Annotated in this window: 41 protein-coding genes (1 of these 41 running past the window's edge); 22 read left to right on the top strand and 19 right to left on the bottom strand. The window is 46.0% G+C overall.

Annotated elements, in window-relative coordinates; translation table 11 throughout:
- From QUA01_RS07670 to QUA01_RS07655, 4 genes are all read left to right on the top strand, one after another.
- Nucleotides 1–199, top strand: the end of a protein-coding gene (locus QUA01_RS07670) for an L-dopachrome tautomerase-related protein (RefSeq protein ID WP_228049742.1). 950 nt of this gene lie to the left of the window's left edge; the window shows 199 of its 1,149 coding nt (coding positions 951–1,149); the start codon falls outside the window, past its left edge; its stop codon occupies nucleotides 197–199.
- Between the two features lie 75 nt (nucleotides 200–274).
- Nucleotides 275–697, top strand: coding sequence for a fasciclin domain-containing protein (locus QUA01_RS07665; protein ID WP_333088893.1), 423 nt, complete (start codon nucleotides 275–277; stop codon nucleotides 695–697).
- Nucleotides 698–742: 45 nt separating this feature from the next.
- Nucleotides 743–2,317: a GMC family oxidoreductase gene (locus tag QUA01_RS07660; protein ID WP_333088890.1), complete on the top strand. Its 1,575-nt coding sequence runs from the start codon at nucleotides 743–745 to the stop codon at nucleotides 2,315–2,317.
- A gap of 99 nt (nucleotides 2,318–2,416) precedes the next feature.
- On the top strand, nucleotides 2,417–2,755 hold the full coding sequence (locus tag QUA01_RS07655) for a hypothetical protein (protein ID WP_333088889.1): 339 nt from the start codon (nucleotides 2,417–2,419) through the stop codon (nucleotides 2,753–2,755).
- 21 nt (nucleotides 2,756–2,776) lie between these two features.
- On the opposite strand, the gene QUA01_RS07650 is transcribed toward QUA01_RS07655, so the two are convergent.
- From QUA01_RS07650 to QUA01_RS07620, 7 genes are all read right to left on the bottom strand, one after another.
- On the bottom strand, nucleotides 2,777–3,388 hold the full coding sequence (locus QUA01_RS07650; protein ID WP_333088888.1) for a cytochrome c oxidase subunit 3: 612 nt from the start codon (nucleotides 3,386–3,388) through the stop codon (nucleotides 2,777–2,779).
- Between the two features lie 176 nt (nucleotides 3,389–3,564).
- Complete coding sequence (ctaD, locus tag QUA01_RS07645; protein WP_333088887.1) at nucleotides 3,565–5,238, bottom strand: cytochrome c oxidase subunit I; 1,674 nt, start codon at nucleotides 5,236–5,238, stop codon at nucleotides 3,565–3,567.
- A 59-nt stretch (nucleotides 5,239–5,297) separates the two neighbouring features.
- Nucleotides 5,298–6,215 carry a cytochrome c oxidase subunit II gene (locus QUA01_RS07640; RefSeq protein WP_333088886.1) on the bottom strand — a complete coding sequence of 306 codons (918 nt, stop codon included), beginning with the start codon at nucleotides 6,213–6,215 and terminating at the stop codon, nucleotides 5,298–5,300.
- 62 nt (nucleotides 6,216–6,277) lie between these two features.
- Entirely contained in the window at nucleotides 6,278–6,895 is a 618-nt protein-coding gene (locus tag QUA01_RS07635) for a DUF2231 domain-containing protein (protein WP_333088884.1), read from the bottom strand.
- Nucleotides 6,892–7,386, bottom strand: a complete 495-nt coding sequence (locus tag QUA01_RS07630) for a DUF2231 domain-containing protein (RefSeq protein ID WP_333088882.1) — start codon at nucleotides 7,384–7,386, stop codon at nucleotides 6,892–6,894. Before QUA01_RS07630 ends, QUA01_RS07635 begins: the two co-directional genes overlap by 4 nt.
- Before the next feature lie 564 nt (nucleotides 7,387–7,950).
- Entirely contained in the window at nucleotides 7,951–10,581 is a 2,631-nt protein-coding gene (locus QUA01_RS07625; RefSeq protein WP_333088881.1) for an MGH1-like glycoside hydrolase domain-containing protein, read from the bottom strand.
- A gap of 39 nt (nucleotides 10,582–10,620) precedes the next feature.
- A complete protein-coding gene (locus tag QUA01_RS07620; RefSeq protein WP_333088880.1) occupies nucleotides 10,621–11,433 on the bottom strand; it encodes an SDR family oxidoreductase in 813 nt (270 codons plus the stop codon).
- A gap of 457 nt (nucleotides 11,434–11,890) precedes the next feature.
- On the opposite strand from QUA01_RS07620, the gene QUA01_RS07615 reads away from it, so the two are divergent.
- A complete protein-coding gene (locus tag QUA01_RS07615; protein ID WP_333088878.1) occupies nucleotides 11,891–13,255 on the top strand; it encodes an NAD(P)/FAD-dependent oxidoreductase in 1,365 nt (454 codons plus the stop codon).
- A gap of 114 nt (nucleotides 13,256–13,369) precedes the next feature.
- Here the strand turns inward: QUA01_RS07615 and QUA01_RS07610 are convergent, their stop codons facing one another.
- A complete protein-coding gene (locus tag QUA01_RS07610; protein ID WP_333088875.1) occupies nucleotides 13,370–14,344 on the bottom strand; it encodes a VOC family protein in 975 nt (324 codons plus the stop codon).
- 288 nt (nucleotides 14,345–14,632) lie between these two features.
- Here QUA01_RS07610 and QUA01_RS07605 point away from each other — a divergent pair, with 288 nt between their 5' ends.
- The gene (locus QUA01_RS07605; protein WP_333088874.1) at nucleotides 14,633–15,697 is read left to right on the top strand and encodes an aldo/keto reductase; all 1,065 of its coding nucleotides are present in this window, start codon (nucleotides 14,633–14,635) and stop codon (nucleotides 15,695–15,697) included.
- Nucleotides 15,698–16,097: 400 nt separating this feature from the next.
- Here QUA01_RS07605 and QUA01_RS07600 read toward each other — a convergent pair whose 3' ends face one another.
- Entirely contained in the window at nucleotides 16,098–16,913 is an 816-nt protein-coding gene (locus tag QUA01_RS07600; protein WP_194010787.1) for a cobyrinic acid a,c-diamide synthase, read from the bottom strand.
- A gap of 319 nt (nucleotides 16,914–17,232) precedes the next feature.
- On the opposite strand from QUA01_RS07600, the gene QUA01_RS07595 reads away from it, so the two are divergent.
- Nucleotides 17,233–17,547: a Mo-dependent nitrogenase C-terminal domain-containing protein gene (locus QUA01_RS07595; protein WP_333088871.1), complete on the top strand. Its 315-nt coding sequence runs from the start codon at nucleotides 17,233–17,235 to the stop codon at nucleotides 17,545–17,547.
- A gap of 390 nt (nucleotides 17,548–17,937) precedes the next feature.
- Nucleotides 17,938–18,801, top strand: coding sequence for an Npun_R2479 family HD domain-containing metalloprotein (locus tag QUA01_RS07590; RefSeq protein WP_333088870.1), 864 nt, complete (start codon nucleotides 17,938–17,940; stop codon nucleotides 18,799–18,801).
- A gap of 145 nt (nucleotides 18,802–18,946) precedes the next feature.
- Here QUA01_RS07590 and QUA01_RS07585 read toward each other — a convergent pair whose 3' ends face one another.
- Nucleotides 18,947–19,081: a hypothetical protein gene (locus tag QUA01_RS07585; protein WP_333088869.1), complete on the bottom strand. Its 135-nt coding sequence runs from the start codon at nucleotides 19,079–19,081 to the stop codon at nucleotides 18,947–18,949.
- Nucleotides 19,082–19,407: 326 nt separating this feature from the next.
- Here QUA01_RS07585 and QUA01_RS07580 point away from each other — a divergent pair, with 326 nt between their 5' ends.
- Nucleotides 19,408–21,333: an alpha-amylase family glycosyl hydrolase gene (locus QUA01_RS07580; RefSeq protein WP_333088868.1), complete on the top strand. Its 1,926-nt coding sequence runs from the start codon at nucleotides 19,408–19,410 to the stop codon at nucleotides 21,331–21,333.
- Between the two features lie 126 nt (nucleotides 21,334–21,459).
- Here the strand turns inward: QUA01_RS07580 and QUA01_RS07575 are convergent, their stop codons facing one another.
- Nucleotides 21,460–21,741: a hypothetical protein gene (locus QUA01_RS07575; RefSeq protein ID WP_333088866.1), complete on the bottom strand. Its 282-nt coding sequence runs from the start codon at nucleotides 21,739–21,741 to the stop codon at nucleotides 21,460–21,462.
- On the opposite strand from QUA01_RS07575, the gene QUA01_RS07570 reads away from it, so the two are divergent.
- The 6 genes from QUA01_RS07570 to QUA01_RS07545 all read left to right on the top strand — a co-directional run bounded on the left by QUA01_RS07570 (nucleotide 21,716) and on the right by QUA01_RS07545 (nucleotide 32,856).
- A complete protein-coding gene (locus tag QUA01_RS07570; RefSeq protein ID WP_333114821.1) occupies nucleotides 21,716–22,018 on the top strand; it encodes a hypothetical protein in 303 nt (100 codons plus the stop codon). The two genes, QUA01_RS07575 and QUA01_RS07570, sit on opposite strands and share 26 nt — an antisense overlap.
- A 370-nt stretch (nucleotides 22,019–22,388) precedes the next feature.
- Complete coding sequence (locus tag QUA01_RS07565) at nucleotides 22,389–23,237, top strand: 3'(2'),5'-bisphosphate nucleotidase CysQ family protein (RefSeq protein ID WP_333088864.1); 849 nt, start codon at nucleotides 22,389–22,391, stop codon at nucleotides 23,235–23,237.
- 232 nt (nucleotides 23,238–23,469) lie between these two features.
- Complete coding sequence (locus QUA01_RS07560; protein ID WP_194065996.1) at nucleotides 23,470–24,150, top strand: Crp/Fnr family transcriptional regulator; 681 nt, start codon at nucleotides 23,470–23,472, stop codon at nucleotides 24,148–24,150.
- A complete protein-coding gene (locus tag QUA01_RS07555) occupies nucleotides 24,147–26,096 on the top strand; it encodes a M61 family metallopeptidase (protein WP_333088863.1) in 1,950 nt (649 codons plus the stop codon). The genes QUA01_RS07560 and QUA01_RS07555 overlap by 4 nt, the downstream gene beginning before the upstream one ends.
- A 139-nt stretch (nucleotides 26,097–26,235) precedes the next feature.
- On the top strand, nucleotides 26,236–26,709 hold the full coding sequence (locus tag QUA01_RS07550; protein WP_333088861.1) for a tellurite resistance TerB family protein: 474 nt from the start codon (nucleotides 26,236–26,238) through the stop codon (nucleotides 26,707–26,709).
- Between the two features lie 255 nt (nucleotides 26,710–26,964).
- Complete coding sequence (locus tag QUA01_RS07545; RefSeq protein ID WP_333088859.1) at nucleotides 26,965–32,856, top strand: ATP-binding sensor histidine kinase; 5,892 nt, start codon at nucleotides 26,965–26,967, stop codon at nucleotides 32,854–32,856.
- A 147-nt stretch (nucleotides 32,857–33,003) separates the two neighbouring features.
- Here the strand turns inward: QUA01_RS07545 and QUA01_RS07540 are convergent, their stop codons facing one another.
- Nucleotides 33,004–34,698, bottom strand: a complete 1,695-nt coding sequence (locus QUA01_RS07540; RefSeq protein WP_333088857.1) for an NAD(P)H-hydrate dehydratase — start codon at nucleotides 34,696–34,698, stop codon at nucleotides 33,004–33,006.
- Nucleotides 34,699–35,038: 340 nt separating this feature from the next.
- Here QUA01_RS07540 and mnmA point away from each other — a divergent pair, with 340 nt between their 5' ends.
- On the top strand, nucleotides 35,039–36,130 hold the full coding sequence (gene mnmA / locus QUA01_RS07535) for a tRNA 2-thiouridine(34) synthase MnmA (RefSeq protein ID WP_333088855.1): 1,092 nt from the start codon (nucleotides 35,039–35,041) through the stop codon (nucleotides 36,128–36,130).
- A 151-nt stretch (nucleotides 36,131–36,281) separates the two neighbouring features.
- Here the strand turns inward: mnmA and QUA01_RS07530 are convergent, their stop codons facing one another.
- A complete protein-coding gene (locus QUA01_RS07530) occupies nucleotides 36,282–36,836 on the bottom strand; it encodes a hypothetical protein (RefSeq protein WP_333088854.1) in 555 nt (184 codons plus the stop codon).
- A 949-nt stretch (nucleotides 36,837–37,785) separates the two neighbouring features.
- Here QUA01_RS07530 and QUA01_RS07525 point away from each other — a divergent pair.
- From QUA01_RS07525 to QUA01_RS07510, 4 genes are all read left to right on the top strand, one after another.
- The gene (locus QUA01_RS07525) at nucleotides 37,786–38,130 is read left to right on the top strand and encodes a slr1659 superfamily regulator (protein ID WP_333088851.1); all 345 of its coding nucleotides are present in this window, start codon (nucleotides 37,786–37,788) and stop codon (nucleotides 38,128–38,130) included.
- A 70-nt stretch (nucleotides 38,131–38,200) separates the two neighbouring features.
- Nucleotides 38,201–39,676 carry an adenylate/guanylate cyclase domain-containing protein gene (locus QUA01_RS07520; RefSeq protein ID WP_333088850.1) on the top strand — a complete coding sequence of 492 codons (1,476 nt, stop codon included), beginning with the start codon at nucleotides 38,201–38,203 and terminating at the stop codon, nucleotides 39,674–39,676.
- A gap of 317 nt (nucleotides 39,677–39,993) precedes the next feature.
- The gene (locus QUA01_RS07515; RefSeq protein ID WP_333089230.1) at nucleotides 39,994–41,643 is read left to right on the top strand and encodes an ABC transporter substrate-binding protein; all 1,650 of its coding nucleotides are present in this window, start codon (nucleotides 39,994–39,996) and stop codon (nucleotides 41,641–41,643) included.
- Nucleotides 41,644–41,804: 161 nt separating this feature from the next.
- Nucleotides 41,805–42,464 carry a pentapeptide repeat-containing protein gene (locus QUA01_RS07510; protein WP_333088848.1) on the top strand — a complete coding sequence of 220 codons (660 nt, stop codon included), beginning with the start codon at nucleotides 41,805–41,807 and terminating at the stop codon, nucleotides 42,462–42,464.
- 301 nt (nucleotides 42,465–42,765) lie between these two features.
- Here the strand turns inward: QUA01_RS07510 and QUA01_RS07505 are convergent, their stop codons facing one another.
- From QUA01_RS07505 to acnB, 4 genes are all read right to left on the bottom strand, one after another.
- Entirely contained in the window at nucleotides 42,766–43,146 is a 381-nt protein-coding gene (locus tag QUA01_RS07505) for a cupin domain-containing protein (protein WP_442921535.1), read from the bottom strand.
- Nucleotides 43,147–43,227: 81 nt separating this feature from the next.
- Nucleotides 43,228–43,683 carry a nucleic acid-binding protein gene (locus QUA01_RS07500; RefSeq protein WP_333088847.1) on the bottom strand — a complete coding sequence of 152 codons (456 nt, stop codon included), beginning with the start codon at nucleotides 43,681–43,683 and terminating at the stop codon, nucleotides 43,228–43,230.
- On the bottom strand, nucleotides 43,680–44,063 hold the full coding sequence (locus QUA01_RS07495) for a hypothetical protein (protein WP_333088845.1): 384 nt from the start codon (nucleotides 44,061–44,063) through the stop codon (nucleotides 43,680–43,682). Before QUA01_RS07495 ends, QUA01_RS07500 begins: the two co-directional genes overlap by 4 nt.
- Nucleotides 44,064–44,282: 219 nt before the next feature.
- Nucleotides 44,283–46,898 carry a bifunctional aconitate hydratase 2/2-methylisocitrate dehydratase gene (gene acnB, locus QUA01_RS07490; RefSeq protein ID WP_333088844.1) on the bottom strand — a complete coding sequence of 872 codons (2,616 nt, stop codon included), beginning with the start codon at nucleotides 46,896–46,898 and terminating at the stop codon, nucleotides 44,283–44,285.
- Between the two features lie 483 nt (nucleotides 46,899–47,381).
- On the opposite strand from acnB, the gene QUA01_RS07485 reads away from it, so the two are divergent.
- Nucleotides 47,382–51,407 carry an EAL domain-containing protein gene (locus tag QUA01_RS07485; RefSeq protein ID WP_333088843.1) on the top strand — a complete coding sequence of 1,342 codons (4,026 nt, stop codon included), beginning with the start codon at nucleotides 47,382–47,384 and terminating at the stop codon, nucleotides 51,405–51,407.
- On the opposite strand, the gene QUA01_RS07480 is transcribed toward QUA01_RS07485, so the two are convergent.
- Together QUA01_RS07480 and QUA01_RS07475 are read right to left on the bottom strand one after the other, a co-directional pair.
- Entirely contained in the window at nucleotides 51,397–51,573 is a 177-nt protein-coding gene (locus QUA01_RS07480; RefSeq protein ID WP_333088842.1) for a hypothetical protein, read from the bottom strand. The genes QUA01_RS07485 and QUA01_RS07480 overlap by 11 nt on opposite strands.
- A 221-nt stretch (nucleotides 51,574–51,794) precedes the next feature.
- Entirely contained in the window at nucleotides 51,795–56,354 is a 4,560-nt protein-coding gene (locus tag QUA01_RS07475; protein WP_333088841.1) for a PAS domain S-box protein, read from the bottom strand.
- A gap of 925 nt (nucleotides 56,355–57,279) precedes the next feature.
- Here QUA01_RS07475 and QUA01_RS07470 point away from each other — a divergent pair.
- Entirely contained in the window at nucleotides 57,280–57,669 is a 390-nt protein-coding gene (locus QUA01_RS07470) for a helix-turn-helix domain-containing protein (RefSeq protein WP_333088839.1), read from the top strand.
- Nucleotides 57,670–57,671 lie beyond the last annotated feature (2 nt).

The raw sequence follows: 57,671 nt of genomic DNA, 5'->3' as shown, positions 1-57,671 counted from the left end.
GTGGGAAACACTCGCCCACGATGCGCGAATGCTGTGGCCGAATTGCCTATTTGTTGCCCAAGATGGCTATCTCTACTTTACTGTAGATCAGTGGAATAGGAACCCCAGCTATCATAACGGGCAAGACTTGCGCGAGAAACCTTACAGCCTGTTTCGCATCCAAATTAATGCGGGGCAAGTGTTGCTCGATCGCAGCTAAAATCTAGTTGGCAAATTCATTATTTTTTGCAAGATTACCTGAAATATTCAGGAGAAAGATCGAGATCTGATATTTATGGTAAATACTGCAATTAAGGCGGTTTTTTGGAGTAATTTAATAACAGCTCTAAATGCTGCTAGCTTGGTAGAAGGTTTAAAAACAGAAGGCTTTTTTGCCGTGTTGGAACTAACTGATTTAGCGTTTTCTAAACTGCCGTCGGGAACTGTAAAAGCTTTGCTAAAATATATCCGGGATTTGATGAAAGTTTTAACCTATCATGTGATTCGCGAGCGGAAAATCGCGGCAGCAGAAATTGGCAAAACTAATTCAGCCACCACCTCCGAAGGTTCAACTCTCAAGATTGATACTGCTAATGGAGTTAAGGTAAACAATGCTAAGGTAGTCAAGCCAGATGTGGAAGCAGATAACGGTGTAATTCACATTATCGATACAGTTGTGATTCCTGAATTTCTGGGTAAGATTGAATCAGTGAGTTAAGGGAACATTATTCCCAAACCAGCACAATTAAGAAAAGATTAGGCAATGGTAAATTCGGCGAACCACTACGATATCATTATTATTGGCACGGGAGCGGGCGGAGGTACGCTTGCTCACCGTCTCGCACCGACTGGTAAAAGGATTTTGGTGCTAGAAAGAGGCGACTTTTTACCCAGGGAAAAAGCAAATTGGAGCGCGCTGGAAGTTTATCAAAAAGAGCGCTATCATACGGATGAGTGCTGGTACGACAGGGAAGAAAAGGAGTTTCGACCCCAGACGGGCTATTGGGTTGGCGGCAATACAAAGGTTTATGGTGCGGCTCTTTTACGGCTGCGGGAACGAGATTTCGATCGCGTAATTCACAAACAAGGATTTTCTCCAGAGTGGCCGCTCAAATACGCAGATTTTGAGCCGTATTACACGCAAGCTGAAGCACTCTATGACGTTCATGGAGAGCGGGGAACAGATCCGACTGAACCGCCCTGCAGCCAACCTTATGCTTATCCTCCTGTCAGCCACGAACCGGATATGCAGGTGCTCGCGGACGATATTCGATCGCTCGGTTACAATCCGTTTCATTTACCTTTAGGATTAAAGCTGAATGAAGCCGATCGCACAAACAGCCCTTGCATTCGCTGCGATACTTTTGACGGCTATCCTTGTTTAGTAGGTGCGAAAGCCGATGCGGAGGTGAATGCGATTCGCCCTACCCGCGAAAAATATGCTAATTTCACCCTAATAACTAATGCCAAAGTCTTGAGACTGCATACCAGCAAATCCGGGCGAGAAGTGACGGGGGTAGAAACCGAAACTTTAGGGGAACGACAGCAGTTTACAGGCGATATTGTGGTGGTTTCCTGCGGTGCGATTAATTCGGCTGTTTTGTTGTTGCAATCTGCCAACGAGCAGCACCCCAATGGATTAGCAAATAGTTCGGATCAGGTGGGCAGAAATTTAATGAAACACCTGGCGACTGCTTTAGTTGCTATGCACTTAGATGTGAATGCAGCTAACTTTCAAAAAACTATTGCTGTCAATGATTATTATTGGGGAGAGCCGGATTTTCCTTATCCAATGGGTATGGTACAAAATACGGGCAATGTGTTAGCTGATATGCTGCCGGCGGAGGCTCCGGCGCTGATGGCTCCGCTGGTAAAATTGATTCCTAAATACGAGCGGCATTTGATTGCTGAGCGATCGGTTGGTTGGTGGTTGCAAACAGAAGATTTGCCAGATTCAAACAATCGTGTTCGGGTGGAAGGCGATCGAATTTACTTGGATTATACGCCGAACAATACCGAAGCGGGCGATCGGCTAATTCACCGCTGGACATCTGTAGTCAAATCCCTCCACCGTTCGGCCAAGCACGTCATTCCTTTTAGCCTGTATCCTCGCGCCGAGATGCCGGTACAATCAGTTGGTCATCAATGTGGCACTTGTCGGTTTGGTACAGACTCCAAAACTTCAGTGCTTGACGTGAATTGCCGCACCCACGATGTTGAGAATCTCTATGTTGTGGATGGCAGTTTTTTCGCGTCAAATTCGGGGGTTAACCCGACGCTGACGATTATGGCAAATGCGCTGCGGGTTGGCGATCGCATCGCTGAGCGGTTAAAATAAACTCATTTTATCCCTTGAGAAAGAAAGGACTAAAGTCCTCACTACGAACCAATTAAGAAAAAATTGAAAACCCGCAAAATTTGTGAGGAAATAATGGTAATGAATGATGTTAAACAGCCGAATGAAAACGATAAAGACCAATCAGAAACATCTGAATCTCACCCGATCGCCACAGGATTGGGCGCAGTCGGCGGCGGTGTAGCTGGTGCGGCCATTGGTAATTCTGTTGGCGGAAAGGTTGGTGCGGCCATTGGTAGCATCGCAGGGGCGATCGCGGGCGGAATTGCCGGCAATGCAGTGGCTGATGTTGCTTCAGAGGCGATCGCCGAAATTGAGCCGGCGATCGGGTTAGGTTTAGGCGCTAATGCTAAGCCAGTTGAATTGCCCAAACATTACACTTGGGAAGAATTACAAGCACTATCAAAACCGCAAGGGTAGGGTTTTGGCAAAGAAATAGAACTACCACAGATAAACCAGCGAGAACAAAACAATCCAAATCACATCAACAAAGTGCCAAAACAAAGAAGCCGCACTCACGCCGAAGTGGCCGCCGTTGTAGTTCCCCGGAAGGAAAGAACGGACAAGCATAATTAGCTGCAAGATAATCCCGACAAAAACGTGCAAACCGTGAAACCCAGTCAGCAGATAAAATGTCGCGCCGAACAACCCTGTAGTCAGCCCAAAAGATAGGTTGTTCCACTCGATCGCCTGATTAACTAAAAAGTAAGTTCCCATTAAGGATGCCACCAGCCACAGCAAGCGAAATAAACCCAGTTTCCGGCGATCGAGGGCCTGTTCGGCAAAGTAAATGACAAAACTGCTCGAAACCAGTACCGCCGTGTTGATCGCAGGTTTAAGCACCTCTAATTTCGGGATACCAGGAGGAATCCAGTTGGGAGTTGTCTGCCGCAAGATGATGTAGGCGGCGAAAAAACTGAGGAAGACCATACTCTCGGAAAGCAAGAATGCGGTAAAGCCAAACATCCGCTTTTTGCGATCTTGAGAATTTTCGTTGCTTTCTTGGGGCGATCGGCCTGAATGCGTAGGATTTGCCATAAGTGAAGAAGTCATTAGTCATTGGTCATTAGTCATTAGTCATTAGTCATGAGTCATTAGTCATTAGTTATTGGTCATTAGTTATTGGTCATCAGGAAGAAAATACCTCTAGCATTCAATCGATCTCAATTCTTGAAATTATCTGCGTTAATCTGTGTTTATCTGCCTGAAATCAGCGGTTGAAATTGCAGCTATTCTTGAGCAGAAGCCTGGGTAATCGGATCGGGAGAATCGACATAGTGGTACGGCGGCAAAGTCACAATCGGAATCTGGGCAAAATTCTCAACAGGCGGCGGCGAAGAAACAGTCCACTCCAACCCCGTAGCGTGCCAAGGATTGTCCGTTGCTTTCGGGCCCTGCAGCGCGGAAACCACCATATTGACGATAAAAGGCAGCGTCGATACCCCCAGCAGAAATCCCCCCAAACTGGCAATGACGTTCAACCCTTGGTATTGCGGATCGTAGGAAGCAACCCGGCGCACCATCCCTTGCAAGCCCAACGGGTGCATCGGAAAGAAAGTCAGATTAGCCCCGATAAAAGTTAGCCAGAAGTGGATTTTGCCCCAGCCCTCGGCGTACATCCGCCCAGTCATCTTGGGAAACCAGTAGTAAATTGCTCCAAAAATCGCAATTGTGATGGTGTTGAACACAATGTAGTGGAAGTGGCCGACTATAAAATAAGTATTATTTACGTGCAGATTAAAAGGCACGGCCCCCAGCATAACGCCCGTGATGCCGCCGAACAGAAACATGACTACGCCACCCAAGGCAAACAGCATCGGCGTTTGTAGGTGCAGCTTTCCGCCCCAAACGGTAGCAGTCCAAGCGAATACCTTAACGCCAGTCGGCACGGCGACTAACATGGTGGAGAACATGAACAGCATCCGCATCCAGCCGGGAGTGCCGCTGGCGAACATATGGTGTACCCAAACGAAGATGCTGAGTAGAGAAATTGCAAAGGATGCAACCGCTACTGATTTATAGCCAAACAAAGGGTTGCGGGAAAAAGCAGGCAAAATCTCCGAGAAAATACCGAAGGCCGGCAGCGCCATTACGTAAACTGCAGGGTGCGAGTAAAACCAGAATAAGTGCTGGTAGAGAATCGGGCTGCCTTCGTTAAAAGGATCGAAAAAGGTTGTCCCCAAGGCTAAATCGAACAACATCAGCACCGCAGCCGCTGTCAGGGCTGGCAGGCAAAACAGTTGCAGCAACTGGGCGCTCAAAACCGTCCACACAAAGATTGGCATTCGGAACCAAGTCATGCCCGGTGCTCGCATTCTGACGATCGTCGTTACGAAGTTAATTCCCCCCATAATCGACGAAATGCCTAGCAGCGCCACACTCACCAGCCAGATAAATTGGCCGTTGATTAAATCGCCCGACGGGTTCTGGATGCTGACCGGCGGGTAAGACCACCAGCCGGCCTGGGCGGTGCCGCTGGGCAGCAAGAAGCTGGAAATCAGCAGGATGCCTGCGAAGGGAATTATCCAGAAGGAGATGGCATTAAGGAGGGGAAACGCCATGTCCCGCGCCCCGATCATCAGCGGTACCAGGTAGTTGCCTAGACCCACCATGCAGGGGAAAACCCACAGGAAGATCATTATTGTCCCGTGCATGGTGAACAAGCCATTGTACAGCGGGCGATCGACTAGATTTAATGCTGGAGAGATCAGTTCGGCGCGCATAATCATCGAGAATAAACCCGCGATTAAAAAGAAGATAAAAGCAGTAATTAGGTACTGAATGCCGATAACTTTGTGATCTTTGCTGAAGCTGATGTAGCGCCGCCAATGAATCGGATTTTCGCGGAGATCGCTTTCACGAGCGCCACCGTTGGCTATGTTTTCAATCGAGTTATTTGTCATTTTTCAGTTACTTAGTCATTAATCGAGAGCAAATTCTGTTTTTTTGCCGAATAGTTCGATCAGTTGGGATGATTTACCACAGGAGGCGGAGCCGGTGTCACAGTCGGCCAGAAGCTGCTTCTGGTTTTCTGCACTTGCTTTTTGTATTCGGAAACCGCCTGATTGCTTGCAGGAGTTGGCGATTGTGTCGCAGCTTTGGTCAGCCAGCGATCGTAAGCTGCGGGGGATTCAACGTACACATCCGCATCCATCAGGGCAAAGTAAGTGCCGCTGAATTGAGAATCTCTCAACCGATATTTGCCTTCTCGGATCGGCGCAAACACAAAATTAATACTGCGGTTGGGAATGATATCTTGCTTGATGCGGAATTCAGGAACGTAGAAACCGTGAATAACATCCAGCGATTGCAATGTCAGCCGCACGTTTTGATTAGCTGGCAGGTGCAATTCTGTGCTGGTAACATTCTGGCGCGGATAGCGGAAAGACCAAGACCACTGTTTAGCAATTACCTCAATTTCTTCAGCAACTGGTTTAGAATTGTTGTTGTTTTCCGTAGGTTTTTCGGCGGCATAAACAGGTTCTTCTAGAGGCAGGTGCAAGTGGGCGATCGGTGTCAAACCTTGGATGTTGATTTTCTGATAAATCATGTAGCTTTGAGCGGCAACCCACGTCACTAACAACACCGGAACAACTACCCAAAGAACCTCGATTTTCCAATTTCCCCTCGCAGGATGACCGTGGCTGAAGTCTCCTTTCGGTGCGCGGGAAGTGAGGATAGAATAGAGGATAATGGCAGAAATTCCGATAAAAATAAACGTTCCGATAGACACCAAGAAGCTAAACAGATTGTCAACTTGTTGGGCTTCTGCGGTTCCCTGACTGGGCATCCAAGAATAGGCCTGCTGTCCTACCCAGTGGCTGGCTATCATATCTAAGGCGATCGCGATCGCCAATAGCAAGCTCTTAAAAACTTTCATAAAATTCCTGCTGCTTGAAAAGATGCGTATTCTAAGTCGAAACTCTTAATTTATTTACCTATTTACTTGAGGACAGAACTAGGATTTAATCCCTGTCGGAGCAAACCCGCAGCCGTATTGTGAATCCCAAACTGGTCTCCCATGTGTGCTCCGAGCGTCCCGTGAACGAATAGTAAACCCAGCATGACAACGCCTGCTAGCAAATAGCTCCACTGCACTTGTCTGCTGGCTTCTTTGCGCCAGCGGTAGCGCTGAAACCCCCTCCACACGGTCAGGGCAACGATCGCCCCCAACAGCAAAACTCCGCCCAAACCGTGCAATACCATAGTCGGCGCTGCACCCAACCCCCACGCACTCTTGACATTCGCAGGGGGATCTGCGAGCATAATCTCGAAAAATCCGGCTGCGACAGTAAAAAATGTGACGATCGCACTTGCCACCAAATTGTACCAGCCCACATCATAAAAGCCCGATCGCAGCGCAGGGACAGCCAAAAATTTCAAAATCGGTCTTTCTAGCGGAAAAAGATTTCCTGCTATATCAAACAAGATGGCAATTATAAACAAACCAAGGGTAAAATGCACCAAATTCGGATGAATTGGCACTTCGTAGGGCAGTCTATTTGCACCTAGCTTGAACCCCAATTGATCGATAAGTTGCTGCACGAGTTGCGAGTTCATTGCAAAATTCCTCTTTTCGTCGCTTCAACGATCGGCTCTACGTGCAACCCGTAAACCCAAACCAGCCGAGTTCCCAGATATGTTTGAAATAAAACCAAACAACTCAAAAAAGTTGTCGCCCCCAGATAAGCCGGCGGTACTTTCAAGGGACTGCGCCTGCGAATTACAAAGCGCCAACCCATAATTCCCGCCATAATTGCCGCCAGCGACCATCCCGTAATCGCGTGCAAATTCAGTACCGGTTTAACCACCTCGTAAGGTTGCGCCAAACCAGCTTCAAACTGACCGAACATCACAGCTAGGAATATGGAAACTGTCGCCACAAACAAGTTCCAGAAACTCACTTCAAACAAGCGGTGATTGCGAGTGAAATATCCCACAACGTCGCAGAAAAACGAGAAAATTACCATCGCAATTACAAAGTGGACAAGAATCGGATGGAGCGGATCGGGGTAAGGTAGATTTTCGCTATTGAGAGGTAGAGCAGGCATTGCTTTGTCCTTACGGCATCAATGAATTATATCATCAGAAAAATGGGTAGAAACCCCGTCCTAAAAGGACGGCTTTGCATTAATTTAAATCCCCTCGCGGGGTGGAGGGGTATGGTTGCCCCTCCGATGAGGTATGGTTACCTCAAACTCCCATTTCTGGGGTAAAGTTAGCTTCGCCCATGTTTTAAGAGCTTTTTAGACTTGCAGCACCGTTTCAGGGACCTTAAAACTGTTTAACTGCAAATGACAGAGCGGAAAACTAGCTACGCATTCAAGGAGTGTCGTGACTCAAAAAACGTAGTCAGTTAAGACTTAGGCTGGTCAGGACGGCTTTTGAGATTTCTCTTTCAAGCCTCATGCCGTCAGGGCTGAGGTTCCTGACATCCAATCAATTACCAAGTATCAACATTTTACAGGTTCGTAGTGAGGACTTTAGTCCGCAATTAGAAGGGCTAAAGTCCTCACTACAAAGCAATCTTGTCTTTATAGTTAGAGGGCTATACGGTTTGCTGAAAATTGCCAATTTCATATCTAAACATCGATTTAAACAAAACATTGTCAGTTTCATGGTTTGTCACTCACTTGCTGGATCAGTTTCGCCACCACAGCAGTCCATCCCGTCTGGTGAGACGCGCCCAATCCTGCACCGTTGTCGCCGTGAAAGTATTCGTGAAACAAAATCAAATCCTGCCAGTGAGGATCGTTTTGAAACTTTTCTAAACCGCCATAGACTGGTCTTTTACCATCTTTACCTCTGATAAAAATGCTATTTAGCCGCTGCTCTAATTGCAAGGCAACTTCCCATAAATTCATCATAACTCCAGAGCCAGTAGGAAATTCTACTTTGAAGTCATCACCGAAATAATGGTAATATTTTTGCAAGGATTCAATTAATAAGAAATTTAACGGAAACCAAATCGGGCCGCGCCAGTTTGAGTTGCCACCAAATTGCTCAGTTGTAGACTCAGCAGGCTCATAGTCTACCTGATATTTAATGCCATCCCACTCAAAGATAAACGGATGTTCTAAATGATAGCGAGAGAGGGAACGAATGCCGTGGGGCGAAAGAAATTCATTTTCATCTAGCAGCCTTTTGAGGACGCGCTGCAATCCTTGGGGGGTGGTAATTGAAAGCAGCCTGCGCTCGCCGACTCCGGGAATTTCCATACTGGCAATATTATTTGTCAGTTCCGGGCGGTTCTTCAAAAACCAATCAATTTGCTCTTTAAATCCCGGCACTGTTTCTAATAATTCAGTTTCCAAGGTATCGACGGCAAATAGTAGCGTCATCCCCACCATTGAGCGGACTTTTAGCAAGGAACATTCACCGTTAGGCAGAGACAGAGCATCGTAGTAAAAGCCGTCTTCATCGTCCCACAAACCGATTTTTTGGGGGCCGACATGGTTGACAGCATCGGCTATGTGAAGGAAGTGTTCAAAAAATTTGAGCGCCATGTCCGAGTAAACTGGATCTTCGCGGGCAAGTTCTAAGGCAATTGCTAACATATTCAGCGAAAACATTCCCATCCACGCAGTGCCGTCTGCTTGTTCCAAATAGCCGCCAGTTGGTAATGGTTTGCTGCGGTCAAATACCCCAATATTATCTAAGCCTAAAAAGCCGCCTTGAAACAAATTTGCACCTTGAGGATCTTTGCGGTTTACCCACCAAATAAAGTTGAGCAGCATTCTGTGAAACATCCGTTCTAGGAAGTCCCGATCGCCTTTACCTACTCGCTTTTCTTCAATTTTATAAATTCGCCATGCCGCCCAAGCTTGCACGGGCGGGTTGACATCTCCAAATGCCCATTCATAAGCGGGAATTTGACCGTTTGGGTGCATATACCACTCGCGAGTTAGCAGCAGTAATTGGCGCTTGGCAAAGTTAGCATCGATTAAGGCGATCGGTATGCAGTGAAATGCCAAATCCCAGGCTGCAAACCAAGGATATTCCCATTTATCTGGCATGGAAATGACTTCTTCTGCATAAAAGCTTTCCCACTCAGCATTGCGACCGTTTAAACGCTGCGCCGGTGGTATGGGTTCTGCAGGATCGCCTCGCAACCAAGTGCGAACATCGTAGGCGTAAAACTGTTTAGTCCACAATAAGCCAGCAAAGGCTTGACGCTGTACGTTGCGGACATCTTCCTCAAGATTTGGAGTTAGCGATTCGTAAAATTCATCGGCTTCTTTTTGCCTTTGAATGAAGGTGTCTGCAAATTCTTGGCTAAAAGCATTGTCGGTATAAACATCAGTAAATCTAAGTTGAATAACTGCAGTTTCTCCTGGCTCAATTTCCAGGTGATAGTGAGCGGCGGCTTTAGTACCGATTTGAGCGGGATTTACAGCTTTTTGGCGATCGCGAACGATTAATTCGTGGAAAGCATCTTTAACGTAAGGTGAGGTATTGGCGACACCGTACAGGCGCTGTAGGTTGGTTTCATTTTCAGTAAATAACAGGGGAGGATTGCCTTGACAAAATAGCCAGCGATCGCCATATTTTGGATGGTTAGCTTTGATAACTCCATCGCCCGATCGAGCCACATACGCTGATTTTTTGCTATCCGTCCAAGACCAAGTATTGCGAAACCATAAACTCGGCAATAAGTCAAGGGTTGCTGTTTCTGAACCTCGGTTAGTTGCGCCGATCCGAATGCAAATATCTTCTGGGGATGCTTTGGCGTATTCAGCAACGATATCGAAGTAGCGATCGCCCTCAAAAATTCCCGTATCCATCAACTCATATTCTGGCTGATATTTGTCGCGCTTGGCATTTTCCTCAACCAACAAGGTATAGGGATATTCTTGCTGCGGATATTTGTACAGCCACCGCATATAAGAATGAGTTGGGGTATTGTCTAAATAAAAGTAGTATTCTTTGACATCTTCTCCGTGATTTCCTTGACTGTTAGTCAGCCCAAAAAAACGCTCTTTCAAAATCGGATCTCGGCCGTTCCACAGTGCTAGGGCGAAGCAGAGTTGACCGTGGCGATCGCAAAATCCCCCTAATCCATCTTCACCCCAGCGGTAGGCGCGCGATCGCGCAGCATCGTGAGGGAAATACTCCCAAGCCTCACCGTTTGGCGAATAATCTTCGCGGACTGTTCCCCACTGGCGATCGCTTAAATAAGAACCCCAGCGGTTCCAGTGCGCTTTCATTTCAGCATTTTCTTGAATTCGTTTGTCTTCAGCACCCATTTAGTCGATCCCGCCAGATTTTAGATTATATAATCTCGATTAGCCGCCTGTAGCAAATCCTGGATACAAAGTCATGCCGCCATCCACAAACATCGTTGCACCGCAGACATAATCCGAGTCATCCGAAGCGAGCCAAACAGCCGTTTTAGCAATATCTTCTACTTCTCCCACTCTATTGTAAGGAATAAGTTTTAACAATTTTGCTTCGGCTTCTGGTGTATTCCATGCTGATGTATTGATGGGGGTTTTGATTGCCCCTGGCGCAATACTATTAACTCGAATTCTCTGGGGTGCGAGTTCTTGGGCAATACTCCGCATCATCATATTTATACCGCCTTTACTAGCAGCATAGTTGACGTGACCCGCCCAAGGAATTACCTCATGTACTGAGCTCATGCAAATAATTTTGCCGGCAGCCGCCGAAATATGAGGTTGTACGCCCCGCCGCAGAAATTCTTTGGCAGCTTCGCGAGCACACAAAAACTGTCCGGTTAGGTTGACTCCAATGACTAGGTTCCAGTGGTCGAGTGTCATGTCTACAAAGGACGAATCTTTTTGCAGACCTGCGTTATTAACCAGGATGTCGATCGTACCAAATTCCTCGATCGCCTGACGGAACATAGCCTTAACTTCGTCTTCTTTGCTGACATCGGCACCAATGGCGATCGCTTCTGCACCCCCGGCTTTGATATCCTCGACAATTTTCTGCGCGTCTTCAGCTTCCGAGTGGTAATTGACAGCAACAGATGCACCTGCTGCAGCTAAAGCACGGGCGATCGCTTCGCCGATACCAGAACTTCCGCCCGTTACCAGAGCTTTTTGGCCTTTAAGAAGCTCAGGGGAAAAGCTCATATTTTTTCTCCGTCATTTTGAAAATTTATTTGACATTTATTATATAGACTCTATTAGTCAAATTGATAACAAACTTGTGTCAAATTTGTCATAAAAATAGTCTATACAAGAGATTGTTTTAGTTGAAGCTCATGCTAGTAATAGCGTCTAGCCATTACTACTTAAATTTATTTATGCCTTAAGAAATATATAATTTTAAATTATGTCTTTCTTAAGGCAGATACCTTTGAATAAGAATTACCCTAATATCATATCCTGTCAATTAACCGCAGTCAGATTCGATCGCGCGTGCGGAGTTGAGTTGTCCACAGGGAGCCGACACTGACTGACCCACGCGCGATCCGTTTTGGCGATCGCAATCGGCCGAACCGGATATAAGTTGAGGTTAGTTAGAATCAAGCTGCATTTTTGTATAATAATTAGTGCATCAAGAAAATTATCAAATTTAACTAACAGTATGATGAACAACACAATCTATCAAACTGTAATTGTAGGTGGCGGCTTTGCTGGACTATTTACAGCTTTGCACTTGAGCCACCAACACTATCCCCGTTCTGTAATTTTGATCGAAAAAGAGGATCGCTTTTGCTTTAAGCCGTTACTTTACGAATATTTTAGCGGCGAAATGGGTGCAGAAGAAGTTTGGCCGCGCTATGACGAATTGCTAAAAGGTAGCGGTGTAATTTTTGTTAAAGATGCCGTTCAATCGATTGATTTACAACAGCGAGAAGTCAAAGTAACATCGGGAGATGCTTACAATTACAGCAATTTAGTTTTGGCTTTAGGTAGCGTTACAGGATATTTTGGAGTTGAGGGAGCTCAAGAGAATGCGTTTCCTCTGCGTACCGGAGAAGATGCGATCGCCATTGACAAACACCTGCGCGACTGCTTGCAACAAGCTCTTCAGATTCAAAGTGCCCAAAAGCGCCGCAAATTCCTGACTGTCACCGTCATAGGTGCTGGAGCTTCCGGGGTGGAAATGGCAGGTACCTTAGGCGATTTACTGCCAAATTGGTATGCTGCAATGGGCGGCAATGCAGAGGAAGTCCGGGTCGTTTTACTCAATCACGGCGAGCAAATCCTGGAGAACGATATTAATAGTCACCTGCGCGAAATTGCGACAAATGCTCTGCAAAAACGCACAGTACCAGTAGAATTTATTATGGAGGCAAAAGCGACAGCTATTCGCCCCAACGAAGTAGAATATCAGCGCCACGGACAGGCGAAAACTTTATCAACAGGTACAGTGATTTGGACGACAGGAACTAACATTAATTCGCTAATTAAAGGTTTAGCAATTTCTGATGAATCGCGAGACAAACACGGTCGCCCTTTCGTGAACCCTACACTGCAACTGCTAGATTTTCCTGAAGTTTTTGCAGGGGGAGATTGTGCAGCAGTGCAAGGCAATTCCTTACCTCCCACCGCTCAAGTTGCTTATCAGCAGGGAGCTGCAATCGCTCACAATTTGAATGCTCTGGCTTTGGGAAATGAGCTAAAACCTGCGGAAGTTAACCTGCGGGGAACACTTCTAAAACTTGGGATAGAAGAAAGTGTCGCTAACATTTACAATAGCTTTGAAGTAACCGGAGAACTCGGTCACTTAATCCGCCAAGGTAGTTACTTAGAGTTATTGCCCACTCCCGTTCATAATTTAAAAGTAACAGAGGAATGGCTGAAAGATGAAATTTTCGATCGCCACTTGCACCCGATTCATACTGCCGATGTGGTTAAATGGGTTGGCGGTGCGGTAGTGGGCGTTGTAGTCGCCCGAAAATTGATGCAAATGTTAGGAGATAGCAAAGATAATACAGCTAGTTAATGGCTAAAATTTAGCAATCTTTTGAAATAGCTTAGTTTCTGATATCAAATCCTCTCTTCATCGGAATAGTAAATTGACTGTTGACTGTTAACTGTTGACTGTTAACTGTTAACATCATTCCGGTTCAACCGGAATTGATGTCAGTAAAATTGCGTGTCCGTCAGGATCTTTGACGAGGCAACTTTGGCGGGAAAAACTGGAATTATTTCCAAATTGCACGATCTGCGGCGAGATTAACTCAACTTTATTTTGTCGCAACTTTTCCAATAGTCGATCTAGATCGTTAACAATTAGTTGGACTTGCATATGAGCAATATCGCAACTTTTCCAATTCCTCGGTATGGGGCGGCCTTTTGGAGTAACTAAATAGTCTAACAGTTCAATTCCTAAACCGCCTTGAATCGGCCGAAGTGCGGTGATTTTGACTTTAGCTTCTGGCAAATTATCGAGGCGAACTTGGGTTTCGCCTTGGTTGAGGCTGCCTCCCTTAATTTGCATTCCCAGTAAGTCGCGGTAAAAGTGAAGACTTTGTTCTGTGTTGCTAATCGCGATCGCGCTGTGATCGATTCCTAAAAAGCAGCGATCGCTCTTTTGATGCCATTTTTCTTGTCCTTTGTCCTCCGGGAACCAAATTAGCTCTAAATTGTGGCCGTCAATGTCTTTAAATTTAAAAGCTCTCACGCCAGCAGCTTCTTGATTTTCCGGCGGTATTGTTTGGGGTGCAGTGGAGATGGGGACAATGGGAAAAGAGCGCAGGTGTGCAAAGGCGCGATCGATGTCACTGACTACAATTGCCAAATGTTGAAACCACAAGTCGTTACTTTGGGAATCTTTGGGAATGGGTTTTCCCTCAACATTCAGATATTCCATCAACTCAATTTGTTCATCTCCAAGCTGCAAAGTAACAATGCGGATTTTTGCCCCCTCAACACCTTCGAGCTCGCTGTAATTTTGCCCTTCAACCGTAATATCCGAAACAAATTTAAAGGAGAGTGCTTTGGTATAAAACTCCTGGGAGCGATCGGCATTTTTGACCGTCAATCCAATGGCTCTAATTTTCTGCACTTGTAGAAGAGAAGGGTTATTCATAAACTTGGGAGTGCTTTATCTAAATTCTCAGCAGCGCCGAAGATTGCAGCCCGATGCGAAAAAACTTGGGGAAATTTTCCTCATCCCTCGCCGCTCGACTCCGCTTGTTTGACCTGAACTTTTAATTATTTGAGACAGCCTAGCATTTTAAACATAACAATAGCAGTACGTCCTTGGAAAGATGCGATCGCCCTGCCGCCTTCCTAGGATTGTAAAAGTTAAAAGCTTGCAGTCCCCAGATTGTCTGGTAGAGAGTGAGTTCTAGTATTTTAAAAAAAGGAGAGATTTGTGGGTATTAGCAGACGCGAATTGTTGAAGGTAACTTCTGCTTCGAGTTTAGTTGCAGCAGGAATGGCAGCTTCAGAAGGTTTTTTTAAACCCCTATACGCTCAAGATGAACCACCCCAAGTATACGCTCGAAGTGAAGCGGCCCGAGCTCAAAGTTTGAGCGGCGAGATGAGTTACAGGACACTGGGAGGCACAGGAGAGCGAGTGTCTGCAATTGGCTTAGGCGGACACCATATCGGACGGCTTCGAGAGGAGCAAGAAAGTATTAAGCTGATTCGCAGTGCGATCGATCGCGGCATCAATTTCATGGACAACTCCTGGGACTATCACAACGGACGCAGCCATCGATGGATGGGGCAAGCGCTCAAGGACGGCTATCGGCAAAAAGTTTTTCTGATGACGAAGCTCGACGGTCGCACCAAGGGCGCTGCTATGATGCAGATTGACGACTCGCTGAAGGCATTGCAGACCGATTACATCGACCTGATGCAGCATCACGAAGTTATTCGCATGGAAGACCCCGATCGCATCTTTGCCCCCGGTGGAGCAATGGAGGCTGTGGTGGAAGCGCAGAAAGCTGGCAAGATTCGATACATCGGGTTTACCGGACACAAAGATCCTTTGGTTCACCTGCGAATGCTGGAACTTGCCGCTCAACACAATTTCCGTTTCGACACGGTACAGATGCCGCTCAACGTGATGGACGGCCATTTCAGAAGTTTTGAGAAACAAGTTTTGCCCGTGCTGGTGCAGAACAAAATCGGCGTATTGGGGATGAAATCGATGGGCGACTCCTACGTTCTTAGAAGCAACACAGTTACGCCGATCGAATGTCTCCACTATGCGATGAATCTGCCGACTTCTGTGGTGATTACTGGGATCGATACCATGCAGCTTCTCGATCAAGCATTTGAGGCAGCCCGCACGTTTAAGCCGATGGATGCAGCACAAGTGGCGGCGATGCTCGATCGCACTCGCTCTGCGGCGGCAAAAGGTCAATACGAACTGTATAAAACCAGCAGTCAATTTGACAGTACCGCCATGAATCCATCCTGGCTGGGATAAGCGCTTTTGTATCGATCTGCAGAGGAAGCATCCAGCGCATCTGTATTTTGCTTTGTACCGTGCGAGCTCTTGACGTTCTCGCACGGTACAAAATACTGGCTCTTCGGGGACGCTAGCCCTGTAAAAAAAATGCTTTTTGCATAGAGTGTCAATAAAATTGAGACTCGGCTATATGTCGGGCGAGCAATGCACAGCTTATACCAAATCCGGGTAACATACCCCCTTTACGATTGAACCGGGAAGATACTTATAGCGCGAAGAGAAGAGGAAAGAGAAGAGTCAGAAGATAAAGGGGATGGCAAACTCGGATTTGGTATTATTGCGTACACTCAATAGACGAATTCTCAAAAGCCAGTAAGCTAGCAGGTAAGATGCCCGATTCACAATTAATAGAATCAGTCTAATGAATAAATTGCAAGTCAGTAGGAAATCTTTCTTCTTCCGGTTCTGGATCGTAAATGTAGTCGCAGTCAAACTGGAAAGCTTGAGAGTGGCGGCTGATCGAAAATCCGCATTGAGTCACCATTTCTGTAGTAAAACTGGCCATGACTAACTCAATGAGTTTTCTGTAAGAAATGTTGGGCTGTTGAACGTAATATGTGCGTCTGGCAAAAAATATTCTCTCATCTTTCGGTACAATTATGCCATTAATTCTGTGGGCGTGTTGAATCGGCTTGATGTAACTTTCAATAAACTGCGACTGACTTTTTTGCAGTCTGGCTAATCTTTCATGTTGCAACCAACTCATTTGAAACACAATTTTAATAAACTCAAAACCCAAAATGTAGTTAAAAACATTATTGCGTTCTTCTGTGCTCAAGACAAAGCGGAGCGCGGATTCTAAATATTGATCGGTTTCTCGGCGCGCTTGTTGAGCTGAGTGGATGTAAAATTGTTTTATGTAGCTTCTCAAATCAGATTCGTTCAATTCTTTTTTGACTTGGAATCTGATTAAATACTCTTTGACTCGGTGGAGAGTATCGACATCTTCAAACATTTTTGAGACTAAGCCGTCGGCTGTATAGTCATCTAAAAATTCTGCTTGCAAGTCTGGAGTAGTGGCGCACAAGATGTAGGAAAGGGACAAAACGTAGCGCCGCTGGTTCCAAGGTAAACTTTCGGCCCAAGCTTTAACTTCTACAGGGAGTTTTTCCAGCACGGTATTTGTGTGGGGGCGTTGAAAAAGGTCGGCATTTTTATCATTTTGTTGAATCATTGCCTGAAACCTTCTGTTAGTAAATTGAGCAGGTAATGTTTCGCAGGCAAGTAGTAGGGTAAGGCAGATGCAGGGAGTTAGAAAATATCATAATTTTTTTGCTCTATGTGATGCTACACGGCCTAAAGAGTGCACCCAGTGATCTGTCTCACATTTTTGCGGACTTACAATCACGACTATGAACTTAATATATCACATTTTAGGGCGTTTGGTATCACACGAAAAACTTATTCACGTCACTGTCGTAACGGCGGGTTTGATTGATGATTGAGAAGAGTGATTCAGAGCTTTTTGTTGGTAATAACTACTGAGGTCAATCATGAATTCGACTACAAGTATTTTTCCTAAAAATCGGTGTCAATACTTAAGTTTTGGCAAGTTTCTCGTCCAACCAGCGCGACGGTGGCTGGATGGCATTGCAGTGGGCGATCGGCAAGTAGCTCGGTGGTTGTGCCAACTTATACCCTCACAGTGTCCTTTTGAGAGAGATATCAAGCTATGGGGACACCATCTTTTCCACATACCCCCGATGTGCAAACTCAATCCGGTATATGAAGAATTAGTGGGGTTGCGTTTTCGCTCTCTCTCGTTTTTGGCTGACGTATGCGGGGAAGATGTAACGCGGTACTGCTGATTGAGGGGTGTTATACCTCGATCGCCCGTCGAGATCGATTGTTTACTGGGTGCATCGCTCTGCTAGTTGCGAGATTCCAAATTTAACTCATTATATTTGATAATATGAGTGAATGCCTCTAGATAGGAGCGGGCATTCATCGTGGCAAATAAGTAAAAAATCAGACAAATTCTTAATTATGCCACATTAGTTCTAGGGTGCGTCACCCGCTCAAAAAATCTTGAAATGCGATCGGCTGTTTCGAGGGTGCCGCGCACCTGATACACAGGGTGGAAAACAAAAATTATTGTGTAGCATTAATTTTGACAAATACTAAAATATCAAACGGTAGCATCAAAAAAAATAAGTAAAGAAATAATTTAACAAGCTATTTTGCTCAAGCAAGTGAATATGTTTAACGCAACTGAACTGCTGATTAATACTTTTGTAAATCGGCTAATTGAAGGCTACCGCCACACCTACGGCGGGTTTAAATCTGACTATGGCGAGATTATTGGTTGGGTAGCCGATATGGCTTTACAAAATATTGCGAATAGCGATGCTCTTTACCACAATGTAGAACATACTATTTTAGTGACATTGGTAGGACAAGAAATTTTGCGAGGCAAGCACATCCGTGAGGGTGGTGTTTGCTGCGAATATTGGCTGCATTTCCACATTGCTTTGCTGTGCCACGATATCGGATACGTCAAGGGCGTTTGCCAGCAAGATAGAACAGATATGGGACTTTATGCGACGGGCATAGGCGACTTTAAATTAACACTACCTCGGGGGGCGACGGATGCGAGTTTGACCCCTTATCATGTCGATCGCGCAAAAATGTTTATTGAAGAGCGTTTTGGAGGTCACAGACTGATTGATGCCGAGGAAGTTAAGCGGAATATTGAGTTAACTCGTTTCCCGGTTCCAGCAGGGGAAGATCATCAAAATACTGCGAATTATCCGGGTTTGCTGCGGGCGGCGGATTTAATCGGTCAGTTGAGCGATCCGCGATATTTGCAAAAGGTTGCTGCGCTGTTTTACGAGTTTGAGGAGACTGGTCAAAATCAGGTGTTGGGATATCGCAATCCGGGGGATTTGCGGGACGGGTATCCTAAGTTTTATTGGAATGTTGTGTATAGGTATGTCAAAGATGCGATCGGCTATTTGGAACTGACGCAGCAGGGGAAGCAAATTGTCGCTAATCTGAATGCAAATGTGTTTCGGGTGGAGCATTCTGAAGTGGAAGTTGAGGAAGTGGCTGTAGTTCGTTGATTCCCGATAGTTGCGAGAAAGCAATCTCAATAAAATGTAGAATTCGCGATCGAATTCAGCAATACTGTTGATATTGCAGCGCCAAATTTTCAATGAGTTCGACCGTGGCGCGAACCCTCGGCATTTCCGCGAGAATTTCGCTCCATTACCACTGTCCGTTAGGATTGAGTTCGATCAAATAAACCGTGTCGTCCTCGTCGCGAATGATGTCGAACGCACCAAAATTTAAACCAAATTTGTCAAGCATTTGGTGGAGTTTGTTGAAAAAGTCGATCGGCATTTAAATCGAATATAGAGGCGAGATATTCGGCCCACCCCACAAAAATCTCAAAAAAGAAGATATCCAAAATTTGCGGAAGGGATAAAAAAAGGGGAAAAGTCCGTGAAGCGCAGCTATCGGCCAGGGAATTGCACAACTACCATCAAACTTTGAGGACTGAAGTCCTCAATACAAACCTATAGACGACTCCACCATCTGTCTTTAGACAGATTTTATTCAACCAGTAAATTCCGTATGATGCAGTAAAAGTTAGTCAGATGAGAAGGCTATATCCGACTCTAGCTCCGAATAACTGACCAATCTTACTAAATCAAAAAATATCTCTCATGACACCAGTCACTCCAACTCAAACTTCCTCTCAATACGAAACCACCAAACCCGAAGAAAAAATTGAGTCTCTGGTAGCAGAAGTTCAACCAGAAAGCGAACTCGATTTAGAATTCCTCTACACCAGAGACATTGAATTTCGCCAAGAAACAATTTATTTCATTGTAGTCGATCGCTTTCATGACGGCGATCCAGAAAATAACGAAGGCCCAAATCCCGAACTGTACGATCCCGAAGGTAAAGACTGGGGAAAATATTGGGGCGGCGATTTGCAGGGAATTATCGACAAACTCGATTACTTAAAAGACATGGGTGTTACCGCACTGTGGTTGACTCCTTTATTTGAGCAAGTAGAAGCATTATTTATCGAACAAGCGGCGATTCACGGCTACTGGATTAAAGATTTTAAACGCCTTAATCCCCGGTTTATTGGTAAAGATGAAAATCCATCTCTCAACCAAACTCAAGAAAATCAGGATACCCTATTTGATAAGTTAATTGCTGAATTGCACAAGCGCAAAATGAAGTTTATACTGGATATTGTCTGCAACCACAGCAACCCAGATTTTAGCGGAAAAAAAGGCGAACTTTACGACGATGGTGTAAAAATAGCTGATTTTAATAATGATAAAAATAACTGGTATCACCACTACGGCGAAGTCAAAAATTGGGAAGATGAATGGCAAGTACAAAACTGCGAACTTTCCGGTTTAGCTACTTTTAATGAAAACAATCCCGAATACCGCAACTATATCAAATCAGCAATCAAACAATGGATAGATCGGGGTGTTGATGCTCTGCGAGTCGATACTGTTAAGCATATGCCGATCTGGTTTTGGCAGGAATTTAACGCTGATATTACAACGCACAGACCGGATGTTTTCATCTTTGGCGAGTGGATTTATAGCGATCCGAGAAACGATTTATCTATCGAATTTGCTAACGAGTCGGGAATGAGTATTTTAGATTTCGGTTTGTGCGTGGCAATTCGGGAGGCGCTGGCCCAGGGTGCTGAAAGTGGATTTCATTTAATCCAAGATGTGCTCGATTTAGATAGCCGCTACTACGGGGCTACTGAGTTGATTACTTTTATTGACAACCACGATATGCCCCGGTTTCAATCGCTGAATCCCGATCCAGAAATGCTGAAGTTGGCTGTTAATTTAATTATGACAACTCGCGGGATTCCCTGCATTTATTACGGTACAGAACAGTACCTGCACGACGATACAAATGGTGGCAACGATCCTTACAACCGCCCGATGATGGACAAGTGGGATACTGATTCGCCGATTTACCGAGACATGAGGTTGCTGTCAGGATTGCGGCGGTTGAATCCTGCTATTTCGATGGGCAGTCAGTGGCAAAAATATTTAACTCCTGATGTCTATTGTTACGTGCGGCGCTATCGGGATTCATTAGTATTTGTAGCGATGAATCGAGGTGATTCTGTCACCCTCGAATCTGTTGATACTGAATTGCCTGATGGAGAACATACGGATGTTTTGTCGCGCCGCAAGTTTGAAGTGAAAGATGGGATGTTGCAGGATTTAGAGTTGGGTGCGCGGGAAGTAATTATTTTCAGTCATGTGGGAGAGCGGATTAAGGCAAAAACCATTGTGCGGGCGCAGCTTAACAGCGTTGAAACTCAGCCTGGGGAAAAGGTGGCGGTGATAGGAGATTGTCCTGAATTGGGGAATTGGGATATTAGCAAAGCTTACCCGCTGGAATACATTAATACTAATACTTGGTTTGGGGAGATTCCGTTTGATGAAAGTGCGGGGAAGTTGATTACTTACAAGTATATTTTGCTGCGGGAAGGAGAGTCGCCGCTGCGAGAAAATCTGGTTTGTCGCCGCTGGGTTTTGGCTAGCGAGGGCACTGTGAAATGGCGGGACAAGTGGGTTAGCGGACGGGAATCTTAATAGTTTGGTGCGGGTTTGTTAAACAATTGTATGGTGTGCAACGCGACCTTACTGATGATTGGCGTGTCAGATTTATGGTGGGGATTGCGCGCCCGGTGACATGATTTGTGTTGCGCTACAAGGACGCTAGGGTTTGATATCATGTCCGATCGATTTACCGATATAAAATTGGTTCGTAGTGCAGTTGAGTCCGCAATCCCAGCGCGTATGCAAGTCCCCGTTTGTTTGAGGGCTGGCGCAGGCGGCGAACAAATCAATTTTGTCGGCTAAACCGAAGAGTTTTAGGGCGACTCGGCCGCGCAGCCGATCGATATTGTGGAAATATACAACAATTTTGGGGCGATCTGGTTTAGCGCCGCACAGCACCACCACTGGAATGCCAATGTCCTCGCCCGTACAAAATATCACGTCGCCGCTGCTGACTTGCTCGGATAATTTGCGCGCGGCGGCCCAATGTTCGGGTTTAGAAGAAATTTTCGATCGCAGTTTGTCGAGGGAGGATATCGCTTCGCCGTCGGCAGCGTGGACTGTGGCATTTAAGCGGTCTCTCAGAGCCCGCAGGACGTGTCTGGGGCATTTTCGGAGTTGGGATAGAGCTCAATGCCATCGAGGTCTATTTTGCGCCCTAACGCCCAATGATATTTCAAAATATTCTCCTTATAATGCTGGTGCTGGCAGGAATTAACTTAACCTCAGAAGATTCTATCCTAGGAGATTGCGAGGAGAATCCTGTCTGGGGCTGGTACAGCAACTGCCCGATCGCCCTCGCAAACGGGGTTGCAAGGACACCCGCGATCAAATCCTGTACGAGTCAAAAACAGTGACAAGCGAATTTCAAAGGTGGTACCCGCCACGTACTCGATCCGTGGAATCAATCCCTCGAATCAATCGGGAGTATCTAAAATCTCAAATCCTCAAGCTCCCGAATTTATCCGTGGAATCAATCCAAAATCTAAAATCTAAAATCTAAAATCGAATGACAGAGGTCGATCGATCGATTCAAATGAACTAAGATTTTATCCTGAAAGTTAGCTAAAACATTTATTTTAAACCTCATGTATATTTCTCCAGAACAAGACCAAAAAATTCGCTACACCATGCGCCAGTGCGGTCAGGAAGCTTACAAGCTGGCGGCGCAACCTTTTGAAGTGTGCCAGAAAGGCCCGGACGACTACGTGACGAGTATCGATCGCTACTTAGACGGACAATTATCGGCAGCATTTAACGCTTTGTTTCCCGAAGACGGCACGATCGCAGAGGAAAACATCGCCTCCAGAGCAGCTTACTCGGCCAATTACTCGCGGCTGTGGTGCATCGATCCGATCGACGGGACGGAGGGATTTATTCAGGGAAAACAGCACTACGCCGTGATGGTGGGGCTGCTGGTTGAGGCAGAACCAGTCGCCGGTTGGATCTATGCCCCGGCTTTTGACAAAATGTATTTTGGGGGCAAAGATTGGGGATTGTTCCAAAGTGTCGGAGTCGAAGCGGCACAGCCGATCGCCCCCTGCAAGCCGGAGGCTCCGACAGCGGAAAACTGTAAAATTATTCTCGGAGACAAAGACCAAAAAAACTACGGCGGGGCGATCGCCCAAAGCATCCCCGGAGCCGAATTTTACTCCCTCGGCAGTTTTGGCTTAAAAGTGATGGAAGTCATACAAGGTCGAGCCGGTTTGTACCTGTATTTCAACGGCAGAGTTAAAGTGTGGGATACCGCCGGCCCCCTGGCTCTAGCAAAAGCCGCCGGATTGGTTTGTTGCGACTTGCAAGGTCAACCGCTGAGGTGGACTAAAGACGCGATCGATCCTGAGTCCCTGGCTCACACACAGTCGATCGCGATCGGCTGGCCGGACTACATAGAATCTCTGTTGGGCAAAGTTCAAAAGGCACTGACACTTTTGTAAACCCGTTTAAAATTAAAGAATCTGCCAATTTTAAGTGAAGCGCGCCTCTGTACCCTTATCATCAATTAGATAAGCTGCCAGAAGCAAGTTTCACTGTGTCTGAGATGTCGGTCTCGTTCACTTTGTGTCAATCTTATCGTAGCAGCAACAAATTGTTGGTTTTCTCTAACAGCGATCGTTCCCTAGCTGTTCGCTGTGGCTCAATCATATTTCCCACCTCCCGCGAGTTTGCATGAAGACAGAAGCTTTCAGTGAGCTGTTCCCCCTATTTAAGGGTGCTAACCCAGAAACCTTGGGAGGGCTGCTATCCAATGCCGTCAAACATGAGTATCCCCCAGGCCGAGCTGTAGTCATGGAGGATTCTTGGGGCAACGCTATTTACTTTGTCGTGTCCGGCTGGGTAAAAGTCCGGCGACTCTCAAACGATCGAGCTGTATCGATGGCTATTTTAGGACGGGGTGCTTTCTTCGGCGAAATGGCGATTCTTGACGAATCTCCGCGATCGAATGACGTACTTGCTCTATCGCCCGTGCGGCTGATCAGCGTCACGGCCCAGCGATTTATCCAAACCCTGTTTAAAGATCCGCAACTGCACCACCGGATGCTGCAATTGATGGTGCGGCGGCTCCGCCAAACCAATCTGCGCTCTCAACTCCGCAACCGCCAACCAGCGGTTAAACTAGCAAATACTATAGTCGAGCTGGCAGAAAACTACGGTCAAAAAACTGCTGAAGGCAAAGATATCTTTAACATCCCCTATCAAGACTTAGCTGATGTGACAGATATCACCTTAGATGAAACCAGCAAAATTATGGAAAAACTCGATAGTAAAGGCTGGCTCAAAGTCGATCCAGAGCGCCAAACTATCCATTTGATCAACCTCAAGCACTTGATTAATTTGGCAAGTCAATGACTGATGTTACTTCTTTGGATATCTCCTCCGCTGCCGGCAACTCGATCGCGCAGCGAACAGCACCGACAATTCAATATTGGGTGGCGATGCCCAATCCCGAATCCCACCTGTTTGAAGTGACTTTGCGCGTGCAAGGTTGGTCGCAGCCGGTGCTGGATTTAAAAATGCCTGTCTGGACTCCCGGTTCTTACTTGATTCGAGAGTACGCCCGCCACCTGCAAGATTTTCGAGCGCGCTCCTCTTCGGAGTCTTCGCTAACGGGCGATTCCCTACGGGATAGCTCTGCTTCACGAAATTTACCTTGGCGCAAGCAAAGCAAAAATCATTGGCAAATCGAGACAAATTCAGTTTCAGATGTCACGGTTTGCTACCGGATTTTTGCCAACGAACTGACAGTGCGAACCAATCATTTAGACTCGACTCACGGTTATTTCAATCCAGCAGCTTTGTGCTTTTTCTTGCCCGGTTTTGAGCGCAACTCCTACATCGTGACCGCTGTACCGCCGCAGCCCCAATGGCGCACAGTGACTACTTTGCCTCCTGTTTCCGGCCAGGATATGACTTTTGCTGCTGCCGATTTTGATACCCTGGCCGACAGTCCTTTTGAGATTGGCTGTCACGAAGCTTACGATTTTGAAGTGATGGAAAAACCCCACCAGCTAGTGGTTTGGGGGAAAGGCAATTTAGAATTGGATCGGGCGATTAAAGATATCAAGAAAGTCATTGAAGTTGAGGCCGAAATGTTCGGCGGTTTGCCTTACGAACGGTATGTGTTTTTGCTGCATTTGTCCGGCTCCGGTTTTGGTGGCTTGGAACACAAGGAAAGCTGCACTCTCAACTATCCGCGTTTTGGTTTTCGGGCTAAGGAAAAGTACGAACGCTTTATTCAATTGGTGGCTCACGAGTTTTTTCACCTCTGGAATGTCAAGCGAATTAGACCGAAAGCTCTCGAAGTATTTGACTATGAACAAGAAAATTATACTCCTTCTTTATGGTTTTCTGAAGGCACGACCAGTTATTACGATTTGGTGATTCCTTTTCGTTCTGGTCTCTACAATGTGAAAGGTTTTTTCCAAAATTTATCGAAGGAAATTACTCGCTTGGAGACGACTCCGGGGCGGAAGGTGCAGCCGGCAAGCGAATCGAGCTGGGATGCTTGGATTAAACTTTATCGCAGAGATGCTAACAGCGACAATTCGCAGATTTCCTATTATTTGAAAGGGGAACTTGTTTCGTTTTTGCTCGATTTGTTGATTCGAGCCAAGCACGGTAACGCCCGATCGCTCGATGATGTGATGCGTTTGATGTGGCAGCAGTTTGGTAAGGGTGGTTCTGCTGAAAATGAAGATTTTGACCTGAAGCCGCCAACAGAGGCAAAGCCGGGGCAGATAACATCAAACGGACGGTTAAATTCTGATGCGCGACCGACAGAAATCGGCTTTACTCCCGAACAGTTGCAAAGGGCGATCGAGTCCGTCGCCGATATGGATTTGAGCGACTTTTTTGCGCGGTATGTAGACGGCACAGAAGAGCTGCCTTACAACAAATATCTCGAACCTTTCGGGCTGCAAATTTCGGTAGATGAAACCAACCAAATTCCTCGCACCGGTTGGACGCTGGGATCGGAAAACGGGCGGGAAATGATTAAATTTGTCGAAGCAGAATCTCCGGCGCAGTTGGCCGGAATTGACGCTGGGGACGAGTTACTGGCGATCGCAGGTTTTCGGGTAGCAAACGCAGAACAAGCGGGCGAAAGGCTAAAAGATTACCAGCCTGGTGACACCTTAGAGGTGACAGTGTTTCACCAAGACGAACTGCGGACTTGTTCTGTTACTCTCGCCCGGCCGCGCCCCGGTCGTTACTCGATCGTACCGGTGGAAAAGCCCACTGCTATTCAGAAACAAAACTTTACTGGATGGCTGGGAGTTCCTCTATCAAAATTGTGACATCATAGTTAGTAGTCAGTTGTTATTTGGCAGTTGGCAGTTAGCAGTTGGCAGTTGGCAGTTGGGCGTTGCCATTAGCTAATAACAAATAACAACTAACAAATAACAACTAACTAATAACAAATTACCAATTTAAATTATGCAAACCCCACCACCTCCATCAATTACGCCCCGCCAAATGAACCTGCTGAGAATAGTTGCTTCAATGGCCTGGGCTGACGGCGAACTCGCCACAGCAGAAGTTAATTTAATGCTCGATCGCTTTTGCAGTTTGTTTGCTACGGATGCCGACCGAGAACCAATGCAACAGGAACTCCGGGATTATATCATGCAAAATATCCCCCTTGACGAGTTGATTTTTCAACTAGAAACTCAAGCAGAAAAGGAATTAGTTTTGCAACTAGGCTATCAAGTCATTGCTTCTAGTTCTCGCACTCCCGACGAACCAAAAATTAACGCAGAAGAAGCTGCCGCTTATCAAAAATTAGTGCAGTTGCTGAATCTTCCAGAGGATGCGGTGAAACGTATTGAAGCCGAAGCATCAGCGGCAGATAATTCCGAGGGAATTGTAGAGAAGATGGCTCAGAAATTAGAAGATTTCATCAAAGGCTAGATCGACGAAACCATCGGCGGTTGAAACCGCGCCAGCAGTCAAAATTGCGTGCACTTGCCTGCAGGTTCGCAAAAATAATGGAATTTCAACCGTCCAGTCTTTTTCAACCCGCTATCGCAGGATTTTGTTTGTATAAACCTGGTTTAAATAGGTAGTCTTTTAATCTTTTTATCTCGGTAATTTGTCTCTGTTTTTTGTATTCAGCATGGTGCACTCTAGAATTAGAAACCAATATACTGACAGGAATCAAAAATTATGCTGCCAGCTTTAAGGATTTCTGACTATGACTTGCAAGAACTTATCCATCAAGGAACTAACACGGTTATTTATCGGGCGGTGTCGCTGATAAACGGACAGCCTGCCATCCTCAAAGTTTTAAATACAGAATATCCTACCCTAGAACAAATAACTCGCTTAAAACACGAATATCAGATCGCCGCGGATCTCGATTGCCAGTATACCGTCAAAGTCGATCGCCTAGAAACTCACCCGAATTGCTTGGTATTAGTCTTAGAAGATTTTGGAGGCATCTCCCTCGAACAGTGGATAGCAAGGGCCCAGAATGCAGCCAGCAGCACAAATGTTACCGCAGCAGCAACGGCACCTTACCAATTGCCGATCGCCCAATTCTTAAACATCACCATCCAATTAGCAAAAGCTTTAGTATTCCTGCATCAAAATCAAATTATTCATAAAGACATCAAGCCAGCTAATATTATAATTAACCCCGAAACAATGCAAGTAAAACTTGCAGATTTCAGCATTGCTTCGCGGTTAAATAAAGAAACCCCGCACTTAAAAAATCCCGATCGCCTAGAAGGAACCCTCGCCTATATGTCGCCGGAACAAACCGGGCGGATGAATCGCGCTGTAGACTACCGCAGCGACTTCTACTCTCTAGGTGTCACCTTTTACGAATTGCTGACAGGAAAATTGCCATTTGACAGCAAAGATCCGCTGGAATTAGTCCACTGTCACATTGCCAAACAACCAATTCCCCTTCAACAATTAAATCCGCAAATTCCCCCAGTTTTGACCCAAATTGCGGAAAAACTGATGGCAAAAAATGCCGAAGACAGGTATCAAACAGCAACCGGATTGTTAGCAGATTTAGAACGCTGCCAAAATCAAGTCGAGGAGTCAGGGAAAATTTCTAATTTTATTCCCGGACAACTAGATGCCATGAGTCAGTTGTTAATTCCGCAAAAACTTTACGGGCGAGAAAAAAAAATAGCACAATTATTGCAAGCCTTCGATCGCGCCAGCAAAGGCAGCGGTGAAATTGTCTTGGTAGGTGGCTATTCCGGGATTGGCAAATCAGCATTAGTTCACGAAATTCTGCGTAATTTAACCAGGCAGCGCGGATACTTGGTTTCGGGCAAATTTGACCAATTCAAGCGCAATGTTCCCTATGCTTGTTTCAATCAAGCCCTGCGGAATTTGGTGCAGCAGATTTTGACTGAAAGCCAAGCAAAGATTAAATTGTGGCGAGAAAAACTGCTGCAAGTTTTGGATGCGAATGCTCGAATTGCGATCGAAGCCATCCCCGAATTAAAGTTAATTTTAGGCCCGCAACCAGACGTACCACAACTCGGGGCGATCGAATCTCAAAACCGCTTCAACCGAGTGATGCAGCAGTTACTTCAAGCAATTGCCACCGCCGAACATCCCTTAGTAATGTTTCTCGACGACTGCCAGTGGATAGATGCTGCAACAGTCAATTTATATCAACAAAATGGCCTCGCAAAAATTCCTTACTTGCTAGTAATTGTTGCTTATCGGGATAACGAAGTCGGTTCGACGCATCCATTTATGCTAGCAAATGAGGCAATTCGATCTGCAGGCATTCCGATAACAGCTATTACTTTAGAACCGCTAGCAATTGACAGCGCAATTCAACTAATTGCTGAAACTTTGAGATGTGCTGCTGAAACAGCGAGTCCGCTGGCGAATTTCCTCGTGCAAAAAACTGACGGAAATCCATTTTTCTTCAAACAATTGGTGAAATATTTGTATCAAAAAGGCTGGTTGAGATTTGACCCGCAGGCTGCCCAGTGGCAGTGGGACATTAAATATATTGAAGGGCAGGATATTTCGGAAAACATTGTTGATTTGATGGTAAACAAAATTCAAACTTTGTCAACTGCAACCCAGCGAATTTTGCAATTGGCTGCTTGTATAGATAATCAGTTTAGTTTGGATGTGCTGTCGGTTGCTAGCGGACAAATTTGGACTCAAACAGCGCAGGATTTGTGGGAAGCGTTGCAGATGGGCTTGATTTTACCTGTAGGTAATAGCTATCGAATTCCGCAAGTATTTGAGCCGGAAGAGTTGGAAAAGTTGGGGATAGCGGCTGGAGATGTGTGCTACAAATTTATGCACGATCGCGTTCAACAAGCTGCTTATGCTATGATTCCTGACGTACAGAAAGAACCTGTTCATTTGGCGATCGGGCGTTTGTTGTTGCACAGAAGTACCGCAGCCCAACGGCAAGAACGAATTTTTGATATTGTCAATCATTTGAATTTTGCTGGCGGGTTGATTTGCGAGTTGAGCGAAAAGTATGAATTAGCTGAGTTAAATTGGCAGGCTGGCAAAACTGCGAAAGCTGCTTCTGCGTTTGAAACGGCGCTGAGTTTTTTCCAGTCGGGCTGCAACTGTTTGCCGGCCCAAAGCTGGGAAGATAATTATGTGTTAACTTTGGCGCTGTATTTTGAATTGGGCGAATCTGAATATTTGAATGGGAAAAATGACGAAGCTTTGGCAATTCTAGACTTCATTTTGCCTCAAACTCAGACATTTTTAGAACGGTGTCGGATTAATGAGTTGAAAATGACTTGTCTGCGGATGAAAAATGATTTACCTGCTGCTTATCAGTTAGGTATCGAAACGCTGCAATTGTTGGGAATTGAGTTTGAAGCGTACCCGGATGATGGGTATTTGCTGCGGGAGTTGGCGAAGACGAAGGAGATGATTGGGGAATCCATCGTAGATTTAGCCGATTTACCGACACTCACCGATCCGCTGCAACTCGCCGCCCACCGGATTTTGAAAGAACTTTACCCCATTGCTTACTTTACCAGTCCCAACGCTCAATTTTTGTGTGCGATCAAGTTGGTGCAGGCGACAATCGAACACGGAAATTGCCGGATTTCCGCCTTTGGCTACATTGTGTATGCCTTTACTTTGATTGTTAAATATGGCGAAATTGAGGCTGGTTTGGCAGCAGGAGAACTGGGTTTAACTCTCTACGAACGCTGGGATACTAAAGAGTTAAGTGCTTATATTTTCTTGCTGTGGGGGGCTTGTTTGCACTACATCAAACATATTGATGAGTCCAAGGTTTTTATCCTCAAAGCTTTTAATAGCGGTTTAGAGACAGGTGCTTATCAGTGGTCGGGATATGCTGCGATTAATTGTCTTTGGTTCAGCTTTTACGGCAATGAATCGCTGCAAAAAACCACCGCAGTTATTGAGGAATTTTTACCGATTTTGCAAAAAATTGACCGCAATATGCTAGCATTTTTTATGCTCAATAAATCGGCAATTGCTCGGCTTACTCGTGCTGCCGAGAGTGTAGAAAACCCCCTAACTTTCATCGACGAAGAGTCGCTATTAGAATTTGCTGAAGCCTCTGCAGATTTGATGACTTCTTTTATGGTTTATCTCTACAGACTAACCGTGGCGAATTGGTTTGGCGAGGTCGATCGAGCATTAGAATATGCCAATATTGGTGTTAAATTTTTGGCAGGTGCTGCCGGCGTTTTTCTGAGTCCAGTTTTTTGCTTCCATCGGGCTATAGCCCTTGCTGCTGCTTGTACAAATGCCAGCGAGGGCGATCGCCAACTATACCTAGAACAGCTTAACATTTGCCTGGAAGAACTTCGAGAGTTTGCGAAAAACTGCGCTGCAAATTACCAGCACAAATATTTAGCCATCCGGGCGGAAGCGGCGCGGTTGTCGGGACAAAAGTATGAGGCGGCAGAATGCTACGATAGTGCGATCGCCCTCGCAATAGAAAACGGCTTCATTCAAGATGCAGCGCTGATTAATGAATTAGCTGCCCGATTTTATTTATCCCAAAATCGGCTGATTTTCGTCAAAAATTATCTCAGCAATGCCAGAGTTTGCTACATCCAGTGGGGCGCAACAGCGAAAGTCCGCCAACTCGAACAATACTATGGGAATTTATTTCCTGAAACTGTCGAGTCGCGGATCGGTGCAACTGTAACTACGAGTACATCTAGTCATGCTAATCTCTTGGATTTAGCAACGGTAATCAAATCCTCTGGGGCAATTTATAGTGAAATTGTTTTAGAAAAGTTGTTAAAAAAACTGCTGCAAATCATCTTAGAAAATGCTGGCGCACAGAAAGGCTGTATTATTTTAGAAAGAGACGGGCAACTGTTTGTTGAAGTCTCGGATACTAACCTGCATGACTCAGCAACCTTTCAGGAGTCAATGCTGCTTGAAAACAGTTCAGATGTTCCTATTTCTCTAGTCAAGTATGTTGGGATAACTCAGCAACCACTGGTATTGAGCGATGCAAGTCAAGAAACAATTTACCAAGCGGATAGTTACATTCAAAATTGCCAACCAAAATCGATTTTATGCGCGCCTATTTTGTATCAAACCAAGTTGATTGGCGTTGTGTATTTAGAGAATAATCTGGCAACAGGAGCATTTACGCGCGATCGGCTGGAACTGTTGCAACTGTTAACGTCACAAGCGGCGATCGCCATTGAAAACGCCCGCATCTACGCCAGGGAACAACACAAATCCCGCGAGTTGGCTGAATCTCTCGAAAGCCTGCAACAGTCCCAAGTCGAACTTATCCAAAAAGAACAGGAGTACCGCAGCATATTTGAGGCAGTAGTAGACGGACTTTCGCTGATAGATTTGCAGACTGGTAAAGTCATTGCAGCTAACCCCGCACTCAGTCAAATATTTGGCTATTCTGAGCAAGAGTTTTTGCAGTTAAATCCGCCAGATTATATTCTTCCAGAGTATGTGCATTCATTCGTCGAATTCCAACAAACTGTCAGCCGAGGCGAAGAATTTACCTGTCAAGCTATCATACGGAGAAAAGACGGTACGCTGTGCGATATTGAGCTAAAAGGAAACTTTTTAGAATACGGTGGCAAACCCCACGGCTTGGCGATTAATCGGGATATTAGCGATCGCAAGCGCGCCGAAAAAGCTCTGCAAACATCGGAAGATCAATTGAGACAAAAAGCTGAAGATTTAGAAGCAACACTCGTTCAATTGCAACAAGCTCAAGCACAATTAATTCAAACAGAAAAAATCTCGCAACTCGGACAACTCGTGGCTGGAGTGGCGCACGAAGTGAACAATCCCGTCAGCTTTATTTCTGGCAATTTGCATCATGCCAAAGAATATGTTAGCGATTTAATAAATTTACTCCAAATTTATCAAGACAACTTTCCCGAGCCAGGGCCACAAGTTTTAGATGAAATAGAAGCGATTGAATTAGAATATTTAGTAGAAGATTTGCCGAAGATGATTGACTCGATGAGATTGGGAACGGATCGTATTGGCGATATCATGCAATCTTTGCGAAATTATTCGCGTAGCGATGGGATTGAGAAAAAACCGGCCAATCTTCATGAAGGAATTGATACCACATTAATGATTTTAGCACATCGGTTGAAAGCATCTGGCGATCGCCCTACCATTAAAATCATCAAAAATTACGGGGAATTGCCTCAAATAGAATGCTATCCGGGACAACTGAATCAGGTATTTATGAATTTGCTAGCCAACGCGATCGATGCTCTGGAAGAATCTAATGTTGGTAAAACCTACAAAGAGATTGAGAGCAACCCGAATACGATTACAATTTCGACCTCTGTTGCCAACTTGAGCGAAAAACAGATCAATTCTACCGTCAACATTCGGATAGCTGACAATGGAATTGGAATGCCAGAAAATATCAAAGAAAAATTGTTTACGCCATTCTTTACAACGAAAGCAGAAGGCAAAGGAACCGGATTTGGACTACCAATTTCTCACGATATAGTCACCCAAAAACACGGCGGAACGTTAGAATGTTGTTCACTACCGGGAATGGGAACAGAATTTGCGATCGCCCTTCCGGTGCACAGCATTCCTATCCAGGATAAGTAGTCGTGCAAAATTAATTACACGAGATTTCGCGTGAAAGCCTTACCTAGCAAGGAGTCTTTATGTAATTAATTTTGTGTAGTTACTTAATTAGGGAGCAAATATACAGCATATTCCATGTATAGCTGTATGATTTGCGCGGTGCGCGCCCTAGAAAATACTGTTGATTGTTGGCTCATAAAATTCTCGCAATGTAGGAATTAAATACTGTGTCAATGTAAAGGCATCTACTCCTAATTCTGTCCGTTCTTTGGCTGCCATGATTGCGGCTTGAGCGTGCCACCAAACTGCTGTTGCTGCCACTGCTTGAGCTGGGGATTTGCGGGCGATCCTCTTCGAGGGCTTCGCTAACGCACCTGCTAACAGTCCCCCTAACAAGCCCGTGAGAACGTCGCCGCTGCCCCCTCTAGCTAAGGCTGGGGTGCTTTCGGGATTGAGGTAGGTGATGGTACGTGAAGCGTAGCTATCCCGCAGGGAATCGCCCTCATCCTTCCAACTTATGCAAACCTTGGCTCCTTTGAACAACACGACTGCACCGCAAAGCTTAGCTGCTGCTTGACTTGCGGCAATTCGATCGTCCCCTGCGGAGGCTGCTAGATCGGGAAATAAACGCTTGAATTCGCCCGGGTGAGGCGTGATAATTGTCAGTGCTGAGCGTTCCGACAAAATCGGGATTGTGCCGAGTTGAGCGAGGATATTTAAACCGTCGGCATCTAAAACCAGAGGTCGATCGCTATCCAGTAGAGATTCTACAGCGATCGCGGCTTCCAATGTCAGACCGGGCCCAGCGGCGATCGCATCGTAACTGCTCAAATCTATTGCTACCGGCAACTCGCTAATTGCACCGCTTGAAGTTTCAGGACATCCGATAACTAAAGCCTCTGGCAAATGACTGCTCAACATCGGTTTAATCGACTCAGGAACAGCAATTGACAGCATTCCGACACCGCTTGCTCTTGCTCCCAACGCTGACAAAATTGCGGCTCCGGTGTAGCGGCGGGAACCTGCAATAATTAGCAAGTGACCGTTGGTGTATTTGTACGAAATTGGCGATCGGGGCAAGGGCAAATGCTCGATCGCCAATGTTTTGGCAATGCGTTGGATTGCTGGCGAATCACCCAATATTGCTGCAATATCTGCGACGGGAATATCAAAATCAATTAATTCACAACTGCCGATATATTCTAACGCTTGGTCTTGCAGAAAAGCCATTTTCCACAATCCCAAACACAATGTATGTTTTGCCCTGATTGCAGTCCCCAAAACTGCTCCGGTATCTGTATGAATTCCCGAGGGAATATCTATACTAAAAATGGGTATGTTTAAATTATTTATTTGCTCAATAGCTGCGGCTGTGAAATTAGTAATTTCTCGTTCCAATCCAAACCCAAATAAACCATCGATTAGTAAATCGCAGTTGTTCAGCGATTCAACTTTGTCAACAAAGGGAATTTTTAAATAACGGGCATAATCAGCATGACTTTTTGTGAGTTCTTTAAGCTTAGAAAACGGGCAGTAAATAACTACGGGAAATCCTTGAAAGTGCAATTCGCGAGCCACAACCAAAGCATCGCCGCCGTTATGTCCTGGCCCAACTAATACGCCGATCGCTGGCAACCTCGAATTAACAATCTTTTTCCCTTCTCCCCTTTTCCTGCTATCCGTTAAATCCCGTACATTGCTTGTTGCCGAACTTCCTTCTGCCTTCAAAAGCTGTTGAATGCGTTTAGCAATCAATCCGGCGACTTTTTCCATTAAAGCTGCTACTGGCATTCCAGCAGCAAATATTCTGGCTTCTATTTGCCGCATTTGGTCGGCGGTGACAACAAATTTTTGAATAGTCATAAGTAGAGGGAAGAGGGAAGAAGGAAGAACGAAGAAGGAAGAAGAAAGTTCGGCAACGAGCAATGTACGGGATGTAACGGATGTAACGGATGTAAGTTTGTCGGAAGAAGGAAGAAGGAAGAGGGAAGAGGGAAGAAGGAAGAGGGAAGAAGAGGGAAGAAGGAAGAGATACGCAGTAAGCCTTTGAGCGATCGGTATTTTACGTTTAATTAGGTGGCTTTACTTATTAGTGCTAAAATTTCAGCTAACAGCAGCAGTACCATTTTGTAGTATACTTGTGGTATAATCGATTAGCTCGATCGCACAAAGTAACAGTAAAATAGCAAATTCTCTCCGAATCATGAACAAGATTGTTGTAGGCCTCTCCGGCGGGGTCGATAGTTCCGCAGCAGCCGCAATTTTACACCATCAGGGCTATGAAGTGGTGGGTTTAACGCTGTGGCTGATGAAAGGCAAAGGTCAGTGCTGCTCTGAGGGAATGGTCGATGCCGCTAAACTTTGCGAAGATTTGGGCGTTCCTCACCACATTGTGGACAGCCGCGAGGTCTTTCAAGCAAGTATTGTCGATTATTTGGTGGACGGTTACAGTGCAGGAGTGACGCCTTTGCCTTGTTCGCAGTGCAATAAAACTGTGAAGTTTGGGCCGATGCTCAAGTATGCTCACGAAGAATTAGGAATTGAAAAGATTGCGACGGGACACTACGCTCGCATTACCTATGATACTGCTACGGGTCGCTATCAGTTGCTACGGGCGATCGACCCTGGCAAAGACCAGTCTTATTTCTTGTACGATTTAACACAAGATTTACTTGCCGGTACGGAGTTTCCCTTGGGGGAAATTACCAAGACAGAAACTCGCAGAATCGCGGCGGAATTTGGCTTGAGCACTGCCGACAAGCCGGAAAGTCAAGATTTGTGCTTGGTGGAAAGCAACGGTTCGATGCGGGCTTTTCTGGACAAGTACATCGCGCCGCATAGGGGTGACATTGTTGACAAGGCGGGCCGGGTACTCGGACAGCACGACGGCGTGCACCACTACACCATCGGCCAGCGGAAAGGCCTCGGCATTGCTGCGGCCCAACCGCTGTACGTGATTGAACTCGATGCTGCTGGCAATCGGGTAATTGTGGGCGATCGCCAGTTGGCAGTAGAATCTGAATGCAATGTCCAGAAAGTAAATTGGGTTTCTGTAGCCGCACCGACTGCTCCGATTCGGGCTTCTGTACAGATTCGCTATCGATCGCAACCCGTCCCCGCTACAATTATTCCTGTAGAAACCTCCCAAGCCGACGAAAAAGCCTGCGGTACAAGAGTCAAAATAATTTTTGACGAACCGCAGTTGAGCATTACCCCCGGACAAGCCGCTGTTTGGTATGACGGAGACGTGCTGTTGGGCGGCGGCATCATCGAAAGAAATCAACTTCCCAAATAAGACAGCGGTTGAAACCGCCTCTGTACTTGGCTTACACCCGCGACTCGACTGAGCTTAGCCGAACGTTAGGCCAGCGGGTGGAAGAAGACTGGGAAATTGAAATTATTAGTCAACAGTCAACAGTCATGTATGAGTGCAACCGGAATTGATATTATTTCTTTTCCAAGCGCAACATATTTCCCCTAGCATTGGTGCGGTAAACCCAAGTTTTGCCGCCGTCAGAAACTACAACCCGCCAACCTTCCACAATCATTTGACCGCAAATTTCATCAGCCTTCGCCAGCCCCAAACAAGTATTCGGCCAACTTTGCAGTTTCGATTCAGTTATTTTCAACTTGTCAGCAGCAATTCCAGTTTGGCGCGACAAGTCTTGGCGAACTGCTGCTGCTACAGTTGCCGGCAATTGTTTGGGGGGATTGGGGCGCGCGTTTTCTGCCAAATTGTCGGGAGAGGAAATTAAACTATTTAGTGCTAATCGGGAAGAGCTAATTTTTTGAGAAACCGCCGTTGACTGCTCTGGGCTTTCCCACCGGGGGAGGGAATCTTTGAGAGCTACCACGTTAGCCTCCGCGCTATGTACGAGCGGCGGATAAATTTCCCAAACCATAATTCCTGTCAGGACGACAGCCAATATCAAAGGATTCGGTTGCTTTTGGGTTCGGTTTTTATTTTTTTGATAGTTATTTTTGGAGATTCGTTTGATCATGGGTCTTCTGCCTCACTTTACACGATGCGCGATCGAGAGCGATCGCTCAAAAGCAAATACAGTCCCGGACGCACCGGTAGTCAGAAATCGGGTTTTTTGGGTCTAGATGCGTCCATAACTGAAATGTTTATTTAGATACTGCTGTTGCTGCCGTTTATTGCTTTGTGCAGAACCAACTTGAGGGCCGGTGCGGCACAAGTATTTTATCCTCGCTGCCGATACTGATGTTTCAAGAAAATTGCACTACCGACTTATTAATTAATTTTTACTTTTAATCTGCGGGTATCTAGAAAAATTTAGCCCTAAGTAAATATTCTGAAAAGAATCTGATGGTGGTCGAGAATCTCAGTACAAATAACTATCGATTGTCCCAAAACTACTAAAGGTGTTTTAGACTGTGGGAGACGAGCTGAGCCAGCGCTCTCAAACCGATGCAGCACAATCTGTTTCCGCAGAACGGGCAGGCATTACAACTTCAGCCAATTATTTTCATTGTAGCATTTTATTCTTAAAGTGCGATCGAAGCGTCGTTTTTAGATTGTAGATTTTATATTTTATATTTGAGATTGTAGATTTTATATTTTATATTTTAGATGAATTACCGGAGGTTTAAGCAAACAGTGCTAGACGCATCAATGCCACATAAACCGCGTTTTGATCGGGATTCAAGGTCTGGATGCAATATTTTTACCCGTCAAACGCGGTTTATCACCAAAGAGTGCGAAAGTGTTACAAAAGTCTAAGATTTTGAACTTTCCACAGTCCTGCGGCAGCCTGTATCCGTTGTTGGGCGGAGTCAAAAATACTTTAGTAGCGATCGCTACTTTTTTAGTAAGATATTGTTGAAATAAATCGATTATGAACAAAAAATCCCTCGCAATCCCTTTAATGAATCGGCTGAGCTATCCTCAAAAATTTACCTTAATATCTAAGGGACTTTTTCGCGACAATGGAAATTCAGACACAAGATTACCATACCTGCTACGATCCAGCAACGGCAACCGTGAGTTTTGTTGGCTCTCTCAGGCTGAGCGGGCCTGGGGAGTACCCGCCGATAGCACAGTTGCTCGGCGAGGTGCCAGACTCCGAACCGGCGAAAATTACCCTCAATTTGCAGCAGTTAGAATTTTTGAACAGTTCGGGCATAAATATGCTGTCGAAGTTTATAATCGAGCAGCGCAAAAAAGCTCTAGTGCAAATGGCAGTACAAGGCTCTCAACCCATAGCTTGGGAGGGTAAATCGTTGAATAATTTGCAACGCCTGATGCCTGGTTTGCAGTTGGAATTAGTATAGACACACGGTTACTTTTATGATGCAGGCTGTTGAGCAATTTTCTGTTAGTAGAGGTGCAAATTCTCGGGTTATGCTGGAAGAACAACCATCTAGAGAACAGCTACTTTTAGAGATAGAAAGATTGCGCCAGCAAGTGGCAGACTTGAAGGAGGAAAAAGCAGATCTGAAAATCTTGCTGGAAACTACGGCTCAACATTCTGATACGGTTGAAACCCAGTTGCGCGATCGGGCATTGGAGGCGGTGCGGGAAGGCGAAATTAAGCTGGCTCAATTTCTGGAAGCGATTCCAATAGGCGTAGCCGTGCTCGATTCTCAAGGAAAACCTTACTACGTCAATCACGCCGGACAGCAGTTACTCGGTAAAGGAGTTTTGCACTTAAATGCAGTTGAGAATTTGTCAGATATTTATCAAATTTATATCGCGGGAACTGATACTATTTACCCTTTCGATAATTTGCCGATCGTTCGAGCTTTTAGGGGTGAAAGTTCGACTGCTGACGATATGGAAGTTCATCAACCAGACCGTAAAATTCCTATTGAAGGTTGGGGAACGCCAATTTTTGACGAGGCTGGTAAAGTTGCTTTTGCGATCGCAATTTTTCAAGATATTACGGAACGCAAACAAGCTGAGACAGACCGTCACGAATTGATTAAAAAACTATTTGACCTCAATCAAAATTTAGAGATATCCCTGGATGTTGAATCAGACTTAACGGATGCCTACGGGCGATTTGTGCCGCATCAATTTTTAAATTTATTAGGATATGAAAGTATTCTTGATGTTAATTTAGGCGACCAAGTGCAGGAGGAAATGTCGGTGTTATTTGGCGACATCCGCGACTTCACGACGCTTTCGGAAACTATGACACCGCAAGAAAATTTCAATTTTATCAATGCTTACCTCTCGCGGATGGAGCCGGCTATTACTAGCAATAATGGCTTTATAGATAAATACATCGGCGATGCAATTATGGCTTTATTTAGTGACTGTGCTGATGATGCTGTGAAAGCTGGTATTGCGATGCTACAAACCTTGACTGATTACAACCAACACCGTCAAAGTGTCGGCTACATCCCAATTCAAATTGGCATTGGTATCAATTCGGGTTCTTTGATACTGGGGACAGTCGGCGGCGCAAGCCGAATGGACACCACTGTGATTAGCGATGCCGTTAATTTGGCATCTCGGATTGAAGGATTGACTAAAGATTACGGCGTACCTCTGTTAATTTCTCAGCAGACTTTGGAACGGTTGCGAAATCCTGCTGATTATGCTATTCGGATTGTGGATAAAGTACAGGTTAAAGGAAAATCTCAATATGTCATAGTCTATGAGGTGTTTGATGCAGATCCTGCGGAAATTCTTGGGGCAAAGCTAGCAAATTTGCCTGTATATACTGAAGCGATGTTATTGTGCGAGCGCAAGGAGTTCCGAGAAGCGGGAAAATTGTTTGAAGAGTGTTTGCGGACAAATCCGAGCGATCGGGTAGCTCGCATTTACCTGAAACGCTGTCGGGATTGGCGATCGCTCCTCAAGGGAATTTAAAGGAAGTCATTAGTCAACACTTCGGACAGTTTTTGATTAGCAACCGTAGAATGGCGGTTTCAAGGCGATCGATATCAGGGCAACCCTTGCCGAGGCCGGATATGAAAAACCAAGAGTTTCAGGCTAGCAACTCAAAACGCAAGGGGAGACGATCGCACTCGGCTTGCTCATAAATCCGGTTTCCGACTATATTGCTCGTTAATAAACCTAGAAGCTTTGCGACAAACCAAGTTTCTAGCCCACCCATGAGTAAACCCTGAAACTCTCCGGAGTGTTGTGATAATATAATGAGTAATTTGGAGTGTCAAAAAAAGACGATGAGAATCAACAAGCAGCAGCCTAGAATATCTATAAAACCTTCAGTGATTAAAGCGATAGCTCTGTTCTGTCTGTGCTGCTTGTTAACTGCAAGCTGCGGACAGAGGGCAAATCGATCGCCTAATTCGACCGGCGAAAATGCTAATAACCGCGTTACTATTGGCACAACCTTGAAATTGCGGACGATCGACCCTGCGGACGCTTATGAAATTATATCAGGGCAACTGCTGCAAAATTTGGGCGATACTCTCTACACTTACAAGTCGGGAACTACTGAGTTAATCCCCCATTTAGCGACAGCAATGCCAAAAGTTAGCCAAGACGGATTGACATATACAATCCCCTTGCGTCAAGGAGTTATTTTTCACGACGACACACCTTTTAACGCCGCAGCAATGGAGTTTTCCTTGCAGCGGTTTATCAAAAATGGCGGCCGTCCGGCTTTCTTGTTGAGCGATGCCGTAGAATCGGTGAAAGCGACGGGCGAATACGAATTAACTTTTCAACTCAAAAAGCCTTTTGCTGCTTTTCCTTCTCTCCTGACATTTGCCGGTCTTTGTGCAATTTCTCCGAAAGCTTACGAGATTGGGGATGCTAAATTTAAACCGGATACGTTTGTAGGAACTGGACGCTACAAACTGGCGAAGTACGGCAGCGATTCTCTCAAGTTTGACGCATTTGATAAGTATTGGGGCGAAAAACCAGTTAATCAAGGAATTGACCTTTTGCTGCTTTCTAGTTCGTCAAATTTGTTCAATAGTTTTCGGACTGGTGCAGTCGATGTGGCTTATTTGTCTCTGGATGCAGACCAAGTTCAAAGCTTGAACGAGGGAGCCAAACAAGGGAAATGGCAGGAAATCGCGGGGGAAAGCAGTACGGTTAGTTACATGACGCTGAATACTAAGTCTAAACCGTTGGACAAGTTAGAAGTGAGACAGGCGATCGCCTCCGTGATGGATCGCCCCCTGATTAACGATCGCGTACTCCGGGGACAAGCCCAGCCACTGTACAGTCTGATTCCCACAACCTTCGACGTTAACAAGCCCGTGTTTAAAGAACTTTACGGCGATGCGAACACAGCCAAAGCCAAGGAATTGTTAACAAAAGCGGGATATTCGGCCGCCAATCCTTTTATTCTGCAAATTTGGTATCCTTCTGCTTCCACAAAGCGATCGTTAGTTGCGAGTACGATCGAGGCCCAAGCTAAGCTTAAAATGGATGGGATAATGCAGGTAGAAATTAACAGCGTTGAATCTCCGACTTTGTTTCAAAATATAGAGAAGGGGATTTATCCTGCGGTTTTGGTGGATTGGTACGCCGATTTTTTTGACGCTGACAATTACATTCAGCCGTTTTTGGATTGTGACACGGGTTCGGCGACCACCGGGTGCGAAAAGGGTGCGAGTCAGGGTCAGGGTTCGTTTTATTATAGCGATCAAGTAAATCAACTTATCGACAAGCAACGCAAAGAACTAAACCCCCAAACCCGGAAAGCTTTGTTTGGCGAAATTCAGGACATACTAGGTAGAGATGTACCTTTCATCCCTCTTTGGCAGGATAAGGACTATACTTTTGCTCAGAACAGCATCAGCGGTGTCCGTTTAGAACCGACGCAATCCTTTCCCTTTTGGTTCCTGAAAAAGCAATAATTGTTTACAATGATTTTGAGGAATTGAAACGTCAATAATTGTATCATGTTGTGTGCATAATAGGGTGATGATTGTCACAGTTTATCGAAGAGACCGATCACCCAACTCTCTAGAAATATGTGGGATATTATTAAAAGAGAGATATCGCCGAGGGTGAGTATATGAAATTTGGAATTTTAACAACAACAGCGCTACTGATTGCAATGGGTTTTGCTTCTGGAGTCAAAGCAGAAAACGTATCGCAAGTCAAGCAACTATTAGAAACTAAAGAATGTACCAAGTGTGACTTGACAGGAGCGCAGCTTGCTGGTATGGATCTCAGCGGAGCCGACTTGAGCGGAGCGAATTTGAGCGGAGCGAATTTGAACGGTGCTAATCTCAATGAAGCAAAACTGAACGAAGCCAATCTGCAACAAGCTAAATTGCAAGGTGCGAGTTTAATTGCCGCTAGAATGCACGGAGTAAATTTGCAGGGCGCTGATTTAACCAAGGCTAACCTGAGTCTGGCGGGTTTAGTAATTGCCAGCTTGAAAAATACCAACCTCACCAATGCTAATTTAGTGGGCGCTAACTTAGAAAGTGCAAATTTGGCTGGCGCAAATATGAAAAATGCTCGCCAGTCCATAGCGAATTTAGCTAATGTCAGCCTCAGAGGTGGCAGTTTGTCGGGAATCGACGTACTGGGAGTTAACTTGCGGGATGCAAATTTGACCGGTGCTAATTTGACTGGTGCTAATTTGAACGGTTCGGACTTGACCGGTGCTAATTTAATGAATGCAAATATGGCAAATGTAGATTTGAAAAATGCTGCTTTACCGTAGGACGATCGCCAATTGCTAAATCAGATGCTCGTTTTTAACAAGCTTAATATCATCCTGTAGGGGCCATTTCCGAAATGGCCCCTACAGTTATAATTGTAGGATTTATCTCGTTTCCTGTCGCGGCGCGGGTAATTGTTCGGTGCGCGGCGCTTTTCCCTGACATCGTTTCCGGTTGCATAGGAATAATAAAATCGAGTCAACAGTCAACAGTCAACAGTCAACAGTCAACAATCAACAATCACCTGACGGTGTAACCGAAATTGATATGACATCTGCGATTGCTTCATATTTTGATGTCGGATCAATCTTCTTCGTCAGCATCTTGGGCGAAACGGATAATGTCATCATCGCCAAGGTATTCGCCATTTTGGATTTCAATCATCACCAGAGGAATCACGCCTGGGTTTTCCACGCGGTGAGCAGTATTCATGGGAACGTAGGTTGACTGTTTCTGCATGAGAATCGTCTCTTTGTCATCGCAGATCACTTTAGCGGTACCGGAGACGACAACCCAGTGTTCGCTGCGGTGATAGTGCATTTGCGTCCTGATGTGGTGTCCCGGCTTGACTTCGATGCGATTGATCTTGTAACGATCGCCCGCATCTATGACTGTAACTTTACCCCAAAACCGGGTTTGCGTGCGATCGTCCATTTTTTCGATTGTGTCGGCTGTTTCCGCCATGCTGTCGATCTCGCTAACGGTGTATGTAAAAATATCTATAGTTGAAAGTATATCAGAAGGTAAGTGCGATCGATTTAAACATTACTGAATTAGCAGCCATTCGCGAGCATCAACAAATTGCGATAAATGCCCCACATTTGTTGTAGCAATTACCACCTCATTGCCTTCACTTGCCTCCAATAGTGCTTGAGCCGCCAAAATCACATCCCCGTCAAGTGCATTGGGTTCTGCGGTTGGTCTTCCTCTCCTTCTCGCGTCAGCCCACAACTGAGCAGCTAGAAGCATTACCTCCGAAGTCAAAGGACGGTATGTCAGTTGTAATTTCAGTTCATCAAGTCGTTGAATACCTGCTGACTTACCTGCACGGATCAATTCGCGTCGTACTTCGTAGTCAGCAATCTCAGGCAAAATTATTATTTCGCCTCTGAGCATTAAAGAGTTTAGCCAAACTTTGCACTCTTGAACTTCAGTAGAAGATGCTTTAGGGTTTGTTACCATCTCCAAAGGCCCAGAATCTAAAAGTATTACTCTACTCATGGGAATAATGGCCGATTAGAAAGGCGGTCTTCATCTAAAACTTTACGGAGATATTCAGCGGTTTCTGTTTGTTCCTGTTCATCTCCCTCCTCTACCCACGATCGCAATAATTCAATTGCACCTTGATTTCTTTGTATCCGCTCCTCCAGCGACAGTTTAGTAATGTCTATTTTCTCAGATGTCTGGGGAGGCTCGGACAAGGCTGGTTTTACTGTCACCGTTTCCAGAAATAACCGCATCATTTTAAGCAAATTCGGCCAATATTCTCTCGGAGTTTGCTGAATTACACTGAGAAACTCTACCATTTCGTTGCCAATGCGAGTTTCTGGCGCTGAAGCTGCTGTCGTTGGGCTTTCACTGATTAAAGCTTGTTCAGACACAATCACTTTTCTCCTTTCTCGGATTTATATGAATCAGCGGGTCGATCGATTCTACTTATATTGTAAACAAGAGGCGGGGGATAATTCATCCAGATTCTGGGATTTTTTTGAACCGCAGATGTCAGCAGATGTACACAGATGAATGCAGATAAAATTCATCTGCTTTCATCTGCTTTCATCTGCGGTTCAAAACAACCATTTCACTGAATTTCGAGGAAACTACTTGCTCAACACACCTTCAGGAATCCCCAAAATATCCTCAATGCGCGGCATATCTTCCACAGCAATCACTCGCCCTTCATCCTCAAAACCAGCAATTTGATCGAAATTCAAATATCGATACAAATCGCCAGCAAAAGGATTGATTTTCTTGGCCACAATTTCCTGGTATTCTTGGACTGTGGGAATGCGACCCAACAGCGAACAAACAGCAGCCAATTCCGCCGAACCGAGATAAACTTGTGCATCTTTGCCCATCCGGTTGTTGAAATTGCGAGTCGAAGTTGAAAAAACCGTTGTGGCATCTTTTACCCGCGCTTGATTGCCCATACAAAGACTGCATCCCGGCATTTCCGTCCGCGCTCCAGCCGCTCCAAAAATGCTGTAATAACCTTCTTCTTTTAGTTGTTGTTCGTCCATCCGAGTTGGCGGACAAATCCACAGGCGAGTTTTAACTTCCCCTGCACCTTCCAACACCTTTGCAGTGGCGCGGTAGTGGCCGATATTTGTCATGCAAGAACCGACAAATACTTCGTCAACCCGATCGCCCGCAACCTCACTCAACAACTTAACATTATCCGGGTCATTCGGTGCAGCCACAATGGGTTCAGTAATCTCGTTGAGATCGATCTCGATGATTTCAACATACTCCGCATCAGCATCAGCTTCTAGCAGCACCGGATTAGCCAGCCATTCCTCCATCTTCGCCACCCGGCGCATCATCGTCCGCGCATCTTCATAGCCCCGCGCTACCATGTTTTTTAGCAGCGCGACGTTGGAGCGAATGTACTCAGAAACAGTCTCCACACTCAATTTAATCGTGCATCCAGCGCAGGAACGCTCGGCCGAGGCATCAGTCAATTCAAACGCCTGCTCGACCTTCAAATCGGGCAAGCCTTCAATTTCCATGATCCGCCCCGAAAAGACGTTTTTCTTATTCTGTTTTGAGACTGTCAGCAAACCTTTTTGAATCGCTACATAGGGAATTGCATTCACCACATCCCGCAGGGTTACTCCCGGCTGCAATTCTCCTTTGAAGCGCACTAAAACAGATTCCGGCATATCCAAAGGCATCACGCCCAAGGCAGCAGCAAATGCCACCAATCCCGAACCCGCAGGAAAGGAGATTCCTAAAGGAAAACGTGTGTGAGAATCGCCGCCGGTTCCTACTGTATCTGGCAATAACATCCGGTTGAGCCAAGAGTGAATAATGCCGTCTCCGGGACGCAAAGCTATGCCCGCCCGCTGTGCCATGAAATCGGGCAATTCGTGGTGAGTTTTGACATCAACCGGTTTTGGATAGGCGGCGGTGTGGCAGAAACTTTGAATTACCAAATCGGCGCTAAATCCCAAACAAGCAAGTTCTTTTAATTCGTCGCGAGTCATGGGCCCGGTGGTGTCTTGGGAACCGACTGTGGTCATTAATGGTTCGCAAGATGTACCGGGACGCACGCCTGTTAAACCGCAGGCTTTCCCTACCATTTTTTGGGCTAAGGTGAAGCCTTTACCTGTGTCGGCGGGAATTGTTGGACGGGTGAAAATCGGGCTAATTCCTAGTCCTAAAGCTTCGCGGGTTTTGTCGGTTAAGGTGCGTCCAATTAATAGGGGAATGCGGCCGCCGGCGCGAACTTCGTCTGTGATTGTGTCGGGTTTGAGAGTGAAGGTGGAGATGATTTCTCCGGCTTCGTTGGCGATTTCTCCTTTGTAGGGATGGATGGTAATTACCATTCCGGTTTCCATTTTGCTGACATCGCATTCGATCGGCAATGCGCCGGAATCTTCAGCAGTATTGAAGAAAATCGGGGCGATCGCACTTCCCAAAATATATCCGCCGCTGCGCTTGTTTGGCACAAACGGAATATCATTGCCAATGTGCCACAGCACTGAGTTAATCGCTGATTTGCGCGAGGAACCGGTGCCGACAACATCGCCGACGTAGGCTACGGGATGGCCTTTTTGCTTCAATTGGGCAATGGTTTCCAGCGCTTGGGGCATCTTACTTTCCAGCATTGCTAAAGCGTGCAAGGGAATGTCCGGCCGCGTGGTAGCTTGAGGTGCCGGAGACAAGTCGTCGGTATTGGTTTCTCCGGGTACTTTGAAGACTGTAACGGTAATGGCTTCGGCTAGTTGGGGCCGGCCGGTAAACCACTCGGCATCCGCCCAAGAATCTATGACTTGTTTGGCGTAGGGATTGGTATCCGACAGGGCGAGAATGTCGTGGAAGGCGTCAAATACTAACAGCGTTTTGCTCAAGGCGCGGGCTGCGGTGGCGGGGATGGCGGTTTCGGCAGTAGGATGGAGTAAATCGATTAAAGATTGGACGTTGTAACCTCCCATCATTGTCCCCAGCAGGTAAACTGCCCATTTGGGAGCAATTAGGGGGCTGTGGATTTCGCCTTTGGCAATGCCGGTCAGAAAACCTGCTTTGACGTAGGCGGCGCTGTCTACGCCGGGGGGCACGCGATCGCGCAATAATTCTACTAAGGCTTCTTCTTCCCCAGGTGGCGGATTTTTGAGCAATTCGCAGAGTTCTGAGGTTTGCTGGGCGTCTAGCGGCAGCGGTGGAATTCCCAGTGCGGCCCGTTCGGCAGCGTTACGGCGGTAAGATTCAAGCATTTGTGTTCTCTCTCAAAATTGTGTTGGGTAGTTGTTTGCAGGTGACATTACTTTTTAGATTAGGCGCTGGCGCTACATATTTGGCAAAGCACCCGCTCTTATAAAAACTTAACGCAACTTTAAAAACAGTAGATTTTCATACTAAAGACAAAATCTGTCTGTATCTGGAGCGCTGCTGAAACTCCAGCCAAGAAGTTTTCCGGCGTTGAGTTGCATTGTTCTGGTTAAAATTAATATGGCGGAGGTAATGTCGATCGCCCGCGAGCATCTCAAATCGTTAGCTACCAGAAAGAATTGGTTTAAAGCCTCTCCCTTTTAGCTAGAAATTAAAAGAAGGTTATTCATTACGACCATCCTCTTCCTTCCAGGTAGAGGTCGCCCTCAACCCTTCTCTAGGCGAGGAGGGAGGTTGTCAACTGTCCACTGTCAACTGTTCACTGAATACAAGCTTAAATTTATCCGCAGAAATGGATCGATTAAAAAATGGAAAGTTTTATCCCTGAAAACTGTGAAGATTGTCAGGGCTCGGCTGCCAAGGCAGACTTTTACCAAGAGCTGCAAGCAACTCAAGAATTATTGCTGACGATCGCCAATTCGATGCCGATGCCTACGATCATCAGCAGTCTGGCTGATGGCACAATTCTTTATAGTAACGATTTATGCCATCAGGTTTTCGGGTTCAAAGAATTTGAAATCGACGGCAAAAAAGCCTCCACACTATACAGTAACCCCGCACAGCGCCACGAACTGCTGGATGTGCTCGCCCGCAACGGACAAGTCCGCGAGATAGAAGTTCGCCTCCAAAAAGCTGACGGCACGCTGTTTTGGGCAAGTGTATCGATGCGGTATTTGACATTGCTGTCGGAAAAATCCGTGCTGTCGGTGTTCTGTGACATTAGCGATCGCAAGCGAGCAGCCGCCAAGGAGCAGGAATTGCTCGCCTCAATCCATTTGCGCGCCCGCCAGCAAGCGGCCGTCGCTTACTTGGGGCAGCAGGCATTGGCGGAAACAGATTTGTCTGCACTGATGGACAAAGCTGCGGTGTTAATTGCTCAAACCTTGGATGTTGATTATTGTCAGTTGTTGGAACTGTTGCCCTCGGGCCATGCTTTTTTGTTGCGAGCGGGGGTTGGCTGGCAGCCGGGCCTTGTCGGCAAAGCCACTGTTGCGGCTTCTGCCCGATCGCAAGCTGGTTACACGTTGCTAGTTGGCAAAGCCACGATTGTCGAAGATTTGCGGGTGGAAACCCGTTTTAGCGAGTTGCCGCTGCTGCACAACCACCGGGCTGTGAGCGGCGTCACTGTCATCGTTCCCGGCAATCGGGGACTGGAGAGTTTCTTGGGACAAGCAGAACCAGCGGACACTTCTGCGACGCAGGCTTGGGGCATTTTGGGGGTTCACACCAGCCAAAGGCGGGTTTTCAGCCAAGATGACGTTTATTTTGTAGAAGCGATCGCCAACGTGTTAGCTGCGGCGATCGAGCGGATTCGATCGCAAGAGCGCTTGCAAATGATGGAACGGGCGATCGAAAGTTGCAGCAACGGCATCGCCATCACCGACGCGACGGTTACAGATAATCCGATTATTTATGTCAATCCCAGTTTTGAGCGGATTACGGGTTATCGCAGAGACGAATTAATGGGGAAAAATTGCCGATTTTTGCAGGGCAACGACACGGACACCGCCTCTGCTAAACTATTGCGAACGGCAATTGAAGAAGGCAGAGAATGCCAAGTTATCCTGCGTAACTTTCGGAAAGACGGCACGCCTTTTTGGCACGAACTGTCGATCGCTCCGGTGCACAACTCGCGGCGACACTTAACCCACTTTATTGGAGTGCAAACAGACATTACCGACCGCCAGCGAGCGGAAGCAGAATTATTTTTAAATTCTCAAGCTTTAGCAGCTTTCACCGCTAATCTCAAACACTTGCACCGGATTACAACTTATCATTATCAAAATTTTCAAGAACTGGTTGAAGATTATTTAACAGCAGGCTGTTTAATTTTTGGACTTTCTATTGGCATCATGGCTGAAGTCCAGGATGAAGTTTTTATTGTGCGGGCAGCAAAATCCGATATAGGATACTTCGTGCGAGGCCTAGAATTGAACCTCAGCGATACTTACTGCGCTGCAGTAATTAAATCCAATAAAACTATTTTCTATTCTCATGTGGGAGCAGAAATAGAGATGCGCGAACATCCAGCTTATAAACAATGTCACTCAGAATCTTACATTGGAACGCCGATATTTGTTAACAATAAAACTTACGGTATATTAAGCTTTAGTTCGCGAGAAATTAAGAAAAAAAAATTTGAGTACCAGGAAATAGAAATCATAGAATTGATGGCTCAAAGCATCGGTAAAATTCTGGCGGTTCACCAAATGGAAATCGAACGCCAGCAAGCCGAAAAAGAGCGCTGCGAGTTAATATTATCTCTGCAAGAAAGTGAAGAACGCTATCGCCGTTTAGTAGAACTATCTCCCGAAGCGATCGTCGTTCACAGTCAAGAGAAAATCGCCTACATCAATGCTGCGGGCGCAAAACTCCTCGGTGCGAGTTCTCCGGCAGAGTTAATCGGCTTTCCGATATTGCATTTTGTCCATTCAAACTATGTGGAAACAGCCCAAAAGCGCATGAGGCAAGTCGAGCAAGAAAATAAGCCGATCGAGCTTGCCGAGCAAAAACTGATGCGGCTAGACGGAGAAATCATCGACGTTGAAGTGGCCGGCATCCCCGCCCTTTATCAAGGCGCAGCCGCCGCCCAGATTATTATCAGAGATGTCACCGAGCGCAAGCGAGTAGAACGGCAACTGCTGCACGGTGCTTTTCACGACGCGCTGACGGGTTTGCCAAACCGCGTTTTGTTCATCGACAGGCTAGGACAAGCCATCCGCCGATCAAATCAATCCTCCGATTACAAATTTGGTTTACTTTTCCTAGATTTAGACCGCTTCAAAGTAGTTAATGATTCTTTAGGACACATTTTAGGAGACAAACTGCTAGTCGCCCTCGCAGACAGGCTGCTAACCTGCGTGCGGGCTTCTGATACCGTCGCCCGGTTGGGGGGAGACGAATTCACCATCCTGCTAGACCACATTCAGAGCCTCACCGATGCCACCCAAGCAGCTAACAGAATACAAACAGAACTGACTTTACCGTTTCATATCGAAGGGCACGAAGTATTTACCACCGCTAGCATTGGCATTGTTTTCAGTCAAGGCGAAGTCGCAGCAGCCGACACAAGAGGCAAATCGAATCTGTACGTTCACCCGGAAGAATTCCTGCGCGATGCTGACATTGCTATGTACCGCGCTAAAGCTTTGGGCAAAGCCCGCCACGAAGTGTTTAATTTGGCGATGCACGACCAAACTATGTCGCTGTTGCAGTTAGAAAATGACCTGCGTTTGGCTATTTTGGGTAAGCAGGAATTAGGTGCGAGCAAAAATGAATGTTCCCACTTTATTCTGCACTACCAACCGATTGTTTCGATCGCCAGCGGTGCGATCGAGGGTTTTGAGGCTTTGGTGCGCTGGCAGCACCCGGTTCGGGGTTTAGTGCCGCCGTCTAGTTTTATTCCTGTAGCTGAGGAAACCGGTTTGATCGTGCCTCTGGGAGCCTGGGTGCTGCGGGAAGCTTGCCGGCAATTGCGCGTTTGGCAAGAAATGTTAATGAAGGAAGAAGGAAGTTATGTAACGGATGTAACGGATGTAACGGATGTAAGTCCGTCGGAAGAAGGAAGAGGGAAGAAGGAAGAAGGAAGAGGGAAGAAGGAAGAAGGAAGAGGGAAGAAGGAAGAAGGAAGTTCGGCAACGAGCAATGTACGGGATGTAACGGATACAGGGAAGCAGGAAGTTCGGCAAGGCCCGATGCCCGATGCCCAATTCCCGATGCCCGATGCCCAATTCCCGATGCCCGATGCCCAATGCCCAATGCCCAATTACCAATTACCAATTATCGATCCTTCACAATTAACAATGAGCGTCAATCTTTCTCCCAAACAGTTAGGTTTGCCGAATTTAATCGAACAGATAGATGAAATTTTGGCAGAAACAGGCTGCGCTCCGAGCTGTTTAAAATTGGAGATTACTGAAAGTGCGATCGTAGAAAATGTGGCTAAAGCCAATATTGTGCTGGCCCAATTAAAAGGTAGAAATATTCGATTGTCGATCGACGATTTCGGTACTGGCTATTCGTCTTTGAGTTACTTGCACCGTTTTCCGCTGGATACGCTGAAGATCGATCGCTCTTTTGTGAGTCGCTTGGGGGCCATCGAAAACGGTGACGGCGGGGGTCAGCCTTTGCAGATTGTGCGGGCGATTGTAACTTTGGCTCACAATTTGGGATTAAATGCGATCGCCGAAGGTGTGGAGACAGCCGAACAGTTAGCACAGCTTCGGGGATTAGGCTGCGAATTAGCTCAGGGATATTGGTTTTCTAAACCTTTGGACAGTTTAACGATGACTGAAATACTGATAAATTTCGGTAATATAGCAATTATGGACTGAGTGATATCAATTCCGGTTGCACCGTCAGGTGATTGTTGACTGTTGGCTGTTGGCTGTTGACTGTTGACTGTTGACTGGATTTGACAATTGGGATGTTACCGGATTTTATCTGACTGCTGACTAATGACTGCTGACTGCTGACTAATGACTGCTGATTTTTCTGCATCTGCGTTAATCTGCCTTAATCCCTTGTCATCTGCGGTTAAGGAATTATCTTTTTTTTCACCACAGATGAGGGCAGATTAACACAGATTTACGCAGATGAATTAGATTGATTTTGGTTGACTGTTGACTGTTGACTGTTGACTGGATTTGACAATTGGGATGCTACTGGATTGGATATTACCCGTCGCAACCAATAACTAATAACAACTAACAACTAACAAATTAACAGCTAGCTTTCAACGGAATCTCGATCGCAAATTCAGCACCTTGTCCGGGAGAAGAAGTGCATTTCAGCGAACCTTTGTGTCTGTCGGTAACAATTTGATAGCTAATTGACAAGCCCATTCCAGTACCTTTTCCCACAGGTTTAGTGGTAAAAAAGGGGTTAAAAAGTTGAGTAACGACAGCATCTGCTATTCCCACCCCATTGTCAGCAATCCGAATCAAAACGCGATCGCCCTCCAGCATTTCCGTTTTAATGGAAATCGTACTAGGATTTTGCCGCATTTCCTCAGCAGAACGCCGTGTGTCTCTCTCTTCTAAAGCATCTAAAGCATTGCTCAGAACATTCATAAATACTTGATTTAACTGTCCGGCATAACATTCTACTAAGGGTATTTGAGCGTATTCTTTAATTACCTCAATTTCTGGATGATTATGTTTAGCTTTGAGTCGGTGCTGCAAAATCATCAGAGTGCTATCTATGCCGTCGTGGATGTTAACTGCTTTCATTTCTGCTTCGTCCATCCGGGAAAATGTACGCAGAGACGCTACAATTTGCTGAATTCTGTCTGCACCGACTTTCATCGAAGAAAGCAGTTTTGGCAAGTCTTCCATCAGAAAATCGAGTTCAATAGCTTCTACTTCTTCTTGAATTTCCGGGACAGGATCGGGATAGTGGTTTTGGTAAAGTTCGATCAAATGCAGCAAGTCTTGAGTATAGTCGTTGGCGTGGGTGAGATTGCCGTAAATAAAATTAACCGGATTGTTAATTTCGTGGGCGACTCCTGCGACGAGCTGACCGAGAGATGACATTTTTTCGCTTTGAATTAACTGCGATTGAGCGCTGGTTAATTGCTGCAAGGTGTGCTCTAATTCACGAGCTTTATTGCAGGTTTGGGTGTAAAGATCGGCTTGGTTGATGGCGATCGCCAATTGAACTGTAACTGCTTGCAATAATTCTACTTCGCCCTCGCTCCACGGTCGCACAGCAGCGGAGTGGGCGCAGGTAACAACGCTCACTACTCCCGAAAGTGCCTGCATCGGAATTGCCAACACTGATTGGTAGCCCAGAGAGTTAAGAGACTCGATCAAAATAGAGTCTGCGAGCGCTCCGACATCATCTATTTGCAGCGTTTCTAGACGCAACATCTGTTCTCCTATAGTGCCGAAGTCAGAAGCTTTATAGCAACCTATTAAATCGGAAAGTTCTATTCTGCGAGATTCTTGAATAATTTCCCAAAAACCCTCTTCTTGTTCGCTGCGATACCAGCAAAAATAGCACCGATCGATCTGCATGAAAGCCCGAATTTCTTGGACGGCGACAGCAATAATGCTGTCGAAGTCGAGGGAATTGCGGATTTGAGCTGTGAGAATGTTGAGCAATTTTTCTCTATCTGCTTGCTGCTTGAGTTGGGCTGCAGATTGCTTCAAGGCAATTTCTGCTAGCTTGCGATCGGTAATGTCTTCGGTGACAGCTAATAGATATTGCGGTTGGCCGTCAGCATCAAGTATTGATGTTTTCTTAGTATGAAATATCCGCAATTCTCCTTGACCTGTTTCAATCTCTTCTTCGCTGATTTCTACAGTTTGCCCGTTGTTGAGAACTTCTCGATCTTTGGCAGTGAAAAAGTTAGCTTGTTCTGTGGGAAAAAGGTCGAAATCATTTTTGCCCGTAACTTCTGCTGCGCTGAAACCGAGCAAGTCTTCGGCGACGGGGTTCCACAGTACAAACCGCAGTTCTTTGGCTTCCTTGGCAAGCACTGCTACGGGTATGGTGTTGAGCACTGATTCCATAAAGTTTTGAGTCTGTTGCAGTTCTGCTTCTGCCTGTTTGCGATCGCTAATATCTCGCACGTTGGCAATGATGTTAACATTGCCGTTAAGATTGATTTTGGACAGGGCGACTTCTACAGAAAATGTTGAACCGTCGTTGGGACGCTTTGCTTTCCATTCCACGCGGGGGGTTTCTCCTGCTAATACTCTTGTCCAAAGTTCTGCCATTTGTGCGCTCGGAGTGTCGCTGCTTGAATAGTCGTTTTTAATTGATAATTTTGTTGCTTGTTCCTGGCTGACTCCGTACATTTCTAACATTCGATTGTTTACATCGAGAATGTTACCTTCTAAATCGTGAATGAAGATAGCGTCGTAGACATTGTTAAATATGGTTCGCAGGTTTTGCTCGGAAACTTGCAGGGCTGCTTCTGCCTGTTTACGATCGCCAATTTCTTGTTCTAATTGCGTGACTGCTTGGGAAAGTTCGGCCGTGCGATCGCTCACTCTGTCTTCTAACTCGGCTGCTGCTTGTCGCAGGGCTGCTTCGGCGACTTTGCGATCGGTAATGTCGATCGCCGTACCGAACAGTTTTACCACCTTGCCGCCGGCATCGGTTTCAGCTTTGCCCAAGGCGTTGAGATGCCGCAGCGTGCCGTCGGGACGGTAAAGGCGGAAGTCTAAATCGTAGGGAATGCCTGCTTCGATTGCCCGCTGTATTTGGGTTTGCCACAGTTCCAAATCTTCTGGATGACACCAAGAGAATTGCTGCTCTAGGCTGGGCGCTGCTGCTGCCGGTTCGAGTCCGAAGATGCGGAAGAGTTCTTCGGACCAAGTGACGGTTCCGGTGGCTGCGTCGAGTTCCCAATTGCCGACGTGGGCGAGTCTCTGGGCTTCTTTGAGCTGCCGCTGGCTGTCGCGGATGGCGGTTTCGGCTTTTTTGCGATCGGTAACGTCTAGGAATACGCCGCAAAATACGATTTCGCCGTTCTCGCTGCGGGTGGGCATGGAGTCGCCCTGCCACCAGCGGAGCTCGCCGTTTGGCTTGATTAACCGCCCTTCGTAGTGCCAGGGAGAGAAGTTTTCAACGGCTTCGTTGACGGAAGCAATGTAGCTTTCCAAGTCTTCGGGGTGGATGCGGGAAATGAATGTATTGATGTCTCGCATCATTTCTGCTGCTGTGATGCCGCTGATATCTTCGATGCCATCGCTGGTGTAGTCAACTCTCCAAACTCCATTGCGGCTGCAAAATTGAAACAGAGAACCGGGGATGGCGGCCGCGATCGTCCGAAACTTGGTTTCGCTGGCGCTGAGGGCGCTAAAAGTCTGGCGCAGTTCGGCGGTGCGGGCTTCAACTCTGCGTTCTAGTTCGGCGTTGGCGTGTTGCAATGCTGCTTCGGCGCGCTTGCGATCGGTAATGTCGGTGGCTGTACCGGTGGTGCCGAGGAAGTTTCCGGTTTCGTGGTACAGGGCGATGGCGTTGAACATCAAATGTTTGATGCTGCCGTCTTTGGCGATGTGGGTCGTTTCATACTGGAAAACTGATTCTCCGGCCACCAGGCGGGCGAAAACAGCTAAATCTTTCTGGGCTTGTTCTGGTGTCACAAAATCGGAGAACGGCCTACCGATCATTTCTTCTGGTTCGTAACCGTAGATATACTTAACTGCTGGGTTGACGAAGGTGTAGCGTCCAGTCGCATCGACAGACCAAATCATGTCTTGAGAGGTTTCTACCAGGCTGCGGTATTTGGTTTCGCTGGCTTTGACAGCTTCTTCTGCTGCTTTGCGTTCCGTCATGTCGCGGGAGACGCCGACTGTCATTGTGATTTGGCCGTCTTCATTGCGGATGGGTGTTTTGACGGTGCTCCACAGCCGCACTTCTCCGTCGTAGCGCGTCACAGGTTCTTCGGCAATTTGCAGGGTTTGTCCGGTTTCAAATACGAAGGCGTCATCTTTAATGTACTGGAGAGTGTGGTCAGGTTCGGCGAAAGGTGCGTCTATGATGCCTTGCAGTTCCTCTTGACTCATGCCGTAATAGTCGCGGAAGGCTTGATTTGCCCAGACGATTTGGGCTTTGGGGCCTTTGACTAATACCATATCGGCGATCGAGTCGAGAATTTGGTGATATTTTTGCTCGCTGTCGCGGAGTTTCTGCTGCGCCAATTCGATTTCTGCGATTTGTTTCTGGGTTTGCAAGTGCAGTTCGGCCTGAGAAATTGCCACTGCTAAATGGTCGCCTACTTGTCTGGCAAATTCGATTTCGTCTTCTTGCCACTCGCGGGGTTCGCCGCACTGGTGAATACACAGCAATCCCCACAAATTTTGCCCTTGCAGTAGGGGTACAACTAAGTTTGCTCTGATTTGAAATCGCTTGAGAATTTTGAGGTGACAGGGGCTCAACCGGGCTTTGTAGATGTCGGTGACTGCTTGAACATATCCTTTGGCGTAGTTGGCTGCAAATTGTTCGCCGAAGCAGTGGTCGTGGACTTTTGCGCCCAAGGAAGGGCTGTATAGGGGCAGTACGTCTTCGGAGACTACTTCGCCGTCGTTCCAGTCGGATTCGGGAATGAAGCGGTAGACGGCGACTCGATCGGCATTTAGGAGTTGCCGGACTTCGGTGGCTGTGATTTTGAATATTGTTTCTAAGTCTAGGGATTCGCGAATTTTGCTAATGACTCCCATCAGCGCTTGCAGCTTTTTGAACCAGGTTTGAGACTGCATATCTCTTTCTAAGCGAATTAATTTTTCCTGCAGGTTGATTACTTGTTGATACAGGTATTCATGAAACATAATGCTCTTTTTTTAGTTATTTTGCTGTTTGGTATCGAGGTTGATGGCATCCCATATCGCTCTGCAATTTGAGACTGGTATAGAAGAAGTCATTAGTGATTAGTTATTTGTTATTGGTTATTGGTAATAACTCGCAACTGACAACTGACAACTGACAACTGCTTTCGGTACAACGTCATCAGGAAGATGGAAGTCGGAAGATGGAGGTCGCAATAAAAGCAAGGGTTTCAGCAATTAAGAACGTTTTAACCATCGGGTGCGGTTGTGATAAATCACAAGAGCAAAGGGCAAATTCTCCTCCTTCTGATAGCAATTAGCAGCGAATGAGGCTGCATTTCCGTATTTTTTCTAGATTGGCAGGTCGATCGAGCATCCTAATTCCGTATATTTACTGATAAAGCGGGCGATCGGTGACTTCCTACGGCATAAATTGCTAATGATTGAGAATTTTACTCACAAAATTTATACATAAACCCGGTTTCTTAACCCGATCGCATCAGGGAAGAGCCGAAAGTGGCAGCTAGAAAAGGGGTTTCATCGCCCGACGGGGCCCAAAATCCTGACTAATTTTGACATTTTTTCCGCTCGCCTTCAATGGCAATTGTCACCCTTTTATTATGACTGTAAACTCGATTGATGGTTTCTTCGGCTTTGCGATCGAATATCCTGTTTGGAGCGCCTCTATTAAAATTTGTTTAAATTTAGCTGATCGGCTTTTCTCTAGTTTTCGCTAATACTCGATTCATCTGCTTTAAGTGTGATCTTATGCACTTTTGGGAGCATTGGGAGCTTTTAGATAATTTGCAACGCACTTGAATTATTTTATGTTATCGATTCTATTTGTTAAACTTATTAAAATATATAGCTTTTCGAGTTCTCATAGGAGGTACTAAGCCTTTGCTCATCTACAGCACTTCCGGGTGTTATGAGGTACAATAAAAATAGATTAAAAAATACACCAATGAAAGCATATTCAATAGATTTACGAACAAAAATAGTAGCAGCCCATCAAGATCAGAAGCTGTCGATCAGACAAACAGCAGCGATATTTTCCGTTAGTAAAAGCTTAGTTCAAAAACTGGTCAAGCAACAAAAAATCGAGGGGAATTTACAGCCGAAACCCAGGGGTAAACCGAGATACAGTCATTTGAATAATTCCACAGCTTCTTTGAGGGAAATAGTGGGAGCACATCCCGAGGCAACCTTACTAGAATTGTGTGAGTTATTTGCCCAGAAGACCGGAAATTGGGTGGGTAGAACAGCCATGTGTAACGCCTTACAAAAATTGGGATTAAATCGTAAAAAAAAACAGTGAGC

This window comes from Microcoleus sp. S36a_B3 (assembly GCF_036700745.1).
In the GTDB taxonomy this organism is placed as follows: domain Bacteria; phylum Cyanobacteriota; class Cyanobacteriia; order Cyanobacteriales; family Microcoleaceae; genus Microcoleus.
This window is presented reverse-complemented; position numbering and strand designations above follow the sequence as displayed.

Excerpts from the sequence above, each read along its gene's own strand:
- QUA01_RS07665 (WP_333088893.1), top strand. The coding sequence starts at position 275 with ATGGTAAATACTGCAATTAAGGCGGTTTTTTGGAGTAATTTAATAACA.
- QUA01_RS07660 (WP_333088890.1), top strand. The coding sequence starts at position 743 with ATGGTAAATTCGGCGAACCACTACGATATCATTATTATTGGCACGGGA.
- QUA01_RS07655 (WP_333088889.1), top strand. The coding sequence starts at position 2,417 with ATGAATGATGTTAAACAGCCGAATGAAAACGATAAAGACCAATCAGAA.
- QUA01_RS07650 (WP_333088888.1), bottom strand. The coding sequence starts at position 3,388 with ATGACTTCTTCACTTATGGCAAATCCTACGCATTCAGGCCGATCGCCC.
- ctaD (WP_333088887.1), bottom strand. The coding sequence starts at position 5,238 with ATGACAAATAACTCGATTGAAAACATAGCCAACGGTGGCGCTCGTGAA.
- QUA01_RS07640 (WP_333088886.1), bottom strand. The coding sequence starts at position 6,215 with ATGAAAGTTTTTAAGAGCTTGCTATTGGCGATCGCGATCGCCTTAGAT.
- QUA01_RS07635 (WP_333088884.1), bottom strand. The coding sequence starts at position 6,895 with ATGAACTCGCAACTCGTGCAGCAACTTATCGATCAATTGGGGTTCAAG.
- QUA01_RS07630 (WP_333088882.1), bottom strand. The coding sequence starts at position 7,386 with ATGCCTGCTCTACCTCTCAATAGCGAAAATCTACCTTACCCCGATCCG.
- QUA01_RS07625 (WP_333088881.1), bottom strand. The coding sequence starts at position 10,581 with ATGGGTGCTGAAGACAAACGAATTCAAGAAAATGCTGAAATGAAAGCG.
- QUA01_RS07620 (WP_333088880.1), bottom strand. The coding sequence starts at position 11,433 with ATGAGCTTTTCCCCTGAGCTTCTTAAAGGCCAAAAAGCTCTGGTAACG.
- QUA01_RS07615 (WP_333088878.1), top strand. The coding sequence starts at position 11,891 with ATGATGAACAACACAATCTATCAAACTGTAATTGTAGGTGGCGGCTTT.
- QUA01_RS07610 (WP_333088875.1), bottom strand. The coding sequence starts at position 14,344 with ATGAATAACCCTTCTCTTCTACAAGTGCAGAAAATTAGAGCCATTGGA.
- QUA01_RS07600 (WP_194010787.1), bottom strand. The coding sequence starts at position 16,913 with ATGATTCAACAAAATGATAAAAATGCCGACCTTTTTCAACGCCCCCAC.
- QUA01_RS07595 (WP_333088871.1), top strand. The coding sequence starts at position 17,233 with ATGAATTCGACTACAAGTATTTTTCCTAAAAATCGGTGTCAATACTTA.
- QUA01_RS07590 (WP_333088870.1), top strand. The coding sequence starts at position 17,938 with ATGTTTAACGCAACTGAACTGCTGATTAATACTTTTGTAAATCGGCTA.
- QUA01_RS07585 (WP_333088869.1), bottom strand. The coding sequence starts at position 19,081 with ATGCCGATCGACTTTTTCAACAAACTCCACCAAATGCTTGACAAATTT.
- QUA01_RS07580 (WP_333088868.1), top strand. The coding sequence starts at position 19,408 with ATGACACCAGTCACTCCAACTCAAACTTCCTCTCAATACGAAACCACC.
- QUA01_RS07570 (WP_333114821.1), top strand. The coding sequence starts at position 21,716 with ATGTCCTCGCCCGTACAAAATATCACGTCGCCGCTGCTGACTTGCTCG.
- QUA01_RS07565 (WP_333088864.1), top strand. The coding sequence starts at position 22,389 with ATGTATATTTCTCCAGAACAAGACCAAAAAATTCGCTACACCATGCGC.
- QUA01_RS07560 (WP_194065996.1), top strand. The coding sequence starts at position 23,470 with ATGAAGACAGAAGCTTTCAGTGAGCTGTTCCCCCTATTTAAGGGTGCT.
- QUA01_RS07555 (WP_333088863.1), top strand. The coding sequence starts at position 24,147 with ATGACTGATGTTACTTCTTTGGATATCTCCTCCGCTGCCGGCAACTCG.
- QUA01_RS07550 (WP_333088861.1), top strand. The coding sequence starts at position 26,236 with ATGCAAACCCCACCACCTCCATCAATTACGCCCCGCCAAATGAACCTG.
- QUA01_RS07545 (WP_333088859.1), top strand. The coding sequence starts at position 26,965 with ATGCTGCCAGCTTTAAGGATTTCTGACTATGACTTGCAAGAACTTATC.
- QUA01_RS07540 (WP_333088857.1), bottom strand. The coding sequence starts at position 34,698 with ATGACTATTCAAAAATTTGTTGTCACCGCCGACCAAATGCGGCAAATA.
- mnmA (WP_333088855.1), top strand. The coding sequence starts at position 35,039 with ATGAACAAGATTGTTGTAGGCCTCTCCGGCGGGGTCGATAGTTCCGCA.
- QUA01_RS07530 (WP_333088854.1), bottom strand. The coding sequence starts at position 36,836 with ATGATCAAACGAATCTCCAAAAATAACTATCAAAAAAATAAAAACCGA.
- QUA01_RS07525 (WP_333088851.1), top strand. The coding sequence starts at position 37,786 with ATGGAAATTCAGACACAAGATTACCATACCTGCTACGATCCAGCAACG.
- QUA01_RS07520 (WP_333088850.1), top strand. The coding sequence starts at position 38,201 with ATGCTGGAAGAACAACCATCTAGAGAACAGCTACTTTTAGAGATAGAA.
- QUA01_RS07515 (WP_333089230.1), top strand. The coding sequence starts at position 39,994 with ATGAGAATCAACAAGCAGCAGCCTAGAATATCTATAAAACCTTCAGTG.
- QUA01_RS07510 (WP_333088848.1), top strand. The coding sequence starts at position 41,805 with ATGAAATTTGGAATTTTAACAACAACAGCGCTACTGATTGCAATGGGT.
- QUA01_RS07505 (WP_442921535.1), bottom strand. The coding sequence starts at position 43,146 with ATGGCGGAAACAGCCGACACAATCGAAAAAATGGACGATCGCACGCAA.
- QUA01_RS07500 (WP_333088847.1), bottom strand. The coding sequence starts at position 43,683 with ATGAGTAGAGTAATACTTTTAGATTCTGGGCCTTTGGAGATGGTAACA.
- acnB (WP_333088844.1), bottom strand. The coding sequence starts at position 46,898 with ATGCTTGAATCTTACCGCCGTAACGCTGCCGAACGGGCCGCACTGGGA.
- QUA01_RS07485 (WP_333088843.1), top strand. The coding sequence starts at position 47,382 with ATGGAAAGTTTTATCCCTGAAAACTGTGAAGATTGTCAGGGCTCGGCT.
- QUA01_RS07480 (WP_333088842.1), bottom strand. The coding sequence starts at position 51,573 with ATGCAGAAAAATCAGCAGTCATTAGTCAGCAGTCAGCAGTCATTAGTC.
- QUA01_RS07475 (WP_333088841.1), bottom strand. The coding sequence starts at position 56,354 with ATGTTTCATGAATACCTGTATCAACAAGTAATCAACCTGCAGGAAAAA.
- QUA01_RS07470 (WP_333088839.1), top strand. The coding sequence starts at position 57,280 with ATGAGGTACAATAAAAATAGATTAAAAAATACACCAATGAAAGCATAT.